The 57,671-nt window shown below is 66.7% G+C and carries 49 protein-coding genes and 4 pseudogenes (1 of these 53 running past the window's edge); 31 read left to right on the top strand and 22 right to left on the bottom strand.

Annotated elements, in window-relative coordinates:
- Positions 1-362 carry the start of a TIGR03986 family CRISPR-associated RAMP protein gene (locus ADL25_RS24470; protein WP_059129960.1) on the bottom strand. The gene continues 1,702 nt to the left of window position 1, outside the view, so only the first 362 of its 2,064 coding nucleotides appear in the window; the start codon lies at positions 360-362; its stop codon lies beyond the left edge, outside the window.
- A gap of 1,000 nt (positions 363-1,362) precedes the next feature.
- Between ADL25_RS24470 and ADL25_RS24465 the strand changes: the two genes are divergently transcribed.
- The 4 genes from ADL25_RS24465 (at position 1,363) to ADL25_RS24450 (ending at position 6,498) form a co-directional block, all read left to right on the top strand.
- Positions 1,363-4,128 carry an ADP-ribosylglycohydrolase family protein gene (locus tag ADL25_RS24465; RefSeq protein ID WP_079050560.1) on the top strand — a complete coding sequence of 922 codons (2,766 nt, stop codon included), beginning with the start codon at positions 1,363-1,365 and terminating at the stop codon, positions 4,126-4,128.
- Positions 4,129-4,444: 316 nt separating this feature from the next.
- A complete protein-coding gene (locus ADL25_RS24460) occupies positions 4,445-5,122 on the top strand; it encodes a hypothetical protein (protein WP_059129959.1) in 678 nt (225 codons plus the stop codon).
- Between the two features lie 175 nt (positions 5,123-5,297).
- Complete coding sequence (locus ADL25_RS24455) at positions 5,298-5,492, top strand: hypothetical protein (RefSeq protein WP_059129958.1); 195 nt, start codon at positions 5,298-5,300, stop codon at positions 5,490-5,492.
- Between the two features lie 490 nt (positions 5,493-5,982).
- Positions 5,983-6,498, top strand: coding sequence for a hypothetical protein (locus ADL25_RS24450; protein WP_059129957.1), 516 nt, complete (start codon positions 5,983-5,985; stop codon positions 6,496-6,498).
- Positions 6,499-6,579: 81 nt separating this feature from the next.
- On the opposite strand, the gene ADL25_RS24445 is transcribed toward ADL25_RS24450, so the two are convergent.
- A complete protein-coding gene (locus tag ADL25_RS24445; RefSeq protein WP_059129956.1) occupies positions 6,580-7,272 on the bottom strand; it encodes an LPXTG cell wall anchor domain-containing protein in 693 nt (230 codons plus the stop codon).
- A 506-nt stretch (positions 7,273-7,778) separates the two neighbouring features.
- Between ADL25_RS24445 and ADL25_RS24440 the strand changes: the two genes are divergently transcribed.
- A complete protein-coding gene (locus tag ADL25_RS24440; RefSeq protein ID WP_059129955.1) occupies positions 7,779-8,717 on the top strand; it encodes a hypothetical protein in 939 nt (312 codons plus the stop codon).
- A 41-nt stretch (positions 8,718-8,758) separates the two neighbouring features.
- Here ADL25_RS24440 and ADL25_RS24435 read toward each other — a convergent pair whose 3' ends face one another.
- Both ADL25_RS24435 and ADL25_RS24430 read right to left on the bottom strand, forming a co-directional pair.
- Complete coding sequence (locus ADL25_RS24435; protein ID WP_234381026.1) at positions 8,759-9,460, bottom strand: hypothetical protein; 702 nt, start codon at positions 9,458-9,460, stop codon at positions 8,759-8,761.
- Between the two features lie 83 nt (positions 9,461-9,543).
- A complete protein-coding gene (locus ADL25_RS24430; protein ID WP_059129953.1) occupies positions 9,544-10,296 on the bottom strand; it encodes an IS5/IS1182 family transposase in 753 nt (250 codons plus the stop codon).
- A 229-nt stretch (positions 10,297-10,525) separates the two neighbouring features.
- Between ADL25_RS24430 and ADL25_RS24425 the strand changes: the two genes are divergently transcribed.
- From ADL25_RS24425 to ADL25_RS24400, 6 genes are all read left to right on the top strand, one after another.
- Positions 10,526-10,750, top strand: coding sequence for a hypothetical protein (locus ADL25_RS24425; RefSeq protein WP_159044994.1), 225 nt, complete (start codon positions 10,526-10,528; stop codon positions 10,748-10,750).
- Between the two features lie 327 nt (positions 10,751-11,077).
- Positions 11,078-12,073 carry a hypothetical protein gene (locus ADL25_RS24420; protein WP_059129951.1) on the top strand — a complete coding sequence of 332 codons (996 nt, stop codon included), beginning with the start codon at positions 11,078-11,080 and terminating at the stop codon, positions 12,071-12,073.
- Between the two features lie 31 nt (positions 12,074-12,104).
- Complete coding sequence (locus ADL25_RS50730; protein WP_059129950.1) at positions 12,105-12,422, top strand: hypothetical protein; 318 nt, start codon at positions 12,105-12,107, stop codon at positions 12,420-12,422.
- Positions 12,423-12,537: 115 nt separating this feature from the next.
- A complete protein-coding gene (locus ADL25_RS24410; RefSeq protein ID WP_059129990.1) occupies positions 12,538-14,226 on the top strand; it encodes a hypothetical protein in 1,689 nt (562 codons plus the stop codon).
- A 265-nt stretch (positions 14,227-14,491) separates the two neighbouring features.
- The gene (locus ADL25_RS24405; RefSeq protein ID WP_059129991.1) at positions 14,492-14,914 is read left to right on the top strand and encodes a hypothetical protein; all 423 of its coding nucleotides are present in this window, start codon (positions 14,492-14,494) and stop codon (positions 14,912-14,914) included.
- Entirely contained in the window at positions 14,911-16,980 is a 2,070-nt protein-coding gene (locus ADL25_RS24400; RefSeq protein WP_059129949.1) for an Hsp70 family protein, read from the top strand. The genes ADL25_RS24405 and ADL25_RS24400 overlap by 4 nt, the downstream gene beginning before the upstream one ends.
- A 54-nt stretch (positions 16,981-17,034) precedes the next feature.
- Here the strand turns inward: ADL25_RS24400 and ADL25_RS52250 are convergent.
- A pseudogene (locus tag ADL25_RS52250) lies at positions 17,035-17,352 on the bottom strand (SpoIIE family protein phosphatase); the annotation flags it as partial.
- Between the two features lie 177 nt (positions 17,353-17,529).
- Here ADL25_RS52250 and ADL25_RS24395 point away from each other — a divergent pair.
- Complete coding sequence (locus ADL25_RS24395) at positions 17,530-18,345, top strand: hypothetical protein (RefSeq protein ID WP_059129948.1); 816 nt, start codon at positions 17,530-17,532, stop codon at positions 18,343-18,345.
- A 1,314-nt stretch (positions 18,346-19,659) separates the two neighbouring features.
- Positions 19,660-20,297: pseudogene (locus ADL25_RS46460) on the top strand (IS5 family transposase); the annotation flags it as partial.
- Positions 20,298-20,313: 16 nt separating this feature from the next.
- On the opposite strand, the gene ADL25_RS24380 reads toward ADL25_RS46460, so the two are convergent.
- From ADL25_RS24380 to ADL25_RS46455, 14 genes are all read right to left on the bottom strand, one after another.
- Positions 20,314-21,267 (bottom strand): IS481 family transposase, encoded by a 954-nt coding sequence (locus tag ADL25_RS24380; RefSeq protein WP_059129946.1) that lies wholly within the window; start codon positions 21,265-21,267, stop codon positions 20,314-20,316.
- 296 nt (positions 21,268-21,563) lie between these two features.
- A complete protein-coding gene (locus ADL25_RS24375) occupies positions 21,564-25,049 on the bottom strand; it encodes a LysM peptidoglycan-binding domain-containing protein (protein ID WP_059129945.1) in 3,486 nt (1,161 codons plus the stop codon).
- Positions 25,049-25,498: a TadE/TadG family type IV pilus assembly protein gene (locus ADL25_RS24370; RefSeq protein WP_079050558.1), complete on the bottom strand. Its 450-nt coding sequence runs from the start codon at positions 25,496-25,498 to the stop codon at positions 25,049-25,051. The genes ADL25_RS24375 and ADL25_RS24370 overlap by 1 nt, the downstream gene beginning before the upstream one ends.
- The gene (locus ADL25_RS24365; RefSeq protein ID WP_199839206.1) at positions 25,498-25,959 is read right to left on the bottom strand and encodes a TadE/TadG family type IV pilus assembly protein; all 462 of its coding nucleotides are present in this window, start codon (positions 25,957-25,959) and stop codon (positions 25,498-25,500) included. Before ADL25_RS24365 ends, ADL25_RS24370 begins: the two co-directional genes overlap by 1 nt.
- A complete protein-coding gene (locus ADL25_RS24360; protein ID WP_199839205.1) occupies positions 25,952-26,380 on the bottom strand; it encodes a TadE family protein in 429 nt (142 codons plus the stop codon). The genes ADL25_RS24365 and ADL25_RS24360 overlap by 8 nt, the downstream gene beginning before the upstream one ends.
- Positions 26,380-26,607, bottom strand: coding sequence for a hypothetical protein (locus tag ADL25_RS24355; RefSeq protein WP_059129943.1), 228 nt, complete (start codon positions 26,605-26,607; stop codon positions 26,380-26,382). Before ADL25_RS24355 ends, ADL25_RS24360 begins: the two co-directional genes overlap by 1 nt.
- Before the next feature lie 39 nt (positions 26,608-26,646).
- On the bottom strand, positions 26,647-27,531 hold the full coding sequence (locus ADL25_RS24350; RefSeq protein ID WP_059129942.1) for a type II secretion system F family protein: 885 nt from the start codon (positions 27,529-27,531) through the stop codon (positions 26,647-26,649).
- On the bottom strand, positions 27,528-28,481 hold the full coding sequence (locus ADL25_RS24345) for a type II secretion system F family protein (RefSeq protein ID WP_059129941.1): 954 nt from the start codon (positions 28,479-28,481) through the stop codon (positions 27,528-27,530). The genes ADL25_RS24350 and ADL25_RS24345 overlap by 4 nt, the downstream gene beginning before the upstream one ends.
- Positions 28,478-29,968 carry a CpaF family protein gene (locus ADL25_RS24340; protein WP_079050557.1) on the bottom strand — a complete coding sequence of 497 codons (1,491 nt, stop codon included), beginning with the start codon at positions 29,966-29,968 and terminating at the stop codon, positions 28,478-28,480. The genes ADL25_RS24345 and ADL25_RS24340 overlap by 4 nt, the downstream gene beginning before the upstream one ends.
- On the bottom strand, positions 29,958-30,785 hold the full coding sequence (locus ADL25_RS24335) for a hypothetical protein (RefSeq protein ID WP_059129939.1): 828 nt from the start codon (positions 30,783-30,785) through the stop codon (positions 29,958-29,960). The genes ADL25_RS24340 and ADL25_RS24335 overlap by 11 nt, the downstream gene beginning before the upstream one ends.
- Positions 30,785-31,402 carry an SAF domain-containing protein gene (locus ADL25_RS24330; RefSeq protein WP_420711361.1) on the bottom strand — a complete coding sequence of 206 codons (618 nt, stop codon included), beginning with the start codon at positions 31,400-31,402 and terminating at the stop codon, positions 30,785-30,787. Before ADL25_RS24330 ends, ADL25_RS24335 begins: the two co-directional genes overlap by 1 nt.
- Before the next feature lie 109 nt (positions 31,403-31,511).
- On the bottom strand, positions 31,512-32,384 hold the full coding sequence (locus tag ADL25_RS24325) for an ATP/GTP-binding protein (protein WP_234381025.1): 873 nt from the start codon (positions 32,382-32,384) through the stop codon (positions 31,512-31,514).
- Complete coding sequence (locus tag ADL25_RS49110) at positions 32,357-32,743, bottom strand: hypothetical protein (RefSeq protein ID WP_159044992.1); 387 nt, start codon at positions 32,741-32,743, stop codon at positions 32,357-32,359. Before ADL25_RS49110 ends, ADL25_RS24325 begins: the two co-directional genes overlap by 28 nt.
- Positions 32,744-33,867: 1,124 nt before the next feature.
- Entirely contained in the window at positions 33,868-34,545 is a 678-nt protein-coding gene (locus tag ADL25_RS46455; RefSeq protein WP_079050554.1) for an HAD family hydrolase, read from the bottom strand.
- A 113-nt stretch (positions 34,546-34,658) separates the two neighbouring features.
- Here ADL25_RS46455 and ADL25_RS24310 point away from each other — a divergent pair, with 113 nt between their 5' ends.
- The 13 genes and pseudogenes from ADL25_RS24310 to ADL25_RS49100 all read left to right on the top strand — a co-directional run bounded on the left by ADL25_RS24310 (position 34,659) and on the right by ADL25_RS49100 (position 47,899).
- Positions 34,659-35,870: a helix-turn-helix domain-containing protein gene (locus ADL25_RS24310; RefSeq protein ID WP_059129935.1), complete on the top strand. Its 1,212-nt coding sequence runs from the start codon at positions 34,659-34,661 to the stop codon at positions 35,868-35,870.
- A gap of 463 nt (positions 35,871-36,333) precedes the next feature.
- The gene (locus ADL25_RS24305; RefSeq protein ID WP_159044991.1) at positions 36,334-37,026 is read left to right on the top strand and encodes a hypothetical protein; all 693 of its coding nucleotides are present in this window, start codon (positions 36,334-36,336) and stop codon (positions 37,024-37,026) included.
- A complete protein-coding gene (locus ADL25_RS24300; protein WP_059129933.1) occupies positions 37,019-37,570 on the top strand; it encodes a DUF6415 family natural product biosynthesis protein in 552 nt (183 codons plus the stop codon). The genes ADL25_RS24305 and ADL25_RS24300 overlap by 8 nt, the downstream gene beginning before the upstream one ends.
- A 106-nt stretch (positions 37,571-37,676) precedes the next feature.
- Positions 37,677-39,152, top strand: a complete 1,476-nt coding sequence (locus ADL25_RS24295) for a sensor histidine kinase (protein WP_234381024.1) — start codon at positions 37,677-37,679, stop codon at positions 39,150-39,152.
- Positions 39,153-39,224: 72 nt separating this feature from the next.
- Positions 39,225-39,743, top strand: a complete 519-nt coding sequence (locus ADL25_RS24290; protein ID WP_234381023.1) for a roadblock/LC7 domain-containing protein — start codon at positions 39,225-39,227, stop codon at positions 39,741-39,743.
- 56 nt (positions 39,744-39,799) lie between these two features.
- The gene (locus ADL25_RS24285; protein ID WP_324614062.1) at positions 39,800-40,159 is read left to right on the top strand and encodes a DUF742 domain-containing protein; all 360 of its coding nucleotides are present in this window, start codon (positions 39,800-39,802) and stop codon (positions 40,157-40,159) included.
- A gap of 61 nt (positions 40,160-40,220) precedes the next feature.
- On the top strand, positions 40,221-40,781 hold the full coding sequence (locus ADL25_RS24280) for a GTP-binding protein (protein WP_234381022.1): 561 nt from the start codon (positions 40,221-40,223) through the stop codon (positions 40,779-40,781).
- A complete protein-coding gene (locus ADL25_RS24275) occupies positions 40,781-41,431 on the top strand; it encodes a GAF domain-containing protein (RefSeq protein ID WP_059129930.1) in 651 nt (216 codons plus the stop codon). The genes ADL25_RS24280 and ADL25_RS24275 overlap by 1 nt, the downstream gene beginning before the upstream one ends.
- Positions 41,432-41,511: 80 nt before the next feature.
- Positions 41,512-42,753 (top strand): acyl-CoA dehydrogenase family protein, encoded by a 1,242-nt coding sequence (locus ADL25_RS24270; RefSeq protein ID WP_059129929.1) that lies wholly within the window; start codon positions 41,512-41,514, stop codon positions 42,751-42,753.
- A gap of 373 nt (positions 42,754-43,126) precedes the next feature.
- Positions 43,127-43,285 carry a hypothetical protein gene (locus ADL25_RS49105; protein WP_159044990.1) on the top strand — a complete coding sequence of 53 codons (159 nt, stop codon included), beginning with the start codon at positions 43,127-43,129 and terminating at the stop codon, positions 43,283-43,285.
- A 642-nt stretch (positions 43,286-43,927) separates the two neighbouring features.
- The gene (locus ADL25_RS24265) at positions 43,928-44,995 is read left to right on the top strand and encodes an alkene reductase (RefSeq protein ID WP_059129928.1); all 1,068 of its coding nucleotides are present in this window, start codon (positions 43,928-43,930) and stop codon (positions 44,993-44,995) included.
- A 900-nt stretch (positions 44,996-45,895) separates the two neighbouring features.
- A complete protein-coding gene (locus ADL25_RS24255; protein ID WP_159044989.1) occupies positions 45,896-46,771 on the top strand; it encodes a hypothetical protein in 876 nt (291 codons plus the stop codon).
- Positions 46,772-47,201: 430 nt separating this feature from the next.
- Positions 47,202-47,899: pseudogene (locus ADL25_RS49100) on the top strand (LysR substrate-binding domain-containing protein).
- A gap of 771 nt (positions 47,900-48,670) precedes the next feature.
- On the opposite strand, the gene ADL25_RS24245 reads toward ADL25_RS49100, so the two are convergent.
- Positions 48,671-48,883, bottom strand: coding sequence for a hypothetical protein (locus ADL25_RS24245; protein ID WP_059129924.1), 213 nt, complete (start codon positions 48,881-48,883; stop codon positions 48,671-48,673).
- 121 nt (positions 48,884-49,004) lie between these two features.
- On the opposite strand from ADL25_RS24245, the gene ADL25_RS24240 reads away from it, so the two are divergent.
- Positions 49,005-49,349 carry a DUF2750 domain-containing protein gene (locus ADL25_RS24240; RefSeq protein ID WP_059129984.1) on the top strand — a complete coding sequence of 115 codons (345 nt, stop codon included), beginning with the start codon at positions 49,005-49,007 and terminating at the stop codon, positions 49,347-49,349.
- On the opposite strand, the gene ADL25_RS46445 is transcribed toward ADL25_RS24240, so the two are convergent.
- Positions 49,346-50,175, bottom strand: a protein-coding gene (locus ADL25_RS46445) for an IS5 family transposase (RefSeq protein ID WP_107116692.1) whose coding sequence is annotated in 2 segments (ribosomal slippage) — positions 49,346-49,833 and positions 49,833-50,175 — 831 coding nt in all. Because the reading frame shifts where the segments join, the coding sequence is not laid out codon by codon here. The genes ADL25_RS24240 and ADL25_RS46445 overlap by 4 nt on opposite strands.
- 950 nt (positions 50,176-51,125) lie before the next feature.
- On the opposite strand from ADL25_RS46445, the gene ADL25_RS24220 reads away from it, so the two are divergent.
- From ADL25_RS24220 to ADL25_RS46440, 4 genes are all read left to right on the top strand, one after another.
- A complete protein-coding gene (locus tag ADL25_RS24220) occupies positions 51,126-52,259 on the top strand; it encodes a lactonase family protein (protein ID WP_059129982.1) in 1,134 nt (377 codons plus the stop codon).
- A 252-nt stretch (positions 52,260-52,511) separates the two neighbouring features.
- Positions 52,512-53,027, top strand: a complete 516-nt coding sequence (locus tag ADL25_RS24215; protein ID WP_059129922.1) for a VOC family protein — start codon at positions 52,512-52,514, stop codon at positions 53,025-53,027.
- A gap of 487 nt (positions 53,028-53,514) precedes the next feature.
- Positions 53,515-54,087, top strand: coding sequence for a hypothetical protein (locus ADL25_RS24210; RefSeq protein WP_059129981.1), 573 nt, complete (start codon positions 53,515-53,517; stop codon positions 54,085-54,087).
- 511 nt (positions 54,088-54,598) lie between these two features.
- Positions 54,599-55,669, top strand: coding sequence for a GNAT family N-acetyltransferase (locus ADL25_RS46440; RefSeq protein ID WP_079050551.1), 1,071 nt, complete (start codon positions 54,599-54,601; stop codon positions 55,667-55,669).
- 140 nt (positions 55,670-55,809) lie between these two features.
- On the opposite strand, the pseudogene ADL25_RS46435 reads toward ADL25_RS46440, so the two are convergent.
- Positions 55,810-56,312: pseudogene (locus ADL25_RS46435) on the bottom strand (NUDIX hydrolase).
- Positions 56,313-57,671 lie beyond the last annotated feature (1,359 nt).

The raw sequence follows: 57,671 nt of genomic DNA, 5'->3' as shown, positions 1-57,671 counted from the left end.
TCCGTCCTGACCCGTGCCTCGTCGCGGTAACCGGGCCGGAAGTCGGAATTGAACACCCGCAGGCAGCCACCGGCGAGGGTTTCGTGCAGCGACCGCACGGCACCGGCCAGCGACGACCCCGGCACGAACGGCACGGGCTCATCGAAGCCAGGCAAGCGACGCGTGGGGAAGGCGGCATCGTCACCGTCATAGACGTGCCGCAGCATCAACGGACTGCGCGCCGTCAGCGTCACCTCCAGCAGACCACTGATCCGGTCCGGCCGCAGTTGACCATGCCCAGGCGGCGCCGAGCGCCAGTCTCTGGGTACCTCCTTCGGTACCTGTACGAAGGTGTACGGATTGACGAACTCGTACTCGCTCACACCCACGCTCCCCCGAACCGCCAGCCCACCACGCTACCGTGACGGCATCTCGACGCGTCGGGACCATTAACGTGATGACGGGTAGTCAGCGCAAGTCGAACCATGGAACGTACACAAGTTGACGCAACGTGAGCGGCACCTGCACTGAACAACACGCGAGATGGGAAGGGCGCTCACGCGGTGCTGCGCACAGACTCTGTTCGCCCAGGTCCGCCTGGAGATCGAAATTCCTGCGCCCAGCGGGCTTTAGCGGTACTGGACATCCTGCCCGAGGCCTCGCCGCACCGGGGACTGGGTCGGTTCGCTGTCACCCGGCCATCCCACTCCCGGATGGCCTGGTGGTCCCTGCCCATCCGCCCGGGCCGGCGCGCTTACGAGTTCGACCCGCCTCCGGCCGCGGACGGCCCTACCTCGCGCCCCGTCCTCCCGCGCGCGATCGCCGCCCACAAAGCCGAACGCTGCGGCTTCTACCGCAATGCCTTCGGCCTGTGCACGGGCATGCGTCCTGAGAGGCCGCGTCCAACGCAGCTCCGCGACCGGCGACCCCCGACCGCTCCCGCGAGCGTATCCGCGCCCCGCGCCCAGCCGTGGAAGTGAGTGACCTGCCCGCACGATGGCGGCTACGTCGGCGCCAGCCCGAGATCCGCCCGAGCGTCCCGTACGGACTAGGTCGAGCCTCTTCCGCGACATGGCCATGAGGTCGGCGAGAGCGGCTGCCCATCGGTGGACGTGGCATCCCTGGCCGTTTGACTGGGCGAGTTCGCCACACGAGCACTGCTGTGAACCCCTTTGCTGCCGGTCCTGACAAGCACTCGCTATCGTCTCCTTGACGATAACTGGGGTGTCGTGCCAATCTGGCGAAGCATCAAGCCGCCGATGAACCGACTTTCTCAGCCTGCCAGTTGCGGCTGTGCCACCCCGACTGCTTACGCCTGGGATCGCTGCCCGCCCGCCACTGCTCGGCTCACAAACGTGCGCCGCCGCACCACATGGAGGCCCCATGGCCCACGCCCGTAAACCCCGGCCCCACTTGGACGCCCTGGGCACCGACCGGGCCGCCGGCGTACTGCTCGGAGCAGCCGTGGGCGACGCGCTCGGCGTGCCCTACGAATTCGCGGCAAGGCTGCGCGAAGACCAGCAACCACAGATGATCGGCGGTGGCCTGGGGCCGTACGAGCCCGGCGAGTACTCCGACGACACCCAGATGCAGGTGTGCATCGCGGAGGTCGCGGCCACCGGGGCGGATCTACGCACCCCCGAGGCCCTCGATCAGATCGCTGCCAACTTCCAGCAATGGCTGAGCGGCGGCGCCACTGACGTCGGCTCGCAGACCCGAACCGTACTGGACGTCGCCCGTCGGGCCGGGGGAGCGCCAGGCGCGGCTCTGTCGGAGGCCGCTCGCGAATTCACCACCGGCAACGATCGCGCCGCCGGGAACGGCTCGCTGATGCGCACCGGGATCGTCGCTCTCGCCCAACTGGCCGACGCCGAGGAGATGGCCGAGGCCGCCACCGCCGTCAGCGCGCTCACCCACCCCGATCCCGACTGCGCCGACGCCTGCGTGCTGTGGTGCTCCGGTATCCGTACTGCCGTTCTCGAGGGCACGTTCGACGGCGTTCGCGCCGGCCTGGACCTGCTCCCCGCGGAACGCCGGGACGTGTGGACACGGCGGCTGGACGAGGCGGAGACCCACCCGCCGCACCACTTCACCAACAACGGCTGGGTGGTGCATGCGCTCCAGGCCGCCTGGTCTGCGATCACCCGCACCGTCGTCCCCGAATTGCTGCCCGCCAAGGGCAGCTTCCCAACCCAGCACCTGCACGTCGCCCTGGGGGCGGCGGTGCGCGCCGGGACGGACACCGACACCGTCGCGGCGATCGCCGGCGCCCTGCTCGGCGCACGCTGGGGCTGCTCCGGCATCCCGCTTCAGTGGCAGCAGGCCGTCCACGGCTGGCCCGGCCACAGACAGGCCGATCTGGTCCGGCTGGCCGTGCTCACCGCCCGCAGCGGGAGCAACGACGCCACAGGCTGGCCCTCGGCACAGCGCATGCCGATCCCGCCGCAGTCCAGCCGGGCCTTCGCGATACACCACCCGCACGACCCTGGTGTGGTACTGGGCAACCTGGCCCTGACTCAGCGTGCCGAGCCAGTCCCCGTCGATGCCGTGGTCTCGCTGTGCCGGGTCGGGACGGACCCGATCCTCCCCGGCGCCGACATCGAGCACGTTCGCGTCTGGCTAGTGGACAGTCAGGGACACAACGCCAACCTCCACTACGTCATGGACCAGGCAGCCCGCCAGGTACTGCGGCTGCGCGACGCCGGCAAGCGGGTCCTACTGCACTGCGCGGCCGGTCAGAGCCGCACCCCGGCCGTTGCAGCCCTCTACAGCAACCTGGCCACCGGAACCGACGCCGAAACCGCGCTGAACGACCTGCGCCAGGTGCTGACCGGCGGCTGGCATCTCGACAAGCACCCAGAGATGCAGGACGCGGTGCACGAGTTGACCGCCGAGCGGGCCACCAGCGGTCCCTCAGCGCGGAACCGGGAGACCGACGGACCCATCCGGGATGGCCAGGAAGAAGGTCGAGAGCTGCCGAGGGAGCGCATCAACCAACTGAACGATGCCATTGCCGAACCATTGCCTAAGGAACTGGAGCCGGACCGTGACGCGACGCAGAAGCAGAAGCGGCGCAAGGAGTTGCTGAACGAGAGAGGAGCGCCATCCCGGGTGCGTGGACTGCTGCTGGGCCTGGCGCTGGGCGACACACTGGGCGCCGCCCAGGACACGCTGCCGACCACCGGGCCGCTGCGGGCCGGCGTCAGCACCCAGCTGGCATGCTTCACCGCCGAGGGAACGATCCGCGCGTTCGTACGGGGCGATCACAAGGGCATCAGCAGTCCCCCGGGGGTGGTGTGGCACGCCTACTGCAGATGGGCGGCCCTGCAGGGGATCGAGGCCGTGCGGATGCGACACCGCTGGGCCGGGGGCAGCGCCGGCGAGGCGTGGCCGGACGGCTGGCTCGCCCAGGTACCCGTGCTGGCCGAACGGCGGGGTAGCGCACCGTCGACGGTGGCGGCCCTGTCCAAGATCGAGCTAGGCGCCGGGGTGACCCCTAGCCGCGGCTGCCACGCGCTCACACGCACCATCCCGCTCGCCGTGGCCGCCGCTGGGGGAGACCCGCAGTACTGGGTCCGACAAGCCCGAGAGGTCGCCGCTCTCACCCACGGCGACAGGGCTGCACACGCTGCCGCCGCCCACGCGACCGCGCTCGTGCAGCACTGCCTGATCGGCGAACGCGTCTTGGACTCCCTGCAGGCCGGGCTCTGCGCCCTGCCCTCCCTCGACCAAGACCTCACCGACGACGAGCACAACCGACTCACCGCCGTACTTCGGCAGACCAAGGACCAAACCGCGGACGTACGACGGCTCGCACAACTAGCACCGGACGCCACCGCGCCGTCGGCGCTCCTCGGCGGCCTGTACGTCGCCGCCTCCTTCCCCCTCCGCACCGACCTCGCAGCGGCACTGAGTTTCGCCGCCAGCGCGCCGGACGGCGACTCGGTCGCCTGCGTGGCCGGCGCGCTGCTCGGAGCTGTCCACGGCGCCGAGGCGCTCCCCGTAGACCTGGTGAGCCGCCACGAACTGGCCTGGGTCCTCGACACCCTGGCCCGGGACCTCGTCGCTCAGCTCACCGACCGGCCCAGTGGCACCGAGTATAACAGCGGCTGGGACCCGCACTGGTGGGGCCGCTATCCCGGCTGGTGATCCGCCGAGCGGCCTGACGGTTTCCCCTACGCCGACCTTGACCAGCTCCTCACCTACAGCACCACGCTGCACCCGCCAGCCGGCCACCTCATCTACGTCAAGGGAAACGCTCCGCACGCCGCGCACCACATCTCGAGCATCCACCAGCACGCCCTCGATCCGACCAGCTACCCGACAGCCTGCTCGCCGAGTTCGCCCGCATCGCCGCCGTACGCGGCCAGAGACCTGGCTGACCTCACGTCCGTGAGCGTATGACTGGCGGCTCGTGTTGGGGACTCCGTACTCACTTCCTCCGCATCCGCATCAAGGAGCAACAGTGATCGTCCTGCCGTACGACATGGATCTGCCCGACCACGACACGGTGCGCGGCCAGGCGATCCCCTTCGACCGAGCCCGCTGGATACCCGTGCTGCCAGACCCCTCCTGGTGGCCGTCCGAACTCGACTCATGCCCGCTCGTAGGCAAGTGGCCGCGGGTGGATCGCCGAACCGTGTTCAGCATCGCTCGCAAGACGGACACCGTGGAGGGACGTCGGCATCTGCTCGTCGCGGCCTTGGTCTGGGGCACGGGTACCAAGGCTCAGTCAGTGCACCGGCGGTCGCAGATCTTTCTCCACTCTCCAGATGCTGACATCGACGCGCGACTCGGCGTGGCACTCGCGGCGCTCCGAGAGCGAGGAGCTACGGAAGCGTACTGGGCCTTGAACAATGACCAGCACATCCCGCACCTGGGGGCGGCGTTCTTCACCAAGGTGCTGTACTTCGCGGGGGGCGAGACCTCTGCTGGGCCGTATCGGCCGGCCATCCTGGACAGCGTTGTCTCGCGCGCTCTTAAAGACCATAAATCGGTCGAAGCCGACTGGCCGGAGAACGGCTGGACTACGGACCAGTACAGGCGGTACCTGGAGGGGCTACACGACTGTGCGTTGAAACGAGGAGTCCTACCGGAGCAGGTCGAGGCGGCGCTGTTCTACCACGGCAGGCAACTCTCCTAACTACCGGGCACCGTGTGTAGTCTCGGCAGGCCCTGTGTGCCTCAGCAGAGGCGAATGCACGCTGCCTGCGGGCGTGGCTCACGTAGTCTTCATGCCAGACGCTGCTGGCTTGGGCGATAGGCGTTGGCTTCGCTGACGCACTGCCCTGCAGCAGTTTGCCGAGTGCCCCGGCTTCTTGCTGCTGAGCGGCTCCAAGCTGCTGTCCTCCGCCAACGTCGCCGCGATGAACACGGCAGGGACGCACTACGTCACCCCGGCTGCCGCCGCCTCCGTGGCCCCGCTGTCTACTGCGGCTCAAGACCCGGCCACGCCCGTCGAGTACACGGCCGACCACGACCAGGGCAGGAACGCCGAACAGCGCGACAGCTAGCGCGCGGTGGAAGACGATGCCTTCATTTGGAAGCGCCAGCGCCAGCGCCAGCGCAAGAGCGATGCGTAGTAGGAACTGCGCCGCATCCTGGAGCACTTCAGCTCGAGTGCATAGTCTGCGGGCTCGGTTCCCACGTTGTATTTCGCCAGGTCGTTTGGACCCGGTGCGGTGACCAGACTGGCCTGAGGACCTCTGCTCAGCCCGGGCTCGGCGAGGTGTCGTGTTCACGCGCGCCACAGCCTTGAAGGGCCACTACCGCTTTGGCCAGAACAGCATGGCGCCCGCAAGGCGTCCGTTGATACAGATGAGGGGATCAACAAAGCCAACGAAACATGGCACTTCGGCAAGCCTTGGTCAGGCTGGGGTAAGGATTGCGCAGGTCGCCTGTTATTCACCCGCCGGATCTACTCGCATAGACCGGGGTGGTGGTGTCATGCCGTCAGCCGCCCGGCGCCCCACTGTCCGGGCCGACCCTGCGGGAGAACCCCAAATGCGTCGCTTCACCGCCACCATCAGCGTCCTGGCTCTCGGAGCCGCCGGTCTGATCACCGCCACGGCCGGAACCGCCCAGGCCGCGACCTGCTCCCACGCCCGTCTGCCGCTGCCCGACTCCTCCTGCACGCCCGGCGCCTACAACCCGGACGTCACCCAGTCGAACATCCACAGCACCATCTGCGTGTCCGGCTGGACCGCCACCGTGCGCCCCCCGACGTCCTACACCAACCCGCTCAAGGCCCAGGGCATCATCGACTACGGCTACTCCGACACCAACATGGCCGACTACGAGGAAGACCACCTCGTCCCCCTGGAACTCGGCGGCGCGCCCCGGGCCACCGGGAACCTGTGGCCCGAGCCGTACTCCGGCTCCCAGACCGCTTACTCCAAGGACGGCGTGGAGACGAAGCTGAAGAACGCCGTCTGCGCCGGCACCATCACCCTGTCCGCCGCCCGCAGCGCCATCAAGAGCAACTGGACCACGGCCCTGCAGGTCACCGGAATCGGCTGACCCTGCTGACCGCCGGGACATTCAGCCGACCGCGCTGAATGTCCCGGCAGCACGTCACAGCACCTTCACCTATGACGTGACTCAGCTTCGGGCGGCCTTGCGACGCCGCAGCACCATGTAACAGCCCGCGGCCACCAGCGCCGCCGCGACGCCCGCCAGCAGGCCTACCGGGGCGCTGCTACCGGTCTCGGCCAGATCACCGCCGCCCTGCGGGGACGGAGAGGTAGCGGCTGTTGGGGCCGCTTCGCCACTCGAGGAGGCACTTGGCTCGTCGGTCGCACCCGTCGAACCGGACGGAGAGGATGACGCCGACGAGGAGGGCGACCCCGGGGTGGTCGGTGTCGTTCCGCCACCACCGCCCTCGGAGCCCTTGCAGTCGGTCCAGAACACCTTCTGCTTGGCGTCCCCGTTCTCGCCGTCGAAGTTCCAGAACAGCTTGTAGTGACCGTTGGGCAGCGACAGGTCCGCCGTACGGCCGTGGCCCTTGCCATCCAGGGTGATGGCCCCGGACTTCACGGTCTCGCCCTTGGTGGCAGCGGTCGGCGCCCAGGTTTCGATGTGCCAGTCGACCTCCTGAACCGCGTCGAAACCGAAGGCGTCGAGGTAGAACGTGCAGACGTGCGGCTCGTTACGGCGCAGCTCTTCGCCGGTCTTGGCGTCGTGGATCTTCACCGTCCCGTTGTCCCCGGGAGCGGTGGCGTGCGCGACCGGCCCGAGGAGCAGTGCGGTCGAAACGCCGGCGGTCAGCGCGCCGGCGCGGATGAGGTTACGCATGGGGTAGGTCCATCTTCGAGATGCGAATGGGAAGATGTGGAGGGGGCGGCTCAGCCTGCACACCGAACTGACCAAAGGTCAATCACGTACAGGCAACGAAGTCAACTGGCTAACTGAGTGAGCCCTTTCCAACCTGGTAGTTGATGTCGCTGAACGTCCCGGACGAAGCGGCCCGCAAGCCCTGACCCTCTGGAGAGTTGCTGCTCAGAGGTTTGACGCAGACCGCAGGAATCAGCTGCCAGCAGGTCACTGGCCAGCACGAACACCAGGTCGGAAAAGGCTCAGTGTGCCGTCCAGGATGACGCACGCCTTGGCTGTGGCGGTCTTCATGGCCTGGGCCAGGGTCGGGGCGCGGGAGGCCGGGATCTCGATGGCCTCACGCCGGGCCGCGCCCGCGACCTGACCGGTCGCTTCGGGATGCCCAACTCTCCAGTGCCGTCTCAGCGGTGGCGCGTCGACAGAAGCAGAATGTAATCTCCTCTCCAATCCAGAGAAGAGGAGTCCCCATGGTGACGCGGGTTGACTTTAATTTCGGTGACGACGGAAGCCAAGAGAGCGTCGTGATCTCCTCCGACCAGCTCGCCCGAGTGGTGCGCGCCGCACTGCAAGACAAGGTGCTGCTGTCGGAGCAGGCCGCGCCTCATGACCTGTGGCGGGACATCGAAGCTGTGACCAGACTGCTGGAGGGCCTGGAGGATTGGCGAGAGAGGGCCATCGTGGCGGTCGACGAAAGCGGCACCGTGGACCGGAGCGCCCTCGGCATCGCCGCGAGCATGGGCGCGGCAAAGCTGTACGACCTGCTGGAACGGCACGGCCGGCCACGCAATCAGACACGGCTGACCCAGGTGGAGGTGCTGGAGAGCCGGGTGACCGGCGAGGACGGAGAGTGGGACCCGGCCCGCGTCGTCGCCACCATGAACAGCTACGGCTGGGAGACCGACGACAAGCGGGCCCGCGCACTGCTGCGGGCACTGACCGAGCAGGAGGTGCTGGAAAAGATTCCGAACCGAGGCGGACGCGCCGTCTACCAGGTCGTCAGCCCTCGGGACTGGCTGTACTGCCTGGACCCGGAGCGCGACACGATCGAGAACGGCCCCTCCACCCCAGCGCGGGTCGCGAGGCTGGCGCGCGAAGATTCCGGTCCGACCGAGTGGTGGCTCGGGAAGCCGCTGAAGCGGATGAGGGACGGCGACCGGCTGTGGATCTACTTCGGCGGGGTCGAAGGAAAGATCGCGGCGATGGCGCATGTGAAGTCGTCGCCGCGACCGGCGCCGATCGGTTCGCAAAAGCCGTACGAGTTCGACGCCGAACTGGACCTGAAGGCGACAACGGCTCTGTCCAAGTCGCCGATACGGCTTGAGGAGATGGATCAGAGGCACCCACAGGCATGCGGGGAGATGCGGGCGGCGGACGTGAAGCTGGCCGAAGCGCGTGCCAACCTCTGACCGCCCTTCCCGCTGGGCGCGCACCGCATCGCCGTGCGTGCTCAGCTCTTGAGGGCTTGCTCGATCCGCTCGAAGTTCTCAGGGCTGAAGTTGCCCCGGCTGATCTGCACGCTCCGGTTTTGTTTCGGCGTGACCACATTCGGATATGACGCCAGCTCTGGCACGGCGATCTTCCAGGTGGCCCCGATGCGCCCGAGGACGATCACCGCGTCACGGGACATGGCGCGGCGCACCAGGTAGAAGGCGAAGGACTGGGAGGGCAGTGTGTACGGGATCGGCCGCCACGATTGCGAAGGGTAGCCGTGGAACTGCACGGCAAGGATCTGCCGGGCGAGTTCGTCGTGACTGTGCCCCTGCTTCGTCAGGCCGTTCAGGGTCCGGGACCACCAACGGAGTCCTGGATGGTCCTTGTCGGGGTGCGTCAGGAAGTGGTTGGGGGTCCCGCCAGCGTTCGCGATGTGTTGCAGGGTTCGCTCGGTCACGCCGGGCCGGGCGTAGGCGGCCGGGTCTGCGTCGCTCACGCCTGGGTTGGCCAGCAGCATGACCAAGGGCGCGTCGTGGAGGCCGATGAACGGTTCCGGCGGGAGTGTCAGGTTGAGCTGGTACGGCGCGTGCGAGGGGTGGACTTGGGTGTCGGCGAGGGCTTGCAAGTGCGGCAGGTCTTCGGGGACCGCGTACGGTGCGTTCCTGGTCGTGCGGGTCCACGGATTGAGCACCTGATCCCCCGCTATCCGCGTCGTCATGCCATGCAAGCCTACGAGCATCCTGCGAGCGGACCGTCACCGTGCCGGCCAGCCATCGGCGCAGGGAGCCCTTCCCATCTTGATCATGTGGTGAGTTCGAGGGCAACGACGGCACGGACAGCGGCTGTGATCCGGGTGGTGCTGCAGCGGAGTTTCCGCAGGAGCTGCCAAGACTTGAGGATGGCCATGGCGCGTTCGCCGAGGTTGCGGATCTTCGCGTGATTGCGATTGTGGCGTCGGCGCCAGCCGCGCAGGTGCTTGCCGCGGATCGGGACACGGATCGCAGGGCCGGCACCCTGGTACGCCTTGTCGGCCCAGCACTTGATGTCGTCTGCGGCGAGGGCGGCGGGTATGCCGTGGGTCCGGGCCGCGGTCAGGTCGTGTGTGGATCCCGGCAATGCGTCCGAGGCCCAGATCAGGCGTCCGGCGGGATCGGCGAGGACTTGCACGTTCATCCCGTGGTGCTTCTTCTTCCCGGAGTAGTACGGCTGGTCGGCGGCGATGCGGTCTATTGGTAGCACGGTGCCGTCGAGGATCACGTACGCCTTCTTCCGGACGGTCGTCATGGCCTGCTCCAGCGTGGGCGCGAGGGCGGCCAGCAGGTCGACGGCCTCGCGTATGTAGCGGTAGGCCGTGGCGATCCCGATGCGGAAGCCCGCGGCAAGGCGAGCGTAGGTGTCGCCGCAGCGCAGGTGGGCCAGGACGAGCAGGGCCTGCCAGCCGCAGGTCAGGCGACGCCAGCGTGAACCGATCCGACGACGTTGACCTGCGAGAAGACCGGAGAGATGCCCCAGAGTGCGGCTGGACAGATCGATGCCGGACGGGCAGACAAGCACGCGAAAGCTCCTGGCGGACTGGTGATCTTGGTCGTGAACTCGTCTACCAGGAGCTTTCTTCATGCCCGCCGCCGGGGCTGCCAGCCCAACCACCCGTGAGGTTGGAAGAGGTTCACTCATCGAAAATGCGCGCTCCTGCCGCGCCCAAGCCGTGCACTGCCGCACAGAACCGGACCAGGTGACGTTAGGCCTATAGGAGGTCGAGGTTGTCCTCCGTCAGGTGCGGGCCGTGGACAGCGACGCCTGCGACGAGGCGATCGAACTCCACCGTGTCATCGGATTCTGGAGCTGTCCGGGGGGCCTCGTCGAGGCCCGGCGGATGCTCGAGCCGCTCCACGACGACATGTGCGTGGTCTACGGCCCCGACGACGAGGACACCGTCGAAATCGCCGAGGCCCTGGCGCGGATCCACCTGACCCTGGACAGTACCCACCGGGAAGCACCGGAGTCTTGACTCCAAGACCCTGTCGGGACACCACGGCACGTGGATGGGAATGGCCATGAACGGATCCAGCATCGTGGACGCCGTGGGCTGGAGACCGGTACGCGTCGCACGCCGCGTGGCGCCGATACAAGACGCCTCAGTCGCGGAGATACAGAACCAGCGAGCCGGTCGCAGAAAAGCCATCCGTATCGCACAGATCTGCCAGCATCTCTGGGGCTGGCAGCCTCAGCTCTCCCTTTCCCCTTCCAGCGGCAAGGCATAGGTGACATGACTGATTCCAGCACCGGTCCCGCAGAGGCACAGTCCCGCGCCCGCTACCTGCTCGACGGTAGGCGAGTGACCATCGCCGACCTGCTCGGCAGCGGATTACTCAAAGAGGGGGAGCGGCTGCGGTTCGTCCGACCCCGCGTTGGCGAGTCGCACGAGGCCGCGGTCACACGCCGGGGATGGATTCGGCTTTCGGACGGCGAGGAGTTCCGCTCGCCTTCCAAGGCCGCGATGGCCGCCGTCGGGAACGGAACGTTCGACGGCTGGGAGGCGTGGCAGGCCGACGACGGCAGATACCTCACACAGTTGCGTCAGGAACTGCTCGACCGGGCGGCTGAGGAGGCCGATCCCACGGCACCGGAGAAGGAGCAACACCTGACGTCCGTGTCGCCCAGGGAGCGGCACGCACGGTTGAAGGAAGCACGTGAATCGGCAGAGACAGGGCGTCCGTTGTCCCTCTCGGTGCAGGAGCTGCTGGCCTGGTGGGGCGCGACGGGCCGAGGCGCCGTCAACGACCAGATCCAGGCCGAACTCGCTAACCACAGCCTGATCACCTCGCCCGAATTCGACAAGGTCTCCCTGACCGCGACAGTCCAACTGGTCAAGGCTGCGGAAGAGCAGACCCAAGACATTCCCCTCGCCGGATCGCCAGCGACGGCTGCGGCGCCGGTCGGGGTGTCCGAAGAGCTGGATTCACGCGAGACAGGATTGACCATCGGTACCCTGCCGTCCGCCCTTGCCGGCATCGTCAGTGTCAAGCCGACGGCCACGTTCGAGGAGGTCATCACGCTGATGGTCCTCCACGACTTCTCCCTGTTGCCCGTCCTCGCCGGTCCACACAACCTGCGGGGATCCGTCTCGTGGAAGTCCATAGCGCGCGCCCGCCATGCCGACCCAGGTGCCCACCTTTCCCAGGCGATCGTGGACGCACGCGACGTCCGCTACGACCACGACCTGATCGACGTCCTCCACGCTGGCCGAGCACGACTTCGTACTCGTCAGGGACCAGCACAACGCGATCGCCGGGATCGTCACCGCCGCCGACGTCGCCCAGGCCTACGGTGAACTGGCTGGCCACTTCCTCCTGATCGGCGAAATGGACCGCCGACTGCGACAGGTCATCGCAGGGGCCTTCACCCTGCCCGAGGTCACCGGCCTGTGCGATCCGGCAGGGGAACGCATCGCCTCTTTCGGCGACATGACCGTCGGCGACTACCAGAGGGTGCTGGAGAACCCTGGACTGTGGGAACAGCTCGGATGGCCGCTCGACCGCAAGGTGTTCATCGCGCGGCTGGAGGAGATTCGCCGGATCCGCAACAACGTCATGCACTTCAACAGCAGTGATCCCCTGCCGAAGATGGACGTCGACAAGATCCGGCATCTGAACAAGCTGCTGAGGGAGTACGGAGAGTAGCCCGTCCCGCGGCGCCCGGCGGGTGGTCCGGAACCGCTCGTCGTCCAAAGTCACGATACGTACGAGACCATTTGGATTGTCGGACCACGCGGATAACCTGTCGCGCGTGTACGACATGACGGACCCGATCGCCGCCCGGCAAGCGGCGAAAGTCGCCGAACGAGAGCGCCTAGCACGGGCACGTGAACGCCAGGAGAGCCAGGAGCCCTCAAGGGTCAGTGGTTTCGTCCAGCGCAAGTGGCGTTGGCTCGGCGTCGGGGGCAGTGAGGCCGTCGAAGCCGTGCTGGCCATGCTCGCGGAGACGGTGGCCGTCGCCGGGACACCCGAGGCAGAAAGGGCGGTGCTCACTCGGGCGCTCGCAGGGGATCCGGACCGCGAGGACTTGCTGCCCGCGGTCCGTACCGGGCTGAGCCACTTGCCGTCAGCGTCGGTCCTCGGCCACATGCGCAACCTCTGGGGCACCGGAGTGCGATGGCTCAACGAGGCAGGCCTGGAACGCTGCCGACTGCTGTGTTCGACCGCGCCCGGCCTGGATCTCGTCAGCAAGCGTTCCCACGCGGTCACAGGCGGCCCCGCCTTCTCCCTCTTCGCGACCGCCGCAACCCGTGGCGCGATCCCCATACCCAACCGCTTCCTAGACGGACTCCTCGCCTGGGCCCCCCTGACCGTCATCGACGATCTGGTCGACCACAGTGGCCTGCTGGCCGAGGACGCGCCCTGGAAAGCACGCGACCAGGAGGAGAGTCTCTACCTGCGCGCGCGTCTCGCACCGGAGAAGGTCACCGACGAGGAGGCGAGGCGGCTCGGCTGGCAGGCCTATCTACGTCGGCAGTCCTTCCTGCGCGGTGAGACGCTCACCCGGCAGGAACCGGACGACGTGTGGGACCTCCTGTACGACGTCGTCCTGGACGGCGACGTTGCAGCCTGGGACGCACTCGATGCGGTTCTGCCGCGAGCCCAGCAGATCGAATTGCGTGATCTCAAATCGGGTGCAGTGTCCGGGCAGTGGCCGCCGAGCATGGGCGAGGACCGTGGGCTCTGGCGCCTGATGTCCACTCTGTGGAAACCACGGGAGCTTGTCGATGCCGGGCGCAGTCCCTTTTATGCGCTCGTCGCCGTGAACCGGGCCTACGACCTGGTCAGGGCGGGCGAGATGGAGGCGGCGGCACTTCAGGCTCATTCCCTAACCCGCGGCGGCAGCGGACGGAAGGTCCCCGCGGAGCTGGTGCAGGAGGGATATGCCATCGCGGCGTACGCGGCCGTGGAAGGCGAGAGGCTCGAGTCGGCCACAGGACGGGACAGACTGCTCGACTCCGCCGAGGAGTACGCCGAGAAGGCTGCCGCGCAGGGTGGTGCCGTCGCCGAACGCAACTTCCGGCTCCTGCGGGCCTGGAGGGAGACGAGGCGGAACTACCGGGGCCCGTTCAGCAATCCCTTCCTGGAAATCGGCCTGGATCACGGTGCCGACGGCTGGGAGGAACGTTGCCGGGGAATATTCCGCCAGTGCGAGGGAGATGCCAAGGCCCAGTCCGCCCTGAACTTGGCCGAGGAGCGCATCCGTGGCGCGCTGCGCGACGAGGCGGGCTGGGACGTCTTCTACCGGTTGCCACTCGCCCCGTCGCGGTACGTCATGCCCTATCAGGTGCCGCGGCATCTCGTGCCCCCGGTGGAGGCCCTGCCGCGCCGGACCCCAGTAACGAGTGGAGGCGAGTTGGAGGCCATTCGTGCCCGTGCCGCCGTCGAACTCCTCGACGACTTCCGGACCACCGCCCCGCACCTCGACCGCCACAGTTCCACGCGATGACCACTTCGACGTCCGTTTCCTGACTCACCACCCGTACCGAATGAAGCCGAGCCTGATGCCTCCAAAGAAGAACATTCCCAAGAGAGAGCGCCCCCACCGTCCGTGCCCCGCCTGCGGCCAGACGCAACCCGGTGCCATGAGCTCGGAGGCTCCACACAAACCCGGAGGCTTGAGGCGTCGTAGAGAACGCGGCTCTGCGGCTCCGGCCGAGTCGGTGAAGACCGGCATCGCCGATCCTCCCGTCCGTCCCGACCCAATCGACGCGATGACGGTGATCAGGGGAGTGACCGAACGCGTACCGAAGGCGCTGGAGGCTGCCGGGGCCGACGCGGTGCCCCCGTCCGGGACGCTTGCCACGGCCGTCCGTAGGGCGGTCCTGGACGAATTCCGTACGCGCGCCCAGTTCGCCGGACGCCTCGCTGAGATCGACGCGCTGCTCTGGTCCCGGGCCGGGGACAATCGCGAGGCCGTCGACGGCGCGATGACGGCACATCTGCGGGAACTGCGGCTGCTGCGAGTGACGGAGCCGGAAGAGAGCGACCGATTCGTAGTGACAGAGGGCGAGGGAGACGCCTTCGAGCTGCTGAGTCCGGCATACGTCGACGAGTTGACAGGGAAGGTCATTCTTGCGGGACAACTGCGGCGCGTTGCCGGCCCCGCAGGTATGAAGTGGGGGGAGGAAGCATGACGGCAGCCGGAATCGACTTCGGAACCACTAACTCCGTCGCCGCCCAGTGGAACGGCGAGTACGTCGAAGTGCTGGAGATCGGCGGGCAGGGCCTGGACGCCAACTGGGGTCGCAGGGGGTTCGAGCTGCTCTACCCGTCGGTCGTCGGCACGAGTTCCCTACGGCCAGGCACGCTGTTCGGCTGGGAGGCGAAACTCCGTTCCGAACAGGCCGTCGAGGCGTGCAAGCGGATGCTGCGGGAGGAACCATTCGTCAAGCTGGGCGGTGAACGGTTCGCCGCGACCACCGCCGCGGCCGGCGTCTTCCACGCTATCGCCAAGGCCGCAGAGGAGGAGGCCGCCACCGAGATCCGCGAGGCCGTCGTCACGGTGCCCGCCAACGCGACCGGCGCGGCCCGCTTCCGAACGCGTGAGGCAGCCCGTGCCGCCGGGATCACGGTCCGCACACTGCTGAACGAACCGACGGCAGCGGCAATCGCCTACGCCCACGAGATGGAGGTCGACGGCGAGTTCCTAGTCTTCGACTGGGGCGGCGGCACGATGGACGCCACCCTGCTCCTGCACGACGACGGCTTCTTCGACGAGAAGGCGAGCCGAGGTGTAAACCGCCTTGGCGGCCTGGAGATCGATGCCCGGCTGCGCCGCATGGTCCTCGACCGGGCGCCCGCCCGCGGACGCTGGAGTGAATCGGAGAAGCGGATGTTCGCCCTCGACATCGAGCGGGCCAAGATCCTGCTCTCCCATCAGGAGTCGGTCCGGGTCCAGACGCCTGACGGGGTCCTCGTCGAAATCGGACAGGACGAGTTCTCCCAGGCCATCCAGGACCTCATCAGCCGTGCGCTCGAGCCCGTGGAGAAATGCCTAAAGCACGCCCGGATCGACCCGCAGGATCTCACTGCGGTACTGATGATCGGCGGCAGCAGCCAGATCCCAGCGGTACGCGCCGCGGTCTCGGAGGCACTCGACTGCGAACTCGTCGACACCGCCCTCTGCGACCCCATGACCGCAGTGGCCGAAGGAGCGGCGATCAGCGCGGCGGCCATGGACGGCGAGCTGAAGAGCATCATCCGCGTGGTTAACACGCACGCCCTCGGCACGATCACCACGGACCGCGAGGGCAGGCGAGGATTCAGCGCCCTCATCGACCGGAACCAGCGTCTGCCCCAGCAGCGCGTCAAGTCGTACGAGCCGACCAGGGACAACATCTCCCAGCTGACCGTGGAAGTCTGGGAGGGAGACCGGGACCGCGATGTGGACCACCCGGACAACGTCAAACTGACCGACCTCATCCTGACGTACCCGCGGCGCTGCACGGCCGAAGACGGGGTCTTCGATCTGGAGTACACCTACAGCAAGGAAGGTCTGCTGACCGTCAAGGCGACCCTTCAGAAGACCGGAGAGGTCGTCCTCGACGGAGAGGTGAAGGTGTTCGGGGACGGAAACGTCCTGCCGGAGGTGAAGAAGGAACTAGAGCGCCTCCTCTCCCTCGCCCCGTCCGCCCGGCCCGCCGCCAGCCCGACCCATCCACAGAAAGCTCACCCCATCGTCCAGGGGGACGGAGTACCCAAGCCCGCCCCGCCGAATTCCTCAGCCCGTTCGGCCCACACGAACGCGGCGGCGCCCCCGCTCATCGTGGACGGCTCCAACCTCGCCTGGAACGGCCGGCCCCCGCGCACAGCGGGCGGAAAGCCCAGTTTCGCGGCACTGGAGGCGGCTGTCCGGTCACTGCGGTTCAAGCATCCCGACAGCGACATTCACGTGGTAGTCGACGCCACGCTGCGCCACGACGTGTCCGCCGACGAGCGCCCCCAGGTGGAAGCTGCCATCGCCGGCGGAAAGGTCGTGCAGCCCCCAGCCGGGACGGAAGGCCGGGGCGATGCACTGGTGATCAGCATCGCCGAGGAAGTTGGCGGAGTCATCATCTCCAACGACAACTTCGCGCCGTTCCAGAAGGCGAACCCGTGGCTCCGGGATGCGGGACGGGTCCTCGGAGCCACGCACTCCCAGGGAGTGTGGGTCTTCAACCGGCGGGTACCGAATGCGGCGGCGCCTGCCCGGCCGAGGTGATTCACTCAAGGTAACAAGGCGCCGGCTCAGGGTGGTGTGGTCAGCTACTCCTGCGCCGGTGGTGAGGGGGAAGAACGCGCCGGTTGCGTCGCGGGTTTCGGTGACGTCGTCGGTGTAGAGCAGTAGTTGGTCACTGACTTGGAAGGCAAATCGCCGGGGGCGGCAGCGGGTGGTGCGCAGACCGCCCAGGTTCAGGGGCGGGACGGGATCATCTGTGTCGAGGATGTCGATGCTGCCGTGCCGTGGTGGGGGGGCGCAAGTGAAGAACGTGGCGTGGCTGTCGTGGCGCGGGATTTCAACGAGTATGGCGGTGGCGAATAGTTCGGCGGGGTCTCCCTGGACGAGGGCGGCGGCGTTGTCACGCAGCAGCATCCCGTGCCGCGTCGGCCTTTGAAGACTGACGTCTCGCTTGGCCTCGTGTGTCCCAATGAGCCTCCCTGGCCGCGACCACCCTGCGAGCGGTCAGCAGGTTCCTTGGATTCCGATTGATTGCACCCCTATCGTGCGAGTTGATGCCTTTGTTAGCAGCCTGTGGCAGCATCTCGACGTATGGGTGGGAGAGAGACCAGCGACGAGACGTACGTGCTCGATCTGTGTGACGAGGTCCTCGAGGAGCAGGGCCTTCGGCAGCACAGGTTCGATTGGCTGCTCGGCGATGCAGGTGCCGCGGGCCGGCGGACCAGGCTGCCAGTCGACAGCTACTGGCCCGGGCACAAGCTCGTCGTGGAGTACCGCGAGATGCAGCACGACCAGCCCACGCCGTTCTTTGACAAGCCTGGACGCCTGACGGTGAGTGGCGTAGAGCGAGGCGAGCAGCGGGCGCTATACGACGCACGACGCGACGCAGGGATCCCCGCTCACGGTCTGCACCTGATAGTGATCCGGCCCGCCGACCTGGACGCCAACAGTCGGGGCCGACTCCACCGGAAGGACCGCACTGCCGACCTTAAGGCGGTTCGTAGCCTTCTCGCCGCAGCACGGGCAACGGTTGGGTCACCGCAGACCAGTTGGGCGAGCGACGAGGACAGGGTCGTCGACGCCTTCCGGCGTTGGCTGGTGGTGGAGGGTTGGACCCCAGTGGCACCCACAGACCCCCACACCGACATCGAGGCTGTACGAGGCGCTCAGCGGCTGGTCGGCGAGGCGAAGGGTCGAACCACGGAAGCCGGCATCGACGCAGACATCGCCTACGGACAACTTCTGCGCCGCATGACCCGCCCGTCCCCAGACACCCGCTATGCCCTTGTCGTGCCGTCCTCGTCCGTGTTCCACGCCCTGCGGGTGCCAACCCCAGTGCGGAGCCTGCTCCGAATTAGCGTCTACGAGGTCACTGACGACGGCTCGGTGCGGATGCGCGAGGCGTAGCCACGCGGATCCGAAGCCCTCGGCGTTACTTGGCGTCGGCCCCAAGCTCCCTCCGGGGATGCGCGGCCACGGGCCAGCTCTTACGGAGCGTGACGGAGCGGACTCGGCGATCTCCGCCGAGGTATTCCTACTGGATGAACTTCTAGCCCAACGTGCACGGACACGGCAGCATTGCCATGATGCCGCGGCCCACCTCCTGGGCATGGTGGCCGGGGGGAGGGGTGGCATGCGCAATCCAGACGCGATCAAGTACGAATGCGTCGACCGTGGCGCCGTTACCAAAGTCAACACGAGGAGTGGCCGTCACTACTCTCACCAGCTTCCTGGTCAGATTGCTGTTTGTCCGGCATCAGACAGTCTGGTGGCAAAGCGCCGACGCGGAGAGCCGGCTCGGCTCCCACCGCTCAGGCCACAGTCAAGCCCGGCCCAGGAGTCGACGCGCCCTCTCACGGACAGGCCCTCGACCAGCGTGCGGACAATCCCAGGCGGGCTTCCAGGGCTCGGTAAACGACGCTGACGAGCCGCTTAGCTCACACACGCGTCGTGTCTGTGAGCTGACTGACCGCTCGCGGGGACTCCGCACTCGCTTTCTACGCATCGACATCAAGGAGCCAGATCGATCGTCTTGCCGCACGACCCCGGCTCCCTTCGACCGCGTCCGGGCCACCACGGGGCGTCCGACAGGTAGAGGCCGCGCTGTTCTTCCACGGCAAGCAACTGCCCTGAGCACGCTGCGCTGGGAGGGTTTTCCGACTCGCAAGGCGGCCCGTCTGGGATGCGGGACTGCTGGATGCGCTGGCCGCGAAGGGGCCTGGGCCAGCAGCCTGTGCCCCGCATCGCCGATAGGCCCGCGCGGACGGTCAATGTACGCGGGTTGGGCGGGGTCACGCAGCGGCTGGGGGCTGGCCGGAGTCTTCAGTGAGGAACGCATATTTTTCCATGCATACAGGGGGAGTTCCCCGCAACTGCCTCCGGCGCGAGCAGGATGCCCTCGTTGCCGGAGCGGTACGGGGAGGGGCAGCAGTGGCACAGGTGGGGCATCAGCATTTCGTCGCTGTCGTCGAGCAGTTGACCGCACGTTGGCTCCGAGGGGAAGAGCGGGAGCTGCCACTCGGGACACGTGCAGGGCTCATCGGGGAGCGGGCCCTCGACGCGTACGAGAGCAGCGCACAGGAAGGCGCCCTCCCTGACGCCATCGCCGCGGTCGGTGCCGCTAGTGCCCTCGGCTCCGACCTTCCGACACTGCGGCGGCGGCTCGATCGCCTCCCCGAGGTGCCCGCCAGCTATGCCGCGCCCCCAAGTACAGCGAATCAAAGCCGCTGGGCGGCGGACGGCACCTTCGAGCGGATGCTGCGGGCGGCTCAGGCGAAGGCGGATGCGGCCGGTGCTGTCGAGTGGATGGTGTCGGTCGACTCCACCATCGTGCGGGCCCATCAGCATGCCGTCGGGGCTCGAAAAGGGGGCTCCGCAGCCCGGAACTCGGACGGTCGAGGGGCGGCCTGACCAGCAAAATCCACCTCGCTTGCGATGGCCTCGGCCGGCCCCTCGGCTTCACGATCACCGGCGGCAACACCAACGACTGCACCCAGTTCACCGCCGTCATGCAGGCCATCCGCGTGCCGCGGATCGGACCAGGTCGGCCCCGGATCCTGCCCTCGCACGCCATCGGGGACAAGGGCTATAGCTCCCGGGCCATCCGCACCTGGCTGCGTGAGCGGGGTATCGCGCGCACCATTCCGGAGCGGGCCGATCAGATCCGCAACCGGCTCCGCCGCGGCAGGCGCGGCGGACGGCCCCCGGTCTTCGACAAGGCGGTCTACAAGCGGCGCAACGTCGTGGAACGCTGCTTCAACCGCCTCAAGCAATGGCGCGGCATCGCCACCCGCTATGACAAGACCGCCCAGTCCTTCCAGGCCGCCGTCACACTCGCAACCCTGCTGATGTGGGCCTGACGTTTGACGACAGGCTCTAGTTGTGCTGTCCGGACAGGTTGGTGACACGGCTGGCTGGTGTTTGGCCGTCGATTCCGGTGTGGGGTCGGTGGTAGTTGTACCAGTCCAGCCAGTCGGGGAACGCTGTCTGTCGTTCGGCGTCTGAGGTGCAGGGCCGGTGGTAGGCCCATTCGTCGAGCAGGGTGCGGTGGAAGCGTTCGACCTTGCCATTGGTCTGCGGTCGCCAGGGCCTGGTCCAGCGGGGGCTGATGCCCAGCTGGTGGCAGGTCTGTCGCCAGGTGTTCTTGGTGTAGGCCCAGGCGTTGTCGGTCAGGACGCGTTCGACGGTGATGGCTTGGGTGGCGAACCAGGCGGTGGCGCGGGTGAGGAAGGCGGCGCAGGTCGGGGCGGTCTCGTCGGGGAGGTCTTCGGTGTAGGCGAGGCGGGAGTGGTCGTCCAGGGCGGTGTGCAGGTAGGCGTAGCCGGTTCCGGTCCGGTTGCGTCGGCCTTCGGCACGGCCCTGGGTGCGGTGGCCGCCGCCGTCGGGGATTCGGCCGAGTTTCTTGACGTCGATGTGGACCAGTTCGCCGGGGCGGGCGCGTTCGTAGCGGCGGACGGGTTCGCCGGTGGCCCGGTCGCAGGCGGCCAGGACGGGCAGCTGGTGGCGGGCCAGGATGCGGTGGGCGGTGGACGCGGCGATGTCGCAGCGGGCGGCCAGGCGCAGGGGGCCGATCCGATGTTCGCGACGCAGTCGGACGACCTGCGCCTCGATGTCCGGCGGGGTGCGGCGTGGCTGGTGGTGCGGGCGGCTGGAGCGGTCGTGCATGCCCTCGCAGCCCAGCTGCCGGTAGCGGCCGGCCCATCGTGCGGCGGTGGTGTGGCTGACTTGGAAGCGTTCCGCGGCCCGCCGCACAGGCCTGCCATCGTCGACGACACACCGGGCCAGACGCAGCCTGCCGGTCGGCGTCAGCGGGGCATTACGGTGGGACACGAGGGCCTCCTGGCGGTCGGCGGTAGATGTCGCAATCCACACCGAACCCAGAAGGCCCTCACTTGTTCAAGCACCCAACACGCGTGTCACCAACGTCCCGGGACAACACATCTAGTGCTCGTCATGCAGTCTTGGATGGGCGATCGACGCGCTGCTCGTTGGCCAGCAGACTGCCTTCAAGACCTGATCTCGGAGGGGGTCGTGGGACGTCGTCCGTCACAGAGTTGGTCGATGACGGTGGGCGATCGCCGCCGCTCCTTTGACCACGCACCCACGTGACCCACCTCCACACTGGGTCATAGCGCCTCGGCCTCTGGCGTGTACGGGTGCTTGCCGAGGAGGTCGTTGATGAGTTGCTCGCTTTCGATTTCGAGTGAGACATCCAGTGCCCGGTTGATCTGCTGCACGCGGGTGATGGCGGTGTGCAGCCCCGAGCGGTTGCCGCGCGCAGCTTCGAGTCGCATCCAGTCCCTGTACAACAGCTCTGCCGTCTCGTCTGCGTCGAGTCCGGTTGCGACGGCCTGGCGTGCGGCGCTGAGGTCGTGGTGGGGGCCCGGCGGTATGCGGTAGGTGGCGACGATGTGCGCGACGTCGATGATCCGAGTGATCATTTCCTGCTGGTAGGGCTCGGCCCACGGCAGCGGCCGGCCGCCGAACGGCTTGCCCCGCACCAACGTCAGCGCGTTCTCTAGATCGTTCAAGCCGGACGGGCCCAGCGGCAGGGCGTGTTCGACGAGTTGCAGGAAGCGGCTCCAGTCGCATCGGACGCCGACAGCGAGCCGGTAGGGGTCCTCGCCCGTCTTGCGACGCGGTACATAGAGTTCCCCGGAGGAATCGCTGCCCAGAGAACTGCGCAAGCCCTGCAATCGTGCGTTGAGGGTGCTCGTTGACCACGGGCTGACGGGATCCATGTCTGCACACAGGACGTCCGCACTACGCCCTGGGCGGAAGTACAAAAGAGCGGCGAGCTGGGCCATCCTCGGTCCGTGGCCCGTAGTGGCCACGCCCGTTGCCTCAACCGGCCCCAGGACCCGGATCTCTGGGGCACGCAGATCGCGCGCTACGAACTCTGCAGCTCTCGGTGCCGTCGGTTTCGCGCCGACGGTGGCCGGGTCGTCCGCCTCCGCGGTTTTTGTTGTGCCGCTGGGGTCCGTGTCAGCGGGGGACGTCGGATCCGCTGGCCCGGCTGCTTCGGTGCCCGGACTGCTTTCTTCGTCGAGGTGGGTCGGCGAGGTGGTGGGGGAGAGGAGATGGAGTACGGACGGATTGGCGCCGGCGGCGAGCAGAGCCGGAAAGACCTGGTTGCTGATATCCGTTGGCGCCGCCGGGACCGTGGCAGCAGCGGACGGAGGCGTGATGGACTCCGCTGGTGATGCTTGTTCGGGTTCCTTGATGGTGTCGAGCTCGTCCGGGACATCCTGCCAGGGCCCTTCGGCCGGATGGGGCGGCTGCCCGGATACCTTGAGCGCTGTGGTGATCTGCCGGTAGGCCGCGTGCTCCAGGCGCTGCACTGTGATGCCGGTGCCGGTGTAATCGAGGGTTTGGAGCTCGCTGAGGGAAGCGTTGAGAACCTCCGCCTCGGGGAAGTGAGCGGCTGCCGTACTCGCTGGCGCGATCAGCGTGACGGGCACCGCCCCAGCTCGGTCGATGACGTCGGCAAACTGCCAGGCCGTGTCCTCGTCCAGCAAGGACGCGCACAGCAGCAGATACGGCTGATGCCGGGTCTCGGGCATCTGGTGCGCTTCCAGCAGCCGTTCGCTCAGATCGCGTAGCGCGTGCGTGGCCTGGCGCATGTGGGCGATCCGTGTGGTGGGCAGCAGCTGAGGCAAGTCTTCGCCGAACCCTACGGTGATGATCTCGGCTTCGGCCGCCCACGGACTCATCCCGAGTTCCAGGGCGAGGGAGGTGCACACCTCGGTGATGTGGACCGGGTTGCCGTCGAGCAGCAGCGCCGGCAGTTGGGCGAGGTTGAGCAGGAGAAGGTCGCCCGTCTCGGTACTGCCGATCGTGACCAGCCCTGGATACGGTGCCGGCACCTCGCGGGCGTCTTCCTCGGTCAGGAGGGCTGTGTCAGTGGGCAGGTTCCACCAGCCGCCCTGTCCGGTGCTGAAAGGCGTCACTGGATCTTGCGCGAGGTCCTCGGGAAGCACCTCGACCGTGTGGGTGCCGACTCGGGCGGCTCGTAGGGGCGGCAGGACGGCGTTGTCCTTGTGTTGGGCCACGTGGTGGGCCAAGGTCCGCAGCGCCACGTCGAGGCGGGCAGCGCCGCCGGGCTCGGCGGCCGCCGCCAGCTGGGCTTCGGCTGCGGAGGTTTCCGATGCGATGGCGATCTTCTCGCCGGGCTGGCGGCGGCGGCGCTGCAGCGTCCTGCGCAGGGCGAGGGCGCCGGTGATGGCGGCTGCCAGCAGCGCGCCGGCACCGAGCACGATGCGCAAGTTCAGCGGGCTGCCGTTGGCCGGGGTCGTTGCCGGGGTCTTAAGCACTGGATTGGCGGGGGAGGGGGGCGTAGAGCCGGACGATGCCGGCTCCGACACTGAGGGAGAGGAGGCAGACGGGGCGGCGGTGGTGCTGGGTTCAGGTGTCGGGGACGCTGCCGCGGACGGGGAGGATGGATCCTGCCCGGGCTGCTTGGCAGGGTCATTGGATGGTGCGCTGGGAGTTGACGTTTCTGGTGCCGGCGCCGTTGTCTGGTGGGGCACGGGTGCCTGTGTTTCTCTCGTGCCGTTGCCCGCCTTGTGCTTGCCGTCGGGACTCTGGGGGCCGGGGGGAGTGGTCCCCAGGCCATCGGACTCGTCGCCCTGGTCGGGGCCTTGGGGTGGCTTGACTGATGGCGCCTCGGGCACGGTGACCTGCTGTCCCGCGAAGATCATGTCCGGGTCGGTGATCTTGGGAAGGCCGTCCGGCTGTGGCTTGTCACGGCTGGCCTCGAACAGCTTCGGCCAGGCGTCGCCGTCGCCAAGCTCTTTCTCCGCGATCTTCGACAGGTAGTCGCCGGAGTGGACCGTGACGACGTGCTCACCCGTTTCGTCGGCAGCGTGCGTGCCAGGACCCAGCTGTGTGCGGATTCCTGCTTCGGCTGCGGTCGTGTCGGGCATCTGAAGCCGCCAGCCGGGCTGCAGAAAGCTGTTGGCGCGGAAGACCGTGCCGTTGACCATGGTCAGGCCCTCGTTCAGGTCGGCGATCTCCCGCCACCGCTCGCCGTCCCCCAACTCCCGCTCAGCGATGGCCCACAGGTTGTCCGCCGGCCGGGTCTCACGCACGGTGTACGTACGCGGGGCCGCTGTGTTCGCGGGAAAAGTCTGGTCGGCGTCAGGGGCTGGCTGTGAGGCGGGGGCCGTTTGGCCGGGCGTGCGGGCCGCTGTGGTGGCAGGTGCGGCCTGCGCGTCGGAGGCCAGGGCTGAGCTTGTGGGCAGTAGCACCAGGATGCTGCCGATCAGCAGGGCCGCGGCGCGTTGCGAGGTGCCCATGCCCCGAGGGGCGTGCCAGGTCCGGCCTCGCAGTTGTGCGATCAGTTCGCGTATGGCGCAGATGGTGAACTGCGCCCATCCTATCCAACCCACCGCGACGAGCAGCAGCAAGAACGCTCCACCTGTGTCCTGCCGGTCCAGCAGGTGGGTGAGGTCGTCGTGGGTGGCAGCCCAGAGGATCGGGGTGGCCCAGCCGAGAAGGATCGGCAGCCCGGCGACTGCGACGGCGAGGATGGCCAGGCTCAGGGCGGCCTTGAGGATCCGTGCCAACGGGCGGTGGGCCGCTGCGGCGGGGGAGTGGGTGGTGGTGTGCATCAGGAAGTTCCTTCTGGGGCGGGGACACCGTGCAGGAGGGTGGCCTTGCCATGGCCGGTCACCGGCAGCGCACTGATCCCGAGCACGGGCAGGAACTTCGTGTCGTACGAGCCGGTGACCGTGACGGTCAGGGTTCTGCCGTCCCCGGACACGCTGACTGTGCCGGTGGCGCCGGCGGAGCTCAGGTACGCGTGCGCGGCAGCGGCCGCCGCTTGCGGATCGACGACGATTGCGGTGCCGGTGATGGCGTCGGCGGGGTTGATGGCTTGTCCGCCGGCCCGGGCGGCCTCGCCGGCGACGTAGTCGGCGCGTTCGATGGCGCGCATCTTGCTCCCGCCGTCCACGGCGAGGCCGATGATGCCGATCAACGCGAACACACACACGGCGACGAACACGGTGACGCCGCCCCGATCGTCGCACCGTGTCCGCAGGATCCGATGCAAGATCATCACTCACCCCGCTGCCTGTACTGATCCACTACCGAGGTCGCCGTCGAGGTGAGGGTCTTCGCGCCCGGAACGCCTGGAAGGAGGAGGTCGGACAGATTGACCGTGCATGTCACAGTGACGGTGACCGTGCCGACCTGCCCCACCGGCACACTGAGACCACCGGTGTCGATGTCGACGTTGGCCGACGCGCACGTGATGCCCTGGTCGCTCAGGGAGTCGGCCGCCGCCGACCGGGCGGCACTCTGGGCGGCCGCCGCCGTGCGGTGGATGGATGCTTCCCGCGCTGCGTCCTCGGCCGCAGAGTCGATCTTCGCGCCGGAGGTGACGATCCTGCCCCCGGCGATCGCCATGCACAAGAACATGATCAGCGCCGGGAGGATGATGGCCGCCTCGATCGCGGCACTGCCCTCATCGCTACGAAGCCTGTGAACCCAACCGGCCGTGTCGCGCACGTCATTCACTCCCCGGATTCACCCAGCGCTCTTGGGGGCCGGATGCCGTCTGGCTGACCTGCAGCCCCGGCACGCCGGGGATCATCGACAGCGCCGTGCCGGATACCTGGACCCGCACTTGCTGCCCGTTACTGCTGACGGAGACGCTGTAGCCGCGCAGGCTGTCGCCCGCGGTGCGCTCCAGCACGTTACGTGCCTGGGACGCACCAGCGGCAGGACTCGACTGGTAGGCGCGGGCCGCCGTGAGGCCTTCGCGGGCAGCGGTCAGGGCGATCTGCCGGGCGTAGTACCACATGGAGGCCTGGATGACGGCCACCGTGGCGAGTAGTACGAACGGGAAGACGATCGCCATCTGGATGGAGGTGTCCCCGCGGTCGTCCCGCCATCTGTAACCCTGCCACCAGGTGTTCAGCCGCTCGGGACGATTCATCACAGGCCGTTGAGCTTGCCGTTGTACTTGGAGATCACGACGGCGATGGTTCCCGCGATCAGGACGGCACCGGTGACGGCGGCCACCCAGATGATGACGGTCGTGGTGGAGATGTCACCGCGGTCCGGCCGGCGAGCGGCCTCTTCAAGGCCCTCCTGAACTCTGGTGGTGATCCGCAGGAGGGCACGATTCGCGTGCGCCCAGGTGCGGGCTGCGGTGTGCTTCATGTTCCATGCCTCTCTGGAAAGTTGAACGAGTCGGTGTTTTCAGACGGTCAGCATGCGGATCACGGCGGGGAAGGCCATCAGCAGCATCACCAAGATCGCCATGAGGGCCCCCGGGGCGGTCATCTTTTCGCTGGCCGCGTTCGCCTCCGCGGCCTGATCGGCCAGCAGTTCTGCGTTCAGCGCCGCGGTGCGGGCCCGCAGCGCCTTGTAGACGGCGGCGCCGTCGGTCGCTGACCCGCGCATGATGTCGGCGACATCGTCCAGGACGGGAAGGTCGTACTCGGCGGACAGTTCCGCGAGGGCCTGATACGGCGGGATCTTCTCCAGCCGGGCGCGCCGCAGGGCACTTTGCAGATAGAGGAAGGGCCAGCCCTCGCCGACCTCGGCGGCTTTCTCCAGTGCCTCGGCGGGACCGGCGTCGGCGGCCCGCTTGAGCGCGACCAGGTCGAGGTAGGCAGACAGGGCGTGTGCGAACTCCTCCCGTGCCCGCTTGGCCTGGTCCCGCACAGCGAGATCGGGCGTGATGAACAGCAGACCCGCGACGAGAAGCCCGACGCCGGTGGGCACGTAGAAGGGCAGGCTGACGCCGGCGATGATCCACGGGATCGTTGCGATGACCGGGCAGAGCAGCCCCAGCGCGGCGAGAGCGGTCTTCTTGAGCATGAACTCGCCAGGCCCCTGCCCGAGCAGGGCCAGATTGGTGGTGGGGATCCGGACGCCCGGAAGACGCTCGAGGCGGTCAAGCAGCCACCGGCCCCACACCTCCTCTCGGCCCAAGGCCGGTTCGGGCATCGTCAAGGAAGCGGGTGCGCTGCGTTTGAGGGCCGGGCCCAACGCGGGCTGCGGTTGAAGGAGTTCGCGAATCAGCAGTGCGAGGCCTGCGCCGATCGTGGCGCCGGACACAACGACAGGTATCAAGTTCACGTGGTGACTCCCTCCGGCTCTCGGGCGGTGATCGGCAGGTCCGGCTCCGGCGCAGGCGTGGGCAGCCGGACGGTGCTGGCAGGATCCGTGACCAGAAAGCGCGGGATGCGACGGAAGGAGCCGAACTGCCGCATCAGAGCAAGCACGCCGACGAACCCGGCCGTCAGGAAGGCGAGCACGAGCTGACCCAGCAGCGTCGAGTACGGCCTTGTATAGGACGGCACGAAGAACCCGGCCACCACGACACCCACGGTGATGATCGTCATCCACCGCACAGTGGTGCGCGGCTTCGCCCGGTCCGCCTCGATGGCCCGCTTCTTGGCGACCTCCTCGCGGACGGTGCCCGACAGGTCCTCCAACGCCTGGGCCAGGCCCGGCCCGCGGTCGTTGACCGACAGGATCAGCGCGGCGGAGACCTTGTCCGAGGTGACATCGTCCAGTTCATCGGCGAACGCACGGAGCGCTCCCTCCGGCCGCCACGCCAGACGCAGCCGGTCGGACAGGTTGATGATCTGCGGGGCGAGTTTGTCCGGTGCCCCCTGACGGCTGGTGATCATCGCCTGTTCCAGGCCCATGCCCAGTCGCAGCAAGCCGGCCAACCGTTGAGTCCACTCGCTGAGGGCCTCCAGCTGACCGATGCGTTCCTGCGCCATCTGCGAAGGAGTGACCAGCCAGGGCACACCGATGACGGCCGCACCCAGAAGTGCCCCGCCGACGAAGTTTCCCGAGACCAGCCACACGCCCACGAAGACGACTGCGGCTGCGACCACGAGGGTCCACCGTCGGGTCCGGACGTCCTGGCTTGGGTGCTTCCCGCCGCGCAGGGCTGTTTGCCAGCGCTGGCGCAACGGGGCCCGGCGGGGCGCCGTGGTGCCCACGACACCTGCCACAATGCCGATCAGCCCGCCGACGACGACCATGCCGCTGAGCAGCCCGAACAGCACAATCATCGGCTCACCCCCACTTTCAGCGGCAGCGGCGCCTGCCAGGCCCCGTAATGCTGTTGCAGCAGGGCCGAGTCGAAGCCGACGCGGCGCAGGTCGTCGATGCAGGCAGGATCCATCCGCGGCACTGCCCGTAGTTCCCCCCACTCAGCTCCGGGGGTGAAGACCGAGTTCGTGGCGGGACGGCCGTTCTCTCCGATCCCGGTCAGTTCCAGGACGTGGGAGACGTAGCGGTGGCGGCGGCCGCCGATCTGGGTCTCGTCCGTCATGTCGACGAACACCACGAAATCCAGGCCGTTGGCGGTCTGCCGGTAGGCGAGCTGCTCGGACAGGTTCTCTTGGGCGAGTGCGTACAACTCGGCGATCCGGTCGAAGACGATGTCCGGGCGACGGGCGTGGATGGTGCACAGATTGCCGCCCGAGCCGTTCGTCAACGCCTGCATCATGGCGACGACTTCGGGGCCGCGGACCTCGCCGACCACGATCCGCTCCAGCGACATCCGCAGCGCCGGATGCATCAGATCCAGGAGTGTGACCTCACCGGCGCCACGTCCGGTGACGTCCTTCTCCCCGTTGGACTCGCGCCCCACCAGGGATACGACCTGCTTGTGGTAGCCGTTGTTGTGGGCGAAGAGCTCATCCTCGGTCTGGATGGTGGCGAAGCGGCACTCCGGGTCGAACTCCTTTAACAGCGCCCGCATCAGCGTGGTCTTCCCGGCCTTCTGCTTCCCCGCGATCATGATGTTCTTCTCGGCTCGCACGCACGCCCCGAGGAACTCGCGCAGGATCGGGTCGACGGTGCCCAGCCGTACCAGGTCGTCGAGATCGGAGTGGGATACCCGGTGCCGGCGGATCACCGCATACGTCATCGGGCCGAGCCCGGTGATGGCCTGAAGACGGGAGCCGTCCTGCAAGGACAGCGCAAGGGTCGGGTTCGCGGTGGAGATGGTGCGCTCGCTGCGCCCAGATCCTCGGGCCAACTCCCGCAACAACTCCAGCAGTTCCTCTTCGGAATCCGCGACCGGACCGACCCTGCGCCGCTGGCCGTCGCCGTAGTCCAGCCACACCTCGTGCGGGCCCTGGATGATGATGTCCTCGACCCGCTCGTCGTCCAGATACGGCTGCAACCGGCCGGCCCGGAACAGCAAGTCGTACACGGCGCGTCGCAGCGCCTCATCTTCCTGCGGCGACATCGCCTGGGCATCGGACCACAGCGCGACAGCCTCGGCGATCCAGTTCAGGCAGCGCTGCTCCTCGCCGGCCCGGTCCATGCCGGGCTTGGTCTTGAGCAGTTCCTCGCGCTGCTTGGCGACCTGAGACGCAATCTCCCGCGCCACCCGGTAGTCGACAGTGATCTGCGGTGCCGCTGTACCGAGCACCCGTGTGCTCGAGGCAGCACCGCCAGGTAAGGGAACGCCGTTGGCTTGGCGCGGCGCCCGCTCTTGGGGCGGCGGAGCCACCGAGGGATCCGGGTGCAGGGGCCTAGCGTGCATGGGTCACCTCCCCGCCCGCGGTGCGCGGGCCGCGTGGGCCGAGTCGGGCCCGGCGCAGGGCAGCCCGCTGGAGGAGCAGCGCGCTGCTCGTGCGGGCGGCCTTCATCAATGGGGAATTGGTGAACCGGCGCGGCTGTTCGGCGCCGTCAGACAGCACGCGGGCATCGTCCGGCGCGTACGGCAAAGTGGCGAGCACCGGCACCTGAAGGACGCGCTGCACCTCACCCGCGGGATAGGGACCCTCATTGATCAGCAGCACGCTGATGTCGCCAACCCGTTCTTCCAGTGCGCGCACCCGGCTCTCCGCTGCCTGCAGACAGCGCAAGGTATTGCGCACCACCACGACCACGGCGTCGGCCTGCTCGGCCAGGACCCCGGAAGGCCCATAAGCCCCACGGCGGCCGAGGTCGATCAGGACATCGTGGCCGCTCTCGGCATCGATGCCACGGAACATCTGCGCGATGACCTTCCATACCGGGCCAAGGCTCGCGGCCTGCGCGGGGTCGGAGATGCCCGGCAGCAGCAGCCGGTCGCGCGGTGACTCCCGTGCATCGCCCTCACCGCTCAAGTCGATCAGCTGCCGCCAGAAAGCCTCACTGAACTCGCCCTTGCGAGCCGCCACCGACAGGTTTCGCAGCCCGTACCGGTCGCCGAGCGAGGCCTGCAACAGACCGTGCAACACGGCTCCGCCGTCCGGATCGCACTCGGCCAGGATCATCCGCCGACCCGCCTCCAGCGGCCACGACAACAGCAGGGCCAGCGCGCTCGTGGTCACACCCGGCGCACCGCTACAGCCTGCAAGCGCGATTACCGCCATCAGCGACCGCCCGGGGCAGCAAGGACCAGACGCAAAGTGCCAGCCGCCTCCCATGCGGCGGCCGTGGGACCATCAGCAGCGGCAGTGGCAACGTCGACGACCACGATCCCCGTACCGGGAGCGGCGCCGGACGCCTTTACCACCCGGCCGTCAATTGTCCGCGGCGCCGCATCCGACGCCTTGCCCGCGTCAACAGCGCCTTGGGCCGGGACCTGCACTAACTCCACCTTCTGGCCCGGCACCAGAGCGGTGGCCGGGATCTGCTTCGGCTCCAGACCGATCGGCACTAACTGCTCCCCGGCCCGCACCAGCGAGTCCCCCGTCACCTGCGAGGGAGTGAGCATAGAGCCAGACTTCAGCTCCACCGCAGCTCGCTTGCCCACCACCGACTTCAAGTCGTCGATACGCACCGCCTTGACGGCCGGATCCAGGGCGACGGACGCCTTACCAAGGTCGTCCTCCGTGAGGATCTGGCCGACCTGGACGTCGCGGACCACCGTCACCACGTCCGTGCGATCCCCGACCTGGAGCAGTAGGACGGCAACCCCTGCACCACCGGCAGCGATCAGCGCCAGCGACAGGGCAATGACACCTGGCCGTCGCCTACGAACCGACACCCGGGGCGGCGCCACCGGGGCAGCGACGCCTCCCTGATAGGGAACGCCGCTGGGGACTGTGCCTATACGTTCTGGGGTCTGGCTCACCGTTCTGTCCTTCCGGCGGCATTCACCTGACGACCTGGACTTCGCCAACTGCCACCTGCACGTTGGTCTGCCGGACCTCGGTGAGCTGGCCGGCTTGTCCGCCGCCCTGCCAGTTGATGGTCCACGTCGAGGTCGCCGTCACTGGGAACTTGCTGTTCTGGGCCCCGGCCGAGGTCTTGGAGTACATGTGTCCGCAGGTCGGGGACTGGGCCATGCCTTCGGATGGCGTGTAGGGCGTGCCTGGGCCACTGCAGGTCACGGAGGTCCCGTCACCCATCGACCACACGATCTTTGACACCCTCGCGATCGCGGTGACCGTGACCCCGCCAGCAGATGCCGTCGCGGTATTCGGACCGTACGTCGTGGCACTCTGATGGACCCACATCCACATCGGGACACCCACGGTGTACTTCCCGGCCGCACGCGGACTGGAGATGGCTGGCCCCAGCAGCGTCATAGAGTCGACCGCGCGCTGCGCCAGCTCCTGCGGGTCGATCTCCGGAGCGGGAGGCTGGCCCGTCGGGACGACGACAAAGGCGGCCGGGTTGTCCTGACCACCATCTGAGCAGGACCTGAAGTACAGATCGTTCTTCTTCGGGTCTTTACCCTTCCAGACCGGGTGGCCTGCTGGAGGCTCCTGGTCGACCTTGGTGTACGTGCACTTCACCTTGCTGGGATTGTCGTCGGCTCCGCCTTGTGAGACGTCGGCCTGTCCGTTACTGCCAGCGGTGTCGTCACCGACGCCGACGCTGACGCAGAACTCGACGACGTGGCACTTGCCAGCATCGACCTTGGGATCGGCGTCGGCGTACGCAGTGCTCGCTGTGTTCAGGAGCAGGGCACCCGCAACCAAGATGAGGTGGCAGCTCAGCAGGCTTGATCTTGAGCGGTCCACTCGGTGAGCATCCACTTCGTCCCCCACTTTTCAAGCGTTGCGGTGCTGACGTATTTGACGAGTCGTTCCGTAGGCAGCGGGACCGGCTTCTTCTTGGCCTTGTCGATCAGCGTCCAGTGCGTGGTGTCCACGCAGTCCGTGACCGTAGCCTTTGGGATATTGGCGTCGGTCACCTTGACGACCTTCGGGTGGATTACTGGTTTCCCGGTTGTCACCTGTCCGGCCTTCTTCATGGCTGAAAGGTTGCGCTCGATGTCCGCCAGGGCCTTGAAAGTCGTGTACTTCCGTACATCGGTGCCCGCAGAAGAGGCCCGCTGGTAGGCCTCTGTCTTCGCGTCCCATGAGCGGGTGTAAGCCACGAGAACAGCGGCGTCCTCGGCAGTGACTGTGGAACCGGCGGACGGCGACGTGGCAGCTGCGGGACTGCTGGGCTTGGGCGACGACCCGTCCAAGCCACCGTCACTACATCCGGCCAGCACTAGCAGACTTCCAGCGAGGAGCATTGCCTTGGCGTGATTCCATCTGCGAATAGCGGTGGTGTTGAGCCTTGATGGGCATCGTCGTGTAGCTGTCACGTTGTCTCCCCGTACGGCTAGCGTGGTCGACCGCCATCCGATCTCCGACATGCGGCGACCCGCGACCGCGGCCTGGTCCAGCTGCGGTAATGCGTTTGCGTGATCGCAAGACTACGCATATGCCGGGCAACTTCCCAGCCTAATAACTTAGTTCGCTCGCACAACTCGGGACTTACCTGGTCACTTTCGGAACCAGATATCGATTTGTCGTTCTGTGTCTTCGCCCGTCGCGTACGCAATGTTTGGTGCCTTGTAACCCTGCTTGACGCAACACATAGCGCTTGTGTGGGTGTACCTGACGAGAGCTAGTCCGCTCAGCGGTGCGTACGCGGAACTGTGACCATCACTTTCACGGCGGACGTGGTGTCATAGCTCAGCCCGCGGAAGAGGCTTGTCGCCGGTCAGCGGAATCCGAACGTCAGGCGATGCCGCGTCTGTCAAGGTTGCCCAGGAATACCGCCCTCAGCGGCACCTCGCGGGCTAAGTCAGTCAACGCCGTCGACGCCGGCCCCGGTCGACTGCACGCCGACCGCTAAGCCGCACCGTCTCTCGTTCGCGGGCATTGCATGCCCTCTCGGCTGGCCGCCTGGGATATTCCGGACGATGACTCGGTCCGGACGGGCCGCGAACTTCTCGTGACGGATGCCGAGACAGACGTCCGGCCAAGTTCCGCGACTCGGCAGATTGCTGCTCGCCCAGTTTCCCCAGATGCCTTCATCATGGCCTAAATAGGCACCGCTGCGCTGCGTCTGGCGGCCAGGCCGTGGTGCGGGAGACGGAAGGACAAGCTTCGCGAGCCTCCCTTGTGGCATAGAGGCCAGCGGACAGGCGATGTTTAGCGCAGCGAACGTTCGGGCGCGCACATCGGCTTCCCGACTGCGGTGATGAACCTGGTGGCGACCACGTGTCTACAGACGGTCTGTAACGACAAGCTTGGTGAGCGTGTTTACGTCGGTGAGGTCATCTATTACGGCGTCGGCACCCGCATCACGGAGCGCCTCTGCTGAGGTCCGACCTGTAGCCACAGCGATGACCCGGACGCCAGCTGTCCTGCCGCCTTCAACGTCGGCAGGCGTGTCGCCGATCAATGCGACGTCTGATGCTGCCACGGATGACCGGTTAAGAGCCAATTCGACCAGGGCTGGCCGGAGATCCGCATCCTCACCGTATGCTCCGGCTTCCCATTGAATGTGCGTGTCCAGGCCGAAGACGCTCAATTTGATCCTTGCGACGGCGCGGATGTTCCCGGTGACGACGGTCTGTCGTACGTTCGCAGTGGACAGAGCATCGAGCGCCGCAGCTGCACCAGGAAGCGCATGACCCCGATTCCTCAGCTCGGCTGCACGCTCGGCGTGCTGTCTGGTGAGAGCCTCCGCGAAACGTTCGAAGTCAGTTCGATCGGTGTTGATGCCGTGCAACTTGGCGGTTTCACGGAAGATCACAGCCTCCGTGATGCCGTCGATCTGCGCTTGCTGCTGCATCGGCTGTCCGGTCACTTCCTCGAATGCCGCTGCGGACAGCTTGCGTCCGACCCCCTGAGTGTCGATCAACGTGTGGTCGATGTCCCACAGTACGAGGTGAGGCATGCCGAGCCCTTCTGAGACTGAGCGTTCATCCAGATGCAGTAAGGCCCCCAATCGTTGCAGAAGCCCTCGCGTTGCTGGTGCATCGTCTTACTCTGGCGTACACGGGAGGGTGGATGTCCGAATCACCAAAGCTGCCAATCGGGGCGCGGATCAGGTACTACCGACGCAAGCACGGTAACCGATCGCAGGCTGCCATCGCGGGTCTATGCGGTATCACGGAGCGGTACCTCTCGCTGATCGAAACCGGGAAGCGAACTCCTTCATCAGAGCTGTTGAGGAGACTTGCTGCCGAGCTGAGTGTCCCTGTCGCTGCCCTTCTGGCCGAAGAACCATCTACCAAGGAAGCCTTCTCACTGGCTACTGCGCCAGACATTGCTCGGGCCTTGATGGGGTGCGGCTCAGATCGCGTCGGTCCTGTCGTGGCGCCTGTTGAGCTACGCGAACGCGTCGAAGACGCCTGGCGTACCTGGCAGACAAGCGAGGAACGGTTCACCGATGTTGAGCGACTGCTCCCAGCTCTCGTTGTGGATGTAGAACATGCCGTCCGGGCGTTCCGCACAAGTGAAGATCCACTAGCTCGCCGTGAGGTTCTGCGCGTAGCCGCTGACCTCTACGGTCTGCTGCGCTCCTACTGCCGGCGTACTGGTCGCCTCGATCTTTCGCTCATGGTTGCTGACCGAGCCCGACGCGCTGCAGAGGATGCTGACGATCCCATCCGCCTGGCAGCAGCCTACTGGAACCTGGGGCACTGTCTCCTCTCCCAAGACGGCGGGGCGCAGGAAGCCAGCGAGGTAGGGCGACAGGCAGCCGAGCAGTTACGAGATCTTCCCGATAGCTCTGAGAAGTTGGCGATGCAAGGCGCATTGGAGCTTGTCCAAGTCGTGGCTGCCGCCCAGCGTAAGGATTGGTGGGAGGCCCGCAAACGCCTTGTTGAGCAGGCTACCCCCCTTGGAGAACGAGTCGGCGAGTCCAACACCCGCTGGACGGTATTCGGCCCGACGAACGTCCATCTGCATGCGCTGAGCATCGAGATGTTGGCGGGGGACAGCGCGGAGGGCCTGCGTCTGGCCGATGAAGTGGACGTCTTCCGCCTGCCCAGCAGGGAACGGCAGTTTACGTTCACCCTTGAACTCGCTCGTTGCTACGACCTGCGGCGTGACGACGCTGCGGTCCTTGTGCACCTCTTGGACCTGGAGAGGATCAGCCCGGAAGACATGGTGCGCAGCAGTCTCGCCGCTGCAATGGTGGCTGGGCTACTTCAGCGCGTTCGCCCCACCTACCGCAGCCAGGTAGTCGGCCTGGCTGAGCGGCTCAGGTTCGCGTAACCCGAACTGCCAGTTCACCCGAACTCTCAGTTCGGGTCGGTGCGTGTGTCTCGTCCTAATGTCTGGCGCACAGCAGCGGCGACGAAATGAGGCGCACCGTGATGGCGAATCTGCGATGTATCTCTTCCTGCCCCACGCCAACCGAGGCGCGGCAGGACTGGGAGGCGATCAAGGTTGGCCGGTTCTACGGCCTTCAGGCTCTGGGCCGCCTACGCGCTCATGGCACTGTAGCCATTGATCCAACCTTGCCCGGTGTGTACTTTTTCGTGCTGGCAGGAACCACCAGCAGCTGGCCTGTCCCTCCGACTTGCTTGGCGCTCACCGTCACGAAGGAATTTGAGACTCCGGCGGCCGGACGCCGGACCCCGCCTGGCACTTATTGGTTGGTGCCGCCACGGCGAGGAACCATCAGCCTCACTGACGATGCTGCGCTTCTTGCCGCACTCGCCGATGTCTTTCCTGATTGGGCAGAGTCATCGTGACCGGAACTAGCACGTTCGCACTGCCGGTTAGGGGAATTCCCGGCTCGGTACGCATGGAAAGTCCTGCGGGGATGACGTCCCAGTCACGCTGCAGTGAGGTTATCCAGGCCACCGCCAGTGAAGTTCTCGGCGGCGCTAGAAGAGACGACAGCTGCGTGATTCAGACGGTTACCAGGTCCGAGGAGGCACTGAGGGCCGTCACGAACTGGCTACTGTCCGCCGCGCGCGACCCGCTGAGGGCAGTTCAAGAGTGGGACATGGATGGCATGACGGTCGTCCAATGTGGTGCGCTCTTTTGCGCGATCCGCCTGCCCGTCCTACTCGTGGAGGCCATGGCCTCACCTCGCAGCGTCCCCGTGATGGTCGACGCGTTCCTCGCTGAGGTGCTTGAGGGGGGCCCGGTTATTCGCTGCAACACCGGCCGGTTCTTCTACGCCCTTGTCGAGCCGAGTGCAGCTGATCGATGGCACGTGAGGGGTACAGAGTGCCTTGGTCGAGGCTACGACCTCGGAGTTCCTAGTCTCGACCTCACCGAACACCCGGGTTATACAGCGTCGTACTGGGCCGTACCTGTAAGAGAGCCGGGTGTCCTGTGTGAGGTGGTGGCGGTGGAGCAGTTCCTCCTACACGGCCGGCACTTGCTTGCGTTGGAGGAGGAGCAGCCTGATGTCTAGCAGGCGGCCGTTGATTGATGCTGCGGGGATTCGGCAGGCGTACACCGCCGGATTTCAGGTGTGGATGGGTGGCGAGGAGGAGCACGAGAGCGTTCTCGGCCTTCGTGACCGCTTGGAAGAGCACGTCACGCTGCTGCTGCCAGAGGTGGAATACGTGACGGCGCGCACGCAGGGGGAGTGGCGCCGTATGGGCGTCCACATTCTCATCCGCGCCCATCACGTCATGAACTACAACGGCGGTACTTCGCCTCAGGCCCAGGGGGCATACGTGCAAGACCTCGCGGCACTGTCCCGCTCTCTCCTGGCCTTGTACGAGCATGCAGGTCCGCTGGGTGTCCCGGTCGACGTGGACGAGATTGCTGCGGCCGTTCGCCGGCGGGTGTGCGCAGCGTGCTCTATGGAGATCCGCGAAGGCGAGCCGCTTACGCGCGGTGTATTCGCGAGCGATTCCAGTGGTGGCGTCTATGGCTGGCTGCACAGCCAGGGATGCAGCCCTGCAGCGGAGTCACTGGAGACCGATTCGACGAGCACGCTTCATCCATGACTGATCATTTATGCGAAGGAATCTGATGTTTGGCCGCGTTCCCCCTTCCCATCCCCTCTTACGGCGCCGCCGTGGCAGGCGGCGCCGCATCCTGGCGGATCGCTTCGTGCTGGAGCAGATTCGCCTGGCGGTGGCCATTCCGCTGGTGATAGTTGCGGTCATGCTGAGTGCGGCGGTCGCCTGGGCGTTGGCCGAGCCGTTGCTCTCGACCGGACGGCTGTTGGGCGTGCTGGCCTGCGGGACGATCGTGTCGATCCTGGTCGGTGCCTGGCATGCCCAGGCGGCTGCGACAGCGGTGCACCGGAAGCGGGAAGCGGAGTGGGCCACCGAGTTACAGAAGATCACGGACGCAGTGATGGCAGTCGACAAGCTGCTGCTGTGGACGGCGGATGAGCTGTGCCGGGGCCAAAGGCCGCCGATTCCTGACGGTCCCGGGCCGACGCAGGACGCGGGCGGGGCCGCCAGGGCAGTGGGGTTGCTGGAAGAACTGCAGGTGCAGGCTGCGGCCTCCCTGGTGCGGGTGCACGAGGAGTCGCAGGCCGCCGTGTTGCTGGGCATGCTGCGTCATTTCTCCCGGCGGGAGCACGCCCTGGTGGACCGGGCGTTGGATGCGCTGACCGAGCTGCAGATGCACACCGACGATCCCCAATTGCTGGCCAAGATCTATGAGATCGATCATCTGGTGACCCGGATGCGGCGACTGGTGGAAAGCAAAGCCGTACTGGGCGGGGAGTCGTTGCGCAGCAGCCGTAAGCCCATGACGGTGACGACGATGCTGCGTGGCGCGGTATCGGAGGTCATGCAGTACTCACGTGTGGGGGTCTCGGCAGGCACCGCCGGCACCGAACTCGGTCTGCCTGGGCATGTGGGCCCCGACCTGTCGCATCTGCTGGCCGAGCTCATCGAGAACGGAATCGAGTTCTCCGGCCCGGACACAAGGGTGCAGGTGCGGGCGGAGAGGGTGGCCGCCGGACTCGCGGTCGAAGTCGAGGACCGCGCGATGCCGATGACGGCCAGACTGCGGGCCAGGCTGAATGCACTGCTGACCGATCCGGACACGGTCGATGTCAGTGCTCAGGTGCGCGAGGGGCACATCGGGCTACTTACGGCTGCGAAGATCGCCCAGCGTCACGGCATGAGCATGATGCTCAGAGAAAACCCGATGGGCGGTACGACCGCGCTGGTGGTGTTGCCGCAACGCCAGCTGGTCGCAATCCGGCCTCCCGCCGCAGTCCGCACAGCGTCGACCTCCACGGAGGTGCAGTACACGCCCGATCCTCCACCACCGATGACGTCACCTGTAAATGCGCCCGATGCCCAGGCGCAGCCGGGCGTAGCGAGTACGCCGGTCTACGAAGCCGGACCGGATGCCGAGCCGCCGCCGTTGCCGCGGCGCACGCCGTCCCAGATCGCGGTCCGTGCTGATCGGGTTCAGACCCCTGCGACTGCTGCCAGACCAGGCCTGGCGGCAGCCTTCCTCGGCGGCAGACAGGCCGCGCGGACCCAGAACACCACAACTGCCCGCACGTCCGGACCGCAGGCAGCCGGAGGTGACGGGCCGCAGCCGTCCCCACAGCCCTGACCCCGCACCCATGTGGCCGGCCCCGCCGTGGGATGCCGGATTGGCCCTTCATACCCATGGAGCAGATTCACGATGACCACCCCTGACCTGAACCGTCCGGCCGACAGCACCACAAGCGCGAATGGCCCCCAAGTGAAAGACGCGACGACGGACATGGCCTGGCTGCTGCGTGATTTCGCCACCACAGTTCCCGGCGTCACACACGCCCTACTACTCTCACGCGACGGCCTCAAGCTGCTCGACAGCGGCCTGGACCGAAACTGGGCGGACGAACTGGCCGCCGCCTTCTGCGGCCTGGCGTCTCTGGCCCACAACATCACCGGCCCCACCCGAAAGAAGCGGCCCACACAACAGATCCTGTTCGAACGGGACGACGCCCTGTTCTTCCTCCAGAGCGCCGGCCGAAGCGCCGCGTTCGAGGCCACCCTCGGCATGAGGCCGAAGGAGGTTGACACCGTGCTGGGGGTGATCTCCCGGCCCGATGCCGAGGCCGGGACGGTCGGCTTCGAGATGGAACGCCTGATCAACCGGTTCGCGCCTTACATGACGATCCCCGTCCGCCATCCCGCCGCCAGCGACGATGCCCGATGAACTCCCGCCATCCACAAGCCTTCTTAGCGGCCGATGCCGCGGGTGACGAATCCTCTGTGGTGCGCAACTACACGCTGACCGCCGGCCGCACCCGTCCCCGCTACACGCTGAGTCTGGACAGCGTGCTCGAGACGGGGCCGGGCAGGCCAGGGCCTGCACTGCCCGAGGAATGCGTGCGGATTGTGTCGCTGTGCCAGCAGCGGCGCCGCTCGGTCACCGAACTGGCCGGCACCCTCGGACGCCCGGTGAGCGTGGTCCGCATTCTCATCTCCGATCTGCTGGACGCACACGCCTTACGGGTGCCCGCCACCACCACCGCCCCGTCGGCTGACCCGACCCGACAACTGCTGGAGGCACTCAGTGCCGGACTCAAGGCCCGGTGGCCCGATGCCGTTTCCTACGCCCAGGCAGGCTGATCCTGCACCCTTCTCCCGTGGCCGGGAGGCGGACACGGACAAGCCGGCGATCCTCAAGATCGTGATCGCGGGTGGGTTCGGCGTCGGCAAGACCACCTTGGTGCGGGCCGTCAGCGAGATCGAACCGCTGACCACCGAGGAGTACCTGACTCAGGCCAGCGCCCCTACCGACAAGCTGCACGGGGTGGAGGCGAAGGACACCACGACCGTCGCCTTCGACTTCGGCCGCTTCAGCCTGGACATGCCCCTACCCCTGGAGCTGTTCCTATTCGGAACACCAGGCCAGGACCGGTTCGTGGACCTCTGGTACGACCTGTCGCACGGAGCGATCGGTGCGGTCGTCCTGGCCGACACCCGTCGCCTCGAGGCCAGCTTTACCGCCGTCTCCTTCTTCGAACGGATCGGGCTGCCGTTCATCGTCGCCGTCAACCAGTTCGACGGCGCCCACCGCTATCCCGAAGCAGACATCCGCGACGCCCTCGACCTCCCTGCGGTCATTCCAGTGCTGTTCTGCGATGCCCGCGTCACCACCTCCGTCGCCGGCGTGCTGCTCACCCTCATCGACCAGGCCCTCTCTCAAGCCTCAACCCGCCCCGCCCACACCACACTCCAGGACGCCTGATGACCCACACCCCCCACCCGACCACGCTGTCGCCTCAACCCGACCCGGCCACCCGATTACTGCCATCGCGGACCGATTACGACGTAATCGTTCTTCCGTCTGGAGTCGTCCGCCCCGGCCACGACACCGTCAGCGGCGAGCAGGCACACGCCCTGGCCGAACAGGCGCAACGCATCGAAATGATCCACCGTTTGGGTATCCCCACCCAGCCCACTCGGTACTTCGACCACCTCGCCACCGACATGGCCCACCGCACCGGCTTCCTGTACGGCATGGTCAACCTGTTCCTGGAAGAACAAACGTTCATCGGCCTGCATAACCCACCGGCCGACAGCGGATACCTCACCGTCGACCGGACCATGAACCGCGACCACGGCTGGTGTCCCGAAGTTGTCAACCGCAAAAAGGCCCTTCCACTGCACAACGTCCACGCCTACCACCGCTTCAGCAGCAACTACGTCGTCGACGCGGTCGGCATCCAGTCCTACTTCGGCGCACCCCTGATCCACGACGACATTGCGGTGGGCACCGTATGCGTCATCGACCCCGACCCCCGACCCCTCGACGACGCCCTCCGATTGAGGGACATCGTCCTCAACATCCGCGACACCGCGATGCAGGCCATCACCACCCGAGACACATGTCAGTAACCCGCCTCAGCCCACGCCTCCGTCAGGTCCAGCCCCGCATCCGGCCGCACCCGCCCGGTCACCCCATCAGGGAGTCGATCATGCCCACCCTGCCCGCCGCACTCCATCCCTACCTCAACGCAGTCCACGAACAGCTGTGGCGGGAAGTCGACACGTTCGCCGCCGAACACGTCGCACCACGCGTGCCACGTATGGAGGCCACACCTCGGAAGATCGAACGGAAGATCGCGCAACTCATGGCCGCCCGCGGTTGGTTCACGATCACCGCTCCGTCAGCCCATGGAGGACTGGGAGTCGGTCACGTCGCCAAGACAATCCTGATACACCGCATCGCCACGGTATCCGGGGCCGTCGCGGCGATTCTCCAGGCCAGCCACATACCAGTGGGTGCGCTCGTGCACTGGGGCAGTCACGAACAGAAAAACCTGTGGCTGCCCCAGGCCGCCGTCGGCACCGTTCTGCCATCGATCGCCGTCACCGAACCGGACATGGGCGGCCACATCGGCGGCATGGAAACCCTCGCAGAACGGAACGGCGAAGCCTGGATGATCACCGGCAGTAAAACCCACGTCGGTAACAGCCACCTCGCCCGGTTGCACATCGTCGTCGCCCGCACCGCCACCAGCGAGACACGCACCTCCCAGGCTCTGACCGCCTTCCTCGTCGAACACGACCGCAAAGGATTGACCGTCCGACCGCACCGGCCCGGACTCGGCCTGCACGGATTCTCCTTCGGCCGACTCGACCTCGACCGGGTCCGCGTCCCCGCCGGCAACGTGCTCGGCAACGTCGGCCAAGGCCTGGCGGTAGCGCAGTCCAGCAGCATCCTGTATGGCAGACCCAACCTGGCCGCCCTCAGCCTCGGCTTACACGAGGCGACCGTGCACACCACCAGCCGATACCTCAAACACCGTCCCCGCTACACCGGCACCCTGTCCGACCTTGCCGTCGTCCGCGACCGGATTGGAGACATGGAAGCGCGCCTGCGAGCCGCCCGCACTCTCACCTACCAGGCCGCACACCTCCTCGACCACGGCCTGCCCTGCGACACCGACCTCATCAACGCCAAATACCTCGGACACCAGTGGGCCGTGCGCTCCGGACGCGATGCCATGGAACTACACGGAGCCCAAGCCCTGGACGCCGATTACCACCTTCAGCGGCTGTGGCGGGACATCCAACACACCTATCCACCCGCCGGAACCGGTGAGTTCCAGCGCATCCACCTTGCCAAGGCCGCCCTGCAAGGAGCCCCTGTCGACTGGTCGGAGCAACTGGCCGCCGAAACAGCCTGTGCGCGCCAGGAGCCGACGGCTGCATAAACCTAGGCCAGACGGCTTGTTCCAGGCTCTGGTTGGCGCGAGCGTTCCCTGATGCCATCACTGGCCCGCCGTGCGTGGCCGGCTTGACGCCGAGGCAGATCCCGCCCAGTGCCACACCTGAGCAGTCTGCAGGGGGGACACTTCGTCCATGCACTTCCGAGTGCATCAGATTCCGAGATGTCCGCCGCAGAACAGCACTGGACCATATTTGACACCCGGAATGCCCAGACATGCCGCATCAGCGTCCCAGCGGGCCCCATGAAGAGCCGCTACAGGCGGTCGAGGGGCTCGGTATCCAGCATATTCGGCCAGGTGGCACCATATTGCAGCCGACCGGACATCGGGGAGATTCGCGCCCTTTGACCGAGCGTCGGTGCGTGGTCCTGACCGTTTCGGCCTGCGGCTGCGGACGCTGGAGGATGTGTTGGCCCACGCCCAGGACGAAGGGATCGAGCACTGGCTGGACACCACCGAGATCCAGGTCCGCTGGCCGCGGCGTGCGGCGTGCGTTCGTGTCGGCAAGAAGGAGTAGAACACGAGGAAGGCCGACCACGGTCATCGCCGATGATCAACGACGCACGCCATGGGGACTGACACCCGGCGACATGGCCGGAAGCATGACGCGACCGCCGCACGCAACGACGTCATCAACGCCCGCTTCCAGCGCTTCTCCGGCGTCGAGGTCCTCCTCGACGTCGGCCCTCTTTGGCCTTCGCCGTGATCACCCTGGCCGCCCGGTCGCGCCACCAGGGAAGGCGAACAAGATCAGCCCACCCGAAGTCCACGAAGCCTGCCGGCAAGCCTGCCACCAGCACTCGTCCCGACACATCGCCGTTGCACACGCCGTCGCCGACTACCAACGCTGGAAGAAACTGGCCTGCTGACCGCATCGACGCGATGGACTGCGCATCACCGACCGGGACATCGCCGGACTGGCCCCCGACCGGCACCACCACAGCCTGAAACACAGCCCTCCAGCAGACCACCGCGCCGGCCCCGCCATCACCCACCAGCTCGGACGAGATGCCGTTGGTAAGAGCCCTGGCTCCGACGACGCAAAAGGTGCGCTGGTGGTCAGAGGGGTGACCTCGCCGACCGGCGTGGAGACTGCAAGGCCGCCGTACCCCAAACCACGAGATCACAGGGGGACAGTGGTGAGACGAGAGGAAGAGTCGTGACGACCGCATTCGAACCCATCACTATCGGCGCCACCACGGCGTCGAACCGGGTGTTCATGGCCCCGATGACGCGCAACCGGGCCACTCTGGACGGGCTGGCCACCGACATCATGGTCGAGTACTACACCCAGCGTTCGGACGCCGGACTGATCATCACCGAAGGTATCCAGCCGAGCCCGGTCGGACAGGGCTACATCTCAACGCCGGGCCTTCACAGCGCCGAGCAGGTTGCCGCGTGGCGGCCCATCACCGACGCCGTCCATGCGGCGGGCGGCACGATCTTCGCACAGCTCATGCACACGGGCCGAATCGGCCACTCCCTCCTGACGGGGCTCACGCCCGTCGCCCCCTCCGCGGTCAAGGCCCCCGGCCACTGCTACACCACAGAGGGCCCCGTGGACAACATCGCCCCGCGAGAGCTCACCGAGGAAGAGATACTCCAGACCATCGAGGACCACGCCACCGCCGCCCGCAATGCCATCGAGGCCGGCTTCGACGGCGTGGAGATCCACGGCGCCAACGGCTACCTCCTGCAGCAGTTCCTCTCCGACAACGTCAACCTGCGCACGGACCGCTGGGGCGGCAGTGTCGAGAACCGCGTCCGCTTCCCCGCCGAGGTCGTCAAGGCCGTGGCCGCGGCCATCGGCGCGGACCGGGTCGGCCTGCGCATCTCGCCCGGAAACAATGACCAGGACATCGTTGAGAACAACCCTGCCGAGCTGTACACCACGCTGCTGAACGCCCTGTCCGACCTGCCGCTTGCCTACGTCCACATGCGAGAGACCAAGGCTGACCGTGACCTGACGCGCAAGATGCGCGCCGCCTGGTCGGGGCCGTTCGTCCTCAACCCCATGTACGACGTGGACGCGCCGCACAAGGCTGTGACCGAGGTCTTCGACGACGGGGTAGCGGACGCCGTGGCCTTCGCGCGGCCGTTCCTTTCCAACCCGGACCTCATCGCCCGCATCAAGACCGAGGGCCCGTACAACACGGCCGATCCCAACAGCTTCTACGGGGGCGGCGCGGAGGGCTACACCGACTACCCGACGGCCACCTCCGCCTGACCTCGCACCCGGGGTGCACGCCACTACAGTGCGCCGTGGCCCTCGTGGTCCCCTGCGGCGGCCGGGAGCCCCGGTGGAGCATAGGACTCTTCATACCGGCGTCCGAGACGGGGCAGACCGCGCCCAGGACCGGGGTCACGGTGATCGGGGACACCTCGACCTCGTTCCCGATCGCGGCGCCGGTATGACCTCAGTAGAGTCGGGGATTGGTGCGGTGGCTGTCGCTCCGTTGCCAGTCGCCGCCGCTTCAAGTCGAGTATGCAGCTCTCCCACACGGCCTTCCGACAACGTTCACCGACTGGCACACGGGATTGCCCTGCCTACGGCTCGGGTGAAGCGATACACCCCGAGCAGGGTGATCCATCCATAGCGGCGACGTCGACGCTGGGACGGATGCTCTTGAACCGACCACACTTGACGCCCAGTTGGATGCGGTCGTAGATGCGTTGGCGGGTGTAGTTGACATCCATGAACAGGCCCTCCAGGCCGATGCCGTGCACCGCACAGCGTCCTCCCGTTCAAGCCCTGGACCGACCTTGCCCGGTAAGCACAAGCCAAGTTACGGAATCGCGTTGAACTGCGACACCATTTCGTGCAGGACGCTCGGGCGGATCTTGGGTACACCTGCAGATCGTGGTACGGGCCATGAGGATGTGCTTCTTCAGGGCGATCGGGAGGACGAGCACTTTGCGCACTTGACCCTCGCGTCAGGGTACATGGCTGCCATGCTCTGACTTTGTGATCCGATATCTGCGCCAACGGCTTCGCAGGAGAGCCCGGAGGGCCGGCGACAAGGCGATAGCCAGGCTCGCCAGTGACCTGAAGGTCCTCGGGCTTCCTGCAGCCTCGCCGAGAGTCAGAATCGCACTGCGGACACAACGTGCAACCGAGAACGTTGTGATGGTGTATGTCGTGCTCGTCGGCATTCCACTCCTGGATTGGACGACGACTTTGATCCAGGAGACGTGGAACGGAGACGTGCCGGCTACCTACCTCGCCGCTGCTGCCATGATCACAGACATGTGGCCGGCAGCGCAGCACGGCCAGTTCAAGGATGCGCTTGGCTTGATTGCCGTATCGGTTTTCTTCGCCATGTTCCTTGCCGCGCTGGCCACCGCGTTCTATCTGGGGCCAGTTATCTGGACGGTGGCGACCATACTCGGGCGCCCGTGGTCGTATGTCCGCGAGACCGTGTTGTTCCGCCGCTGCGAGCCAGTTGCCCTGTGTGCCAAGGCAATATCGGCCTGTTTGGCGGCGAAGAGCGCCAGTTGGCGCCGCCGTCCCCGTGCGCTGCGCCGTATGGCACGTGCTCTTCGCCGTGTAGAACCCGAGATTCTGGCCTTGCACCGGACTGCCGGTCATCTCACCGTGAGGTCGCACCGGCGGCGCCAACTCAAACGGCATGCCGGTCTTGTGGTAGCGGCCCTGCGAGGAGCCGAGGCTCGAGTGGACCGTGATGGGGAGGCGGCGCTGGGTCAACTCGCCGCAATGGTGCAGACCGTTTCCGAGCGTATTGCCGTGGGCCGGATAGGCGCCCTGCTCGACGAAGAAGATCTCGACGACACCCTCCGACCGGTACGCGACTGGGAGCCGTTCAAGTTGGTGGTCGCTGCGCTGTTGATAGCGGGCGCAGCAGTCGGCATCACCTTCGTTGATCTGCCTGCGGGTGCCGATACGTACGTGATGGGCGCCTGTGGGATTTTTGTACTCACCTTGCTCTACGGGCGCCGGGTGCAGCAATTCCTTGATCTGCTCAGCACCCTCAGGGGCGGGTGATGGCAGGCACCTTCCTTGCTTCGCGGCACCCCAGCTTGGGAGGAGCGGCACTCGTTGAGGCCGGTCGGTGGAGGCGACCGCGACGCACTTCAGGCGTCGGCGGCTCCCAGAGCGTAGGGAGAGGACCGTCGGCTGTTTGTGGTGCGGAGGCTCCTGCACGCTGTGTCGAGCAGGAGCCCCCGCAGTTGTGACGCTAGCAAAAGGACAGCGGAAGATGTTGACGGCAGCACAAAATCTCGGCTCGGTACGCACTGCAGTTGGCGGCAGGGGTGACGTACACCAACGCTTCTGTCCTTGCTGGTCATAACTCCCACGCGTCGGCCCGACTCACCCCTCCGACACGCCAGCTGTAGTTCCGGCGTCTGCGCTGGTCAGCAGCTCGCGGGGCCGGATGGGGGTACGGGTACGGCCACCGAGATCATGAACGTTTGTGACGACGTTTCAAGAAGCGGTGGCCGTGGAGATCACGATAGCCCAGGCAGTCTGGGGCCGAGTGTTCGGGCAGCGCTGGAGGTGATCGCGGATTGCTTCGCGCGGCCTGAAACGCGCGCGACGGCGGCGGAGATGATGAGCGGACTGCTGGCAGAGGTAGACACGCGCAACTGCTGGACGTTGGCCCGGGCGCTGAGGCATCCAGGCCCGCACCGACTGCAGCACTTGCTGTCACGCATGAAGTTCGACCACGGCCGGGCCAGGGAGGAGATCGCCCGTCTCGTCATGCGTGAACTCGCAGGTCAGGATGTGGTGCTGGTCACGGATGAGACCGGCGACGCCAAGTCCTCCACCGACTGTGTGGGAGCCGTGCAAGAGCACCTGGAGACACACGCCCAGCCGCTGGGTATCCAGCCGAGGTATCGCGTCTGGCTGCCTAGCATCGACGCGGCCTGTCACGCCGTGGCCGGGGGAATCGGCATCGCCATCCTGCCCTGGTACAGCGTGCGGCGCCGGCTCACCAGCGGCATCCTGGCCGCTATCCCCCTGGCTGAACCATGGGCGGACCGACGGCTGGTCGCCTGCTTCACTAGCGACCGCGATCTCTCGGACACGGCCCGCGCACTCCGCGACCACCTCCTGGCCCACGCTGACGACAAAGACGACATGGACGAACCGCCATCAGGCGGCGAGTAGGGGTAGGAATGTTCGCTCAGATGGGCGCGGCGAACAGGTCGGTCATCACTCGCAGCTCAGCCGGGCGTAACGACCCGGGGGGTATCTCGAACGGGAAATCTCCACGGAGTGGCTGACACAGACCCGAAATACACCCCGCACCCGGGCGCCCGCCAGCACTTCGAGCGGGGATGAGATGGTGTTTCGATCCGGCGCAGGACACCGCCAACTTGTGACGTCTGGATCCGCCGGCTGGCCGCCGTCCACACCCGTGAGCCCGTTCCTTCCCGGGCGGCCTCTCCGGCCTATCGCCAGCAGCGGACGGTAAGACACGACGAAGCCCCGGCCACGTCCACATAGCTAGGGCTTCGCCGTGCGTCTGGGGATGCGGAACCGGAGTTGAACCGGCATCCATACCAAGAATGACTTCGGTCGCTCTGTATCCGGTGAGCTACCTGCGTTCCGTGCCGGTAGAGCGCACAGTTGTACACCAAGATCGTTACACTTCGTCTAACCTATCGTCAAGCGATTGTCACCATCGCGTGCTTGGCAGCGAACGCGTCGACATCGTCGCCGACGTGCCAGAGCCGCCTCGAGCTGCCGGCGCCACTGCAGCTGGCGGCGATGAACAAGGGTGCGGAGGTCAGTGAGGCTGATGTCAATGAAGCGGGCGGTCTGGTGGGCGGTGAGGTAGCCGGAGCGGACGTTCTGCGACTCCGTGGCCCCATGAGCATACGGATGCCACTCCTTGCGGTAACCGTGTCGACCGCGACTCACCTCAGTCGACAACAGCTAGCGTTCCCATACGTCCGGGCCACCGCCCCGCCACTCGATCAGCTCCGTGTGCACCACGACGTCCAGCTCATCCCAGCCTTCCAGACCGGCCCGCTCCAAGAACACGGCAAGGTCGTGCAGGGAGAACACAATGCCGAGGTGTTGTCCGTCCACGGTCACTCGCCGGCCGCCGCTCTCGGACGGTGGATAGACGACAACACGAGCAGACATAAACCCAGCGTGACCTGACGTCCGGCCGACCGCACGCGGAACTACTCCAGGCACGATGAAGCGCCTGCCTCCTAAGAACCCCTAACGAAATGAGTGGCGGGTACCGCTAGTCTCAGTGGTCATGAGTCAGAGCGGTTCGCAAGCGGCAGCATTCTTCCGAGAGGTCCGCCAAAGCAGGGTGGTCTGGCTTGTCCGGGATAACGACGGAATGCCGACCCACCTCTCCGCGGACGACACGCGAAGTCTTCCCTTCTGGTCGACCTCGGCCCGCGCCCAGAGGGCAGCGAAGATCTGGGGGCATGGGCTACGCGTTGAATCCATGCCGTTGGAGACCTGGCGCGATCGCGAACTGCCCGATTACGCCCGGGATGGACTCAAGATCGGCATCAACTGGAGCGGGTCGCGCCTGGTCGGCTGGGATTTCACCCCCCTGGAAGTTCTCAATCGACTGGCGGCGGCTGACTAGCCCAGGGCATCGCTCGCCAGAGCGCACAGTCGCCGCCAGCAGATGAGTGCACATCCGAGGGCGAGGAAGGCTTCATGGATGTCGTCGCGGATCTCCCAGCGGATCCGCAGTCGGCGGAACCAGTGCAGATGGGCGAACGCGCGTTCCACGACCCAGCGTTGGGTGCCCAGGCCGGAGCCGTGCTCGGTGCCGCGGCGGGCGATCAACGGCTTCACGCCGAGGTCCCGGACGAGTCGGCGGTACTTGTCGTGGTCGTAGCCGCGGTCGCCCAGCACCACGTCGGGGCGGCGCCGGGGCCGGCCGCGCCTGCCCCGCACCGGTGGCACTGCTTGGAGGAGTGGGATCAGCTGGGTGACGTCGTTGCGGTTGCCGCCGGTCAGGGTGACGGCGAGCGGGATGCCGGTCGCATCGGTGATCAGATGGTGCTTGCTGCCCGTCCTGCCCCGGTCGACAGGACTTCGTCCGGTCTTGGCTCCCCCTTTTACGCGCGGATGTGGGAGCCGTCGACCGCTGCCCGGGAGAAGTCCAGGGCGTTCGCGCCACGCAGCTTGGTGAGGAGGACTTCATGCAACCGGGGCCACACCCCTGCCTCGGTCCACTCGGCCAGACGGCGCCAGCAGGTCATGCCCGACCCGAAGCCGAGTTCCTGCGGCAGGTGTTCCCAGGCGATCCCGGTGTGCAGCACGAACAGGATGCCCTGGAACACGAGCCGGTCCGGATACCGCTTGCGTCCCGGATGCCTGGTCCGACGCTCGACCTTGGGCAGCAGCGGCTCGATCACCGCCCACAACTCGTCGTCGACTTCCCACGGCTTCGGCCGAGCCACCTCACACCCCCGGATCAACGGTCCCGGAGTGATCCAACCACCCCAAAGATCATTTCGTTAGGAGTTCTAAGGGCCCAAGGGGTCGGATACGTGCAGCCACCGCTGCCATTTCTTGCTGCGGCCGGGCAGGGGCAGGCCGACCTGGCCCGGCCGGCCGGTTTGGGTAGCGCAGGGCGAATCGACAGACGACAGGGCAGACCGCGAGGGTGATGCCGCCCGAGCATCCAGGGCAGGCTTGATCAGGTTCCAAGATGTGGATGGAGAGCATGTGTCGCTTGGTGTCGATCTCACGCAGTATCCGAACCCGATCAAGCGCGGCGATGTGGTCGGCCTGCGCCTCAGAGGGCCAGCCTTCGGTGTACCCACCCAACGACGGGTGGCGGATATGGGTGCCCAGCTCCTCGCCGTACTCGGCCATCGCGGGTTTTGAGTCGGTGCAGTACTTCGGTGGTGCTGGCACGCTTCTCGTCGCCGACGATGACTGCCAGTTGGCGAGGTGGTCTACAGCCTGGACGACATCGAGCTTGTGGACCGTGACCAAGGGGCGAAGTCGGGCCTTAGCTCGGCGGTGAGAACCACGGCGTCGTTGTCGGAGACGAAGTACATCCGTGGTGACGGAGGCATAGTCGGGCTCCTTCTTGATGCGCTCGTCTGCGACGACGAGCGTGCTCTTGTTGAGGCCGCGCCTGTGCCGCGCCGAAGCCGATTTGAGTCGTGCGGGCATTGTCGGACGATGGCCTCTACGTGGCTGGGGACCGTTGTGCTCAAGGTCAGCCTGGCCATCAGCGTTGACCACTCGTCCGGAACTTCTTACGAAAGTGAGACGGCCCTATAGGGCGTAGTAAGAACACCTTCGCCAGGCGCCACCTATGTCTGTGCGAGGCCAGTTGGTGGCCCGTAGGGAATCGGGTGACCGCACAGTGGTCGTCCAGGACGAGGAGTTCACACCAATGAAGAAGAGGCTCGGCAAGTTGGTCGCCACGGCAGTTGCCACGGCGGCGTCGATGACGCTGTTCGTTGCCCCGGCATCGGCGAGTCCGCGGGACCACGGGGCTGCTGTCATGCCTGTGTTCGTTCAAACGGACGCGGCAGACGGCAACACGATCGTGTCGTATGACCGCACGGCGAGCGGAGCTCTGACTCAGCGGGGTGTCTACGCCACCGGCGGACGTGGAGGCAAGCTCGAAGGAGCCGTGGTGGACAACCTCGCTTCCCAAGGCTCCCTGACTTACGACCGGACGCGCCGGCTGCTCTACGCAGTCAACGCGGGCAGCGACACCATCACCGTCTTCTCCGTACGTGGTGACCAGCTCGTACGGCGCCAGGTCATCTCCTCCGGAGGTGACTTCCCGGTAAGCGTTGCCGTCCACGGCAACGTTGTCTACGTGCTCAACGCTCTCAACGGCGGTAGTGTGCAGGGCTATCTGAACATCGCCGGACACCTTGTGAAGGTGCCGTCCTGGCACCGGAACCTGGGTCTGGATCCTGCCGCGGCACCGCAGTTCACCCACACGCCGGGACAGGTCGGCTTTACTCCGGACGGCAGCAAGTTGATTGTTACCACCAAGGCCGGCGGTAACAGCATCGAGGTCTTCCCCGTCGGGCCGCTGGGCATCGCGGCAAAGCCCGTTGTCACTACCGACCCCGGAGCCGTGCCGTTCGGTTTCGCGTTCGATCAGGCGGGACGGCTTGTGGTCACCGAGGCAGGCCCAAACTCCGTTGCCACCTACGAGATCGGTCGCAACGCTCAGCTCACCAAGCTCGACAACCAGGCTACGGGGCAGGCGGCGACGTGCTGGATTGCCGCCACGGGTAACCACGTCTATGCCGCGAACGCTGGCAGCGGTTCTCTGACCGGCCTGCGGATAAGCCGCGATGGTTCGCTCACTTCGGTGAGCACGACTGCAACCGGCGCCGGCACGGTCGACGTGTCCATCTCCAGCGACAGCAAGTTCCTGTATGCCCAGACCGGAGCGGCCGGCGGCGTTGATGCCTTTCGCGTGAACACCGACGGTTCACTGAGCAAGGTCGGCTCCGTGATCGTGCCCAGTGCCATCGGTGGCGAAGGCATCGTCGCCCTGTGACATGAGAGCGACAGCCAAGGGGGGTGCCACGACCAAGGCACCCCCCAAGGCCCCGGTATCGCATCAAGCTGCCTGAACGGGATCCGGGTCTCATCCCAGTGTTCTGGTCGGAACGCTGAAGGACCACGACTCTCGGAAGATGGCTCCCTTCAGCCATCGTCGCGCGTCGTGTGCAACAAGGCGACACCCCCGGATGACCGGCGCGATGCTGGCGCCGGGGGTACATCACCCATCACTTTGGTGAGGAGAACGATGACGGAGACACAGGACAGCGTGCAGCCGGACCTTCCGGCCATCGAGGCAGAGCGCCGCCGTATCCGAGAGAGGCATCTACGGCCGAGTGGCGAAAGGCCCGTCTCGTCAGCATGCGGGCTGCATCACACGGCGCTGATCAGCAGCGACGTGGAGCGCACCATCGAGTTCTATCAGGGGGTGTTGGACTTCCCACTGACGGAGCTGATCGAAAACCGCGACTATCCCGGGTCCTCACATTTCTTCTTCGACCTCGGCAACGGCAACCTGCTCGCCTTCTTTGACTTCCCAGGACTCGACGTGGGCCCGTACGCCGAAGTCCTGGGCGGCCTGCATCATGTAGCGATCTCGGTCGAGCCGGAGCGCTGGCGCGAACTGGTCGCCCGGCTTGAGCAGACCGGCGTGGAGCACGTGGTGCACAGCGGGGTCTCGGTGTACTTTCGGGATCCCGACGGCGCCCGGATCGAACTCATCGCCGATCCACTCGGTGAGATGTACGGCAACCGGGTGCTGTGAGCGCAGCAGGGAAATCGGCTGCCCCGGCCGGTTACGGCGGGGGCAGCCGTTTGTACGGAGTGCGTCAGGCAGTGAGGCCGGCCTTGAGCGCGGCGGCCACCTGTAGCACGTGCTGGGCCTGGTACCGGGCGGCGTTACAGCATCTCCGCCCGCTCGGTGGGGACCCTTGAGCCAGGCGGACCGAGCGACCGGGGTCCGGGCCCTGTCGCCATCAGGAGGGTGTGTGTTCCGTCTGATCCAGCGGTGGCGAACATGGCCTGCCTGCTGTGACCGGGGGAGCACGCGGAAGCACTCTGCGGCTGCCTTCGCTCCTGCCGGCGTCCTCCCGCCGATCCAAGACGCCCATGTTGCAACCGGGGGAGTGCTGGGTTGAGAAGACCGCCGGATCCCCGCGCGCACTCAGTCGGCTGCCGGTTGTGTCGGCGTTACGAGGTGGCCGTTCCGAGCCCGTAGAGTGATCCGCAATCTCCACGGACTGGAAGAGATGATGCCTGAGCGGAACAAGCACTTCGGCCTCTACGGGGCCCGTGGCATCAAGGGCCATGAGGCCGTCGCTCGTCAACTGGATGCCCTCGCCGGCTACATCGCCACGCCCGTCACCGTTCGCCGTGGTCTGCTGGCCCGTTTGCACTACCTGACCCGCACCGACCATGCTCGTGCGGCCGCGCGCGAGGCGGGCCTGGCCGTCACCGACCGCACCCTGAAGGTGTGGCTGGAGGGCAAGCGGTCGCCCTCGAGGCAGAACCTTCAGCGGATCGAGCGGGCGTATCGCACGGTGCGGCGGGAGAACGTAGCCCGCTACCTTCTGGCTCGCCTGAACCGTGAGGGCCGCGGCACCCGGGTGGAGATCCATCCGCTCAACCAGTCGCACGTCGCCCGGCCGCGCCAGCGCGTGGTGGAGTTCCGCACGCTCAACATCCGCCACTGGGACCGTATCGTTCAGGCGTGGGCGTCCGGCGACGACCGCGGCCTGGATGACGCGTGGGTGGACCAGATCATCGACCTGGGCTCACAGTGGGGGCAGTACGAGTACGTCACCAACGTCGGCTTCGCCGCCTGACGAACATCCGCGCCAACCATCCGCGGCTGCCTGGCAGGGCGACGAAAATCGATGCCAGGAAGCCAGCAGCACGCACCGGTCAGGCTGCGGCCCATCCCGACGGTCTGGTGACGCTGCAGGGGAAGCCTGGGACTCGGGCTACCCCGCGGCGTTCAGCGACTGCCAAAGGTCCCCGGAGAAGCTCCCCTCGGTGGAGTCCAGACCTAGCGTGACGAGCGCTCATCGGCGACGGCCGAGCGAAGAGAGCCCACTCGCGGAGTGGTTATTCGAGCAGCAGGCCTGAGCCACCCTGCGTCAGTCCCCCTCATTCATAGGCGCCGAGACAGCCTGACGCTGCACGTTGAGCCGGTTAGGGTCCTGGCAGAAGGCTATGAAGTGCCCGGGCACCTTTCCTCGCAGGTCGAGTTCCAGTAGCTAACGCAGTGTCGCCCCGGGGAGACCGGAACGGGGTCCAGAGCGCGACCGTAACGATCAAGAGCATGCCCATGCCGCGACTGCCTTCGTCTTGCCGATGCCTCGCGCCCATGAAGGTTCCGCAGCGGCCAACTGGCATGGCGGGAGATCGGCGATCAAGGATGTGACCTGCGAGGACAACTTACCGGCACCTGCAGTGCTCAACGCCTACCTCCGAAACGCTTGTAGATACGATCCAGTCGTGCGGAATATGAACCACCAGATACGTGCCATGGAGACAGCTGATATCCCCCAGGCCGTCGAACTGCTAGCCGCGTCAAGCGCACACGACATCCGGCCCGTTCTTCGTGCGCGCCTGGCGGCGGACGCTACCCCGGCCCCCCAACTCGCCATCGTTTCGGGACATGCCGGCGTTGTCTCAGGCGTGGCGTACATCGCCGAAGACCCCGTCTTCCCCGGAACCGTCACCACGCTCGTTGCCGTGAGCCCGGATGCCCGAGGGAAGGGAGTCGGCTCGGCGTTGGCCGCACAGGTCGAAGACGAGCTGGGGCGACTGACGGGGGCTACTGCGACCTGCATGATCCGAGACGACCTGCCGCACGGCAAGGCTTTCGCCGAGCGGTACGGCTTCACGGTGGCGCACCACAGTCTGGGCTTCAGGTACGTCTTTACGGACGCGGACACTGAGCAGTTGCTGGCAAGCCGTGCAGCTGAAGCCGCGGCCCGAGCCGGAGTGCAGGTCCGTACGGCCGACATGGCCTTGGACGAAGAGCTGATCACAGAGTGCTTCACCCGCTGCCGGATCGGGCTGCCCCTGCCCTTCGGTAACCGGCCGGTCGATGTACGGGAACGACTGCGGGAGTTCCCGCGGAACACGGTGTATTTGCTGGCCCGGTCCATCGAGGAAGATCGTTGCATGGGGATGAGCATTCTGATTCCCGAGGACCGGAGCTGGTACGTACGCTTCACCGGGACCGACCCCGACTTTCGCGGCCGTGGTGTGGCCGTGGCGGTGAAGAGGGCTTCGCTGCTGCACGCGCACCAGGCACGCACCGAGTCCGTGATCACGAACAATGACGACTCCAACATCGCGATCATTCGCACCAACCAGAGCCTGGGCATGGTCTCGCACGTCGGCTACTGGTCCTTCACCCGCATCCTTGCCTGAGACCTGGCAGCATCAAGATCCTTTGTTCGCCCATCGTCATCCTCTGCATCTGCACGCCCGCATCCGAGGCGATCCTGTCCGGTCGATTGCGTGCGGAGCCCGTTGACGGTCAAGGGCGGCAGGTGGATGTGGGTGGTGCCTCAGTGCTGGATCAGGCCGCCGATGGGGACGGGGGCGACGTGACCGGTCGCCAGAAGGGTCCGTGCCAGGGCGAGGCAGGTTTCGACCAGCGATGATCGGCGCAGGCAAGCAACGTACGGGATCGGAGTCCCGGCCGACTCGGCGGTTTTGCCGTTCGGCTCGGGCCGGAGTTGGCGCCGGTGACGCAGACCCGGTGGAGGATGCCGACATTCTGATGCTTGACTCCTGCACGCGCCGCGGCCGCAGGAATCACCGTCGAGTCCACGCCCAGTAGCCGATCGACCACCGCGGCACTGCCGGTCTACTCGGCGACTTCCCGGATCACCGCATCGAACGGATCCTCTCCGTGCTCGACCCTGCCGCCTGGGAGAGTCCAGTCACTCTCACCCTCTCGTGGTATGTGACGGGCGAGCAGCACCCGCCCGTCCTCGATGCACACTGCGTACGCCGCCAGCCGGAAACTCGTCCCCGCACCTTCCGCCGGACCCTGTCCAACGGCCAAGATCCGCGCATCGCTGTGAAGGCTAGGACGGCACACGTCCATCGTTGCTTGGCCGAATGCCCGGAGGGATGTCTATCGCACTATGTGATCTGACTCCACATGTGAAGATCTCGTGTAGGTGATCGTCGCGGTGGACGCCTCGATGTAAGCGGCGTATCGAGACGGGCGCATACCAGCGTGGGTTCTTCACAGGCGAACTCACACCGAAAACAGCCCGTTTGCGGTGACAACACCCGCTGACGGGCATCCGGCGGGAGCGTCTACGCGTCCGCTCCCGCCCCGCCCCGCCTCTGTCCTGACCAGAGGCGGGGCGGTCTACGTTTGCAGCTACATGGACCCCGTCGAGCGGGACGACGCGGCCCGGCCTGCAACGTCCGGCCTCCCCGTCGAGATCCCGCAGAATGTCGAAGGCTCTGCCGTGAGATCGGCCCAGGTCAAAGCGCCGATCTGCACTGCGGAGGCTAAGCGCACGATCTGATGACAGCGGGGACAGGCTTGTACCGGGCCGGCCCGGGCCCTGCCGCAGGGCGCCGCGATGCGGGCTCTGGTGGAGCACACACAGCGCTGTGAGCAGTGTGTCGACGATGTCCCGCAGCGTCCGGCGGGCCCGGCGTTGGTGCGGACGTTGTGGAACGCACTGGGCGACTGAAACGCGCTTGCCTCTGGTTCGCTCAATCGTGATCGTGCAGATCTTCGTCTGGGGGTAAGACGTCCCGGCCGACCGGCGCTATTGATCAGTCCTGGTGAGTCCTCAGCGTGTCGGTGGGCACGTGATCCAGGGCAGCAGGGTGGTTAAGGGTGTGCTGAAGCGGCCGCCCTGCACGAGAGGCCCCAGTCTGTACCTCCCCCGGACCGGCTGGGGCTTCTTCGTGCCCACTCGGCTGCACCGCTGGTGCGGCGGTAGACGGTCTGACACGGGAGAGCCGAGGTTGGCAAGAGAGGCAGGCCGACTCCAGCTGGCTCGCCTGACGCCCCCGCCCACCTCACCCCCGCGAGGGGGCCGGGGCTGCTCGATGTCGGTCTGCGCAAGCAGAACGGTCCCCGCTGCCCTCGGAGGTGGCGGGGGGAGGACCAGCGGCGGGTGTTCCTCGGCAGGATCCTGCAGGCGCCGTTCCATCTCCTGCACGCCGGTCTCGAGCATCTCTGTGACCGGACAGGCGCGTTCGTCGGACCGGCTGGACGTTATCTACTGAGCATCTACTGAAGATCGAATTCCGTGCGGGGCGGCAGATCGGCTCAACACGCTATGGGATTCTCAATTGTGGCGTATGCATCGATCAGCTCGGCCTTCGTCGGCCGAAGTGGTGAGCTGGAGGCTCTCGCTGGCGGACTGCGGCGTGCGTTCGGTGGTGAGCCGCA

This window comes from Streptomyces sp. NRRL F-5122 (assembly GCF_001507435.1).
In the GTDB taxonomy this organism is placed as follows: Bacteria; Actinomycetota; Actinomycetes; order Streptomycetales; family Streptomycetaceae; genus Streptomyces; species Streptomyces lannensis.
This window is presented reverse-complemented; position numbering and strand designations above follow the sequence as displayed.

Excerpts from the sequence above, each read along its gene's own strand:
- ADL25_RS24275 (WP_059129930.1), top strand. The coding sequence starts at position 40,781 with ATGACCCACACCCCCCACCCGACCACGCTGTCGCCTCAACCCGACCCG.
- ADL25_RS24210 (WP_059129981.1), top strand. The coding sequence starts at position 53,515 with ATGCCTGAGCGGAACAAGCACTTCGGCCTCTACGGGGCCCGTGGCATC.
- ADL25_RS50730 (WP_059129950.1), top strand. The coding sequence starts at position 12,105 with ATGGACCGCCGACTGCGACAGGTCATCGCAGGGGCCTTCACCCTGCCC.
- ADL25_RS24345 (WP_059129941.1), bottom strand. The coding sequence starts at position 28,481 with ATGATTGTGCTGTTCGGGCTGCTCAGCGGCATGGTCGTCGTCGGCGGG.
- ADL25_RS24240 (WP_059129984.1), top strand. The coding sequence starts at position 49,005 with ATGAGTCAGAGCGGTTCGCAAGCGGCAGCATTCTTCCGAGAGGTCCGC.
- ADL25_RS24340 (WP_079050557.1), bottom strand. The coding sequence starts at position 29,968 with ATGCACGCTAGGCCCCTGCACCCGGATCCCTCGGTGGCTCCGCCGCCC.
- ADL25_RS24310 (WP_059129935.1), top strand. The coding sequence starts at position 34,659 with ATGTCCGAATCACCAAAGCTGCCAATCGGGGCGCGGATCAGGTACTAC.
- ADL25_RS24410 (WP_059129990.1), top strand. The coding sequence starts at position 12,538 with ATGACGGACCCGATCGCCGCCCGGCAAGCGGCGAAAGTCGCCGAACGA.
- ADL25_RS24405 (WP_059129991.1), top strand. The coding sequence starts at position 14,492 with ATGACGGTGATCAGGGGAGTGACCGAACGCGTACCGAAGGCGCTGGAG.
- ADL25_RS24370 (WP_079050558.1), bottom strand. The coding sequence starts at position 25,498 with ATGATCTTGCATCGGATCCTGCGGACACGGTGCGACGATCGGGGCGGC.
- ADL25_RS24375 (WP_059129945.1), bottom strand. The coding sequence starts at position 25,049 with ATGCACACCACCACCCACTCCCCCGCCGCAGCGGCCCACCGCCCGTTG.
- ADL25_RS24440 (WP_059129955.1), top strand. The coding sequence starts at position 7,779 with ATGGTGACGCGGGTTGACTTTAATTTCGGTGACGACGGAAGCCAAGAG.
- ADL25_RS46440 (WP_079050551.1), top strand. The coding sequence starts at position 54,599 with ATGCCTCGCGCCCATGAAGGTTCCGCAGCGGCCAACTGGCATGGCGGG.
- ADL25_RS24270 (WP_059129929.1), top strand. The coding sequence starts at position 41,512 with ATGCCCACCCTGCCCGCCGCACTCCATCCCTACCTCAACGCAGTCCAC.
- ADL25_RS24300 (WP_059129933.1), top strand. The coding sequence starts at position 37,019 with ATGTCTAGCAGGCGGCCGTTGATTGATGCTGCGGGGATTCGGCAGGCG.
- ADL25_RS24335 (WP_059129939.1), bottom strand. The coding sequence starts at position 30,785 with ATGGCGGTAATCGCGCTTGCAGGCTGTAGCGGTGCGCCGGGTGTGACC.
- ADL25_RS24445 (WP_059129956.1), bottom strand. The coding sequence starts at position 7,272 with ATGCGTAACCTCATCCGCGCCGGCGCGCTGACCGCCGGCGTTTCGACC.
- ADL25_RS24465 (WP_079050560.1), top strand. The coding sequence starts at position 1,363 with ATGGCCCACGCCCGTAAACCCCGGCCCCACTTGGACGCCCTGGGCACC.
- ADL25_RS24220 (WP_059129982.1), top strand. The coding sequence starts at position 51,126 with ATGAAGAAGAGGCTCGGCAAGTTGGTCGCCACGGCAGTTGCCACGGCG.
- ADL25_RS24245 (WP_059129924.1), bottom strand. The coding sequence starts at position 48,883 with ATGTCTGCTCGTGTTGTCGTCTATCCACCGTCCGAGAGCGGCGGCCGG.
- ADL25_RS24435 (WP_234381026.1), bottom strand. The coding sequence starts at position 9,460 with ATGACGACGCGGATAGCGGGGGATCAGGTGCTCAATCCGTGGACCCGC.
- ADL25_RS46455 (WP_079050554.1), bottom strand. The coding sequence starts at position 34,545 with ATGCCTCACCTCGTACTGTGGGACATCGACCACACGTTGATCGACACT.
- ADL25_RS24400 (WP_059129949.1), top strand. The coding sequence starts at position 14,911 with ATGACGGCAGCCGGAATCGACTTCGGAACCACTAACTCCGTCGCCGCC.
- ADL25_RS24395 (WP_059129948.1), top strand. The coding sequence starts at position 17,530 with ATGGGTGGGAGAGAGACCAGCGACGAGACGTACGTGCTCGATCTGTGT.
- ADL25_RS24355 (WP_059129943.1), bottom strand. The coding sequence starts at position 26,607 with ATGAAGCACACCGCAGCCCGCACCTGGGCGCACGCGAATCGTGCCCTC.
- ADL25_RS24290 (WP_234381023.1), top strand. The coding sequence starts at position 39,225 with ATGACCACCCCTGACCTGAACCGTCCGGCCGACAGCACCACAAGCGCG.
- ADL25_RS24360 (WP_199839205.1), bottom strand. The coding sequence starts at position 26,380 with ATGAATCGTCCCGAGCGGCTGAACACCTGGTGGCAGGGTTACAGATGG.
- ADL25_RS24255 (WP_159044989.1), top strand. The coding sequence starts at position 45,896 with ATGGTGTATGTCGTGCTCGTCGGCATTCCACTCCTGGATTGGACGACG.
- ADL25_RS24450 (WP_059129957.1), top strand. The coding sequence starts at position 5,983 with ATGCGTCGCTTCACCGCCACCATCAGCGTCCTGGCTCTCGGAGCCGCC.
- ADL25_RS24215 (WP_059129922.1), top strand. The coding sequence starts at position 52,512 with ATGACGGAGACACAGGACAGCGTGCAGCCGGACCTTCCGGCCATCGAG.